This is a genomic window from Azospirillum himalayense, from assembly GCF_042657465.1.
Taxonomy (GTDB): domain Bacteria; phylum Pseudomonadota; class Alphaproteobacteria; order Azospirillales; family Azospirillaceae; genus Azospirillum; species Azospirillum himalayense.
Genome location: NZ_JBHSLC010000118.1, coordinates 172,596 through 229,862, shown reverse-complemented (window position 1 = coordinate 229,862; position 57,267 = coordinate 172,596). Strand labels below are relative to the sequence as shown.

Sequence of the window (57,267 nt, the reverse complement as noted above, 5' to 3'; positions counted from 1 at the left end):
CGGGACCTGCAGCGACGCGCCGAAGGTGGAGCAGGTCGAGCGGACACTGACCGTTTCGCTGCCGGCGTCCGACGGAAAGAGCACGGCGGCCTGGAACTACCGGGACGGAATGCTCGTTCGCATGCGCTGAATGGAAAGGGAGCGGCGAGGACCGTGGGACATCTGAACCTCTGGCACGTCAACAAAGCGATCTCGCTTCTCGGCAGCACGTCCTTCGTGCTTCCGGTGGCGGGCATCCTGATCGTGATGCTGTGGCGCCGCCATTCGGCGGTCTCGGCGGCGCGCTGGCTGGCCGTGCTGGCCATGCTGATGGGCTCGGTGGCGCTTCTGAAGATCCTGGGGCACGCCTGCGGCATCCGCCTGTTCGACGACCGGCTGACCAGCCCCAGCGGCCACGCCGCGCTCGCCGCCGCCGTCTATGGGGCCGTCGGGGTGATGGCGGCGCGCTCGCTGGACGGCTGGCGGCGTGGCGTGGTGGTCCTCGGCGCCCTCGGCCTGGTGGTGGGAGTGGCGGCCTCGCGCATCCTGCTGCGCTACCATTCGGTGACGGAGGTGGTGGTCGGTCTCATCCTCGGCGGGCTCGCGGTGGCGGCCTTCGCGCAGAGCTTCAACCGGATGACCCCGTCGCGCCTGAACCTCAGCCCGCTGGTCCTCGCCCTGGTCGTTCTGTTCGGCGTCGCCACCTACGCGCTCGGCGACCGCACCAACGCCGAGCCGATGCTGAAGCATTTCGCCTATCTGCTCCGTGAGGAATCCCCAGTCTGCGGTCCGATGCCGCCGCTGAACAGTTTCCTGGAACGGCTGTAGCGGCTGTTTTCCTTGCCGGCTGCCGCGACCGTCCGGGGTTGGTCTTCCCTGGACTTGGCAACCGGAATGTTTGCCTTGCGGTGTCGGTTGAGGGTTGAGAGCGGGCTTGCGACGGGGCATGGTGTGAGCTTATACCGACGCCCCGTTCCTGACCCGTTCTGCTTTTTCGGTATCCCTTCCGGCCCATGTCGCTGTTCGGTTCCCTTCCCCGCGCCGCCGCCACCGCCAGCGCGACGGTCTCCTTTTCGCAGGAGGATCTGGCGCGCGTCTTCGATGCGAAGACGCTGCAGCGCGGGCGCACGCTCATCCTGACCGGGGCGGTGACGCTTCTGGAGGCCGAGGCGCGGATCGCCGCCACGGTGACCGACCTCGGCCGGACGCTGTCGGTGACGGTCGTTCCGGTGCGCGGGCGCAGCCGGGTGGTCTTCGACAAGAGCTGCACCTGCGGGCGGAACGCCTGCGCCCACATGGCCGCGGCGGCGCTGATGACGCTGGACGCCCGTCCGGAAGGGCGGCAGATGTCCCTGTTCGACGCGCCCCCGGCCGCAGAGCCGCCGACGCTCCAGGCGGTTCCCGACGCGGCCCCCGCGCTGCCGCCGATTGCCGAACCGGTGCCCTCACCTCCACCACCGCCTCCGCCCGATCCGGTGCTCAGCGTCCGCTGGACTCTGGAGCCGGGCAAGGACGAGGCGGCCATGTTCGTTTCCGCGGTCATCGCGGTGGAGGGGGCGGGGGAGGGCGACGACGTGTCCACCCCGGCCAGCCCGCGCGACGTGCTGGCCCGCGCGCCGCGCAGCCTGGACGGCGACGTGGACCGCGCCATCGCCCGAATGCTCGGCGGCGGCGGGGTGGTGCGCACGCCGGTCGCCAAGAGCCGCGGCGACGTGGTGGACCGCATCCTGCGCCGTCTGCTCGGCTGCGGGCGGCTGCGCTGGCGCGGCGGTACAACGCTGGCGGAGGGAGCGGGGATGACCATCCGCGCCTTCCGCGACCCGGCGACGCGCAAGCTGCGCCCGACCGGCCTGCCGCCCGGCGCTGCGCTGATCAAGGGGCAGGGCTACTGGTGCGTCGATCCGAAGGCCGGCACCGTCTGCCCCGTCGAGTTGCAGGTCGTCGAGGTCCCGAAGCCCAAGGCTGCGGTCGCTCCGCCTCCCGCAAAGACGGCTGCCGCGAAGGCGGCGCCCCTGAAGGGGTCCGCCCGCCCCGCGCCGGTGCGACCGGCGCCCGTGCGCCCGGACTTTCCGGCGGCCTCCGCCTTCGCCGCGGGCATGCCAGGCGGCGTGCGCATGGGCTCCGACCCCGCCGCGACCATCGTGGAGCGCGACCCGCGCGTTGTCGCCCGGCTGGGCCGGGTGGTGTCGCCGGACGGCGGTCTGGTGGACGTGCTGCGGCTCGCCTTCGACTATGGCGAGGAGGATTCGCCCTCGGAGATCGAGCCCGACGACCAGCGCCAGTTCGCCCGCGTCGAGGAGCCCGCCGGAGCGGTCTTCGTCCGCCGCGACAAGGCTCTGGAGCAGGGAGCGCTGGAAAGGTTGGCCGCTTTCGGCTTCGCCCAGGCGCGCATCGAGCCGCCCAAGGGCCAGTTGAACGCCCGCGGCACCCGTGTCCACTGGCTGACCGGCAAGGACGCCGACGAGCGCTGGTCGGCCTTCCTGACCACCGAGGTGCCGGCCCTGCGCAAGGACGGCTGGACCGTCGAGATCGGCGCCGACTTCGGCACCCGCGTCGTCGAGGCGAACGAGGAGGTGGCGGTCGCCGTGCGCGACTCCGGCGACGGCTGGTTCGACCTCGACGTCGGCGTGGAGATCGACGGGGAGCGCCGCGCCCTGCTGCCCATCCTGGCGACGCTGATCGAGCGCGGCGGCATGGAGGCGACCCGCGTCATCGACGGGCGCGCCCATCTGGTGCTGGACGACGGCAACGTGCTGGCCCTGCCGGCGGAGCGGGTGGAGCGGCTGCTCAGCGTCCTGGAATCCATGCTCGACAGCGGGCGGCGGCTTGACGACACGCTGAAGGTGCCGCTGACCGAGGCCGACGGCCTTCTGGACATCGACGACCTGATCGCGCGGCGCACCGAGGACACCGGCCAGATCGACCGCTACCTGCGCACCATCCAGGAGCAGGAGATGCCGGCGGAGATGGACCCGCCGCCGGGCTTCCAGGGCACGCTGCGCGACTACCAGCGCGTCGGCCTCGCCTGGATGCAGGGGCTGCGGGCCAACCGGGTGGCCGGCATCCTGGCCGACGACATGGGCCTCGGCAAGACGGCCCAGACGCTGGCCCACATCGCCATGGAGGAGAAGGAGGGGCGGCTGACCGACCCCTGCCTCGTCGTCGTGCCGACCAGCCTCGTCCCCAACTGGGTGGCCGAGGCGCAGCGCTTCACCCCGCATCTGCGGGTGGTCGTGCTGCACGGTCTGGACCGGCACGAGAAGCTGGGCGACCTCGACCGCGCCCACATCGTGGTGACCACCTACGGCGTGGTCGGCCGCGACGTCGAGGTGCTGAAGCGCCGGGACTGGCACATGCTGATCCTGGACGAGGCGCAGGCGATCAAGAACCCGGACAGCAAGGCGACCCGCGCCGTCTGCGCGCTGAACGCCCGCAACCGGCTCTGCCTGTCCGGCACGCCGGTGGAGAACAATCTCGGCGAACTGTGGAGCCAGTTCGCCTTCCTGATGCCCGGCCTGCTCGGCGACCGCAAGGAGTTCGGGCGCCGCTACCGCACCCCCATCGAGAAGCGCGCCGACGGCACCCGCGCCAAGCAGCTGATGCGCCGCATCCGCCCCTTCCTGCTGCGCCGCACCAAGGAGGCGGTGGCCAAGGAGCTGCCGCCGAAGACCGAGGTGGTGGTGCGCATCGACCTGGAGCCGGCGCAGCGCGACCTCTACGAGACCATCCGCCTGTCGGTGAACGAGACGGTGCGGGCGGCGCTGGCGGTCAGCGGCGTGTCGCGCAACGCCATCACCATCATCGACGCGCTTCTAAAGCTGCGACAGGTCTGCTGCGATCCGCGTCTGGTCAAGATTCCCGCCGCAGGCAAGGTGAAGGAGACCGCAAAGCTCGACGCGCTGACCGACATGGTGCTGGAGATGGTGCCGGAAGGCCGGCGCATCCTGATCTTCTCGCAGTTCACCACCATGCTCGACCTGATCAAGCTGCGGCTGGAGGAGGCGAAGATCGGCTATGTCGAGCTGACCGGGCGCACGCTGGACCGCGCGGAGCCGGTGAACCGCTTCCAGAACCGCGAGGTGCCGGTCTTCCTCATCAGCCTGAAGGCGGGCGGACGCGGCCTGAACCTGACGGCGGCGGACACGGTGATCCACTACGATCCCTGGTGGAACCCGGCGGCCGAGGATCAGGCGACCGACCGCGCCTACCGAATCGGGCAGGACAAGCCGGTCTTCGTCTACAAGCTGATCGCCGCCGACACGGTGGAGGAGCGTATCCTCGACTTGCAACGGCGCAAAGGCAACCTTTCCGACGCAACCATCGAGGGCACCGGTCTCATCAGTGCACTTGAAGGCGGGGACATCGACTATCTGCTGGGTAGGGCGGCGGACTGACCGCACCCTCGGGATTACCGCCCTTCCCGGTCTGGCCTTTGCGGCGCCATGGCATAGATCCTTGACGACGAAAGCATTGCGTTCGTTTCCCTTGCAACGGGGAGGGCCATGGCATCGACGAAGCGGGACACCGCACCCGATCCGGAACGGCTCATCGGCGCGTGGCGCGACGCCGCCGCGGACGCCCGCCGTTGGCGTGACGATCCGGATCGCGTGGCCGCCCTGAAGGCGGCGCGCACCCGGCTGCATCAGCCGCCACCGCCGCCGCCGCGCCCGCCCCAGCGGGTGCTGGCCGACGAGCTGCACGCCGCCCGGGCCGCTTGGGAGGAAGGACAGGGGCTGGACGGCTCCGCCCGTGCCCTGGCCTACGCCAATCTCAAGCGCTGGGAGCCCGGCCTGTTCGGCTACAGCGAGACGCAGCGGTCCACGGCCGGCAAGATCGCAGCATCGGAAGCCGCGGAGTCGCGGCGCGACGAGCAGGAGCGGGCGGAGGCCCAGGCCCTGCTTCGTGCCTTTCGCCGCGTCCAGGAGCGCGCCCGCAACACCGCCCGCGCCGTGCAGGCCGACCCCCGCGCCCGCGCCATGGCGGCGGACGAGGGGCTGATGCTGCCGGAGGGCGGCCGGTCGGGCGGTGTGACGGCCCCGTGAAGCGCCGTCTCAAGGCCAACGACGACCAGACGTCCTTCGCCTTGTTGCCCACGGCTTTGCCCGATGAAAAGCTGCTGGAGATCCACCGCCGGCTCTGCCTGATCTTCGGTTGTCCAATCGCCTATTTCCGCGCGCTCGATCCGCTCAGCGAACTGGTGTCCTCGCTGCTGTCGCACCGCACGCGCAACGCGGTGTCCGGGGCGGCCTTCCGCGCCTTGCGGGCGCGCTGGGGGGAGGATTGGGCGGCTGTCCGCGACGCCGACCCGGCGGAGGTCGAGACGGTCATCGCCGGGGTGACGTGGCCGGAGCAGAAGGCGCCGCGCATCCAGGCGATCCTTCGGCGGATCACCGAGCTGCGCGGCGAACTCTCCCTGGATTTCCTGGCGGAAATGACGGTGCCGGAGGCGCGGGCCTGGCTGCAGGCGCTTCCCGGCGTCGGCCCGAAGACCAGCGCCGCGGTGATGAGCTTCAGCAGCCTGCGCCGCCCCGCCTTGCCGGTGGACAGCCACCATCACCGCGTCGCCGTGCGCACCGGACTGATTCCGCCCAGCGTGGCGGTCGGCCCGTCGCACACCATTCTGGAGGCGCGGCTTCCCCCGGAGTGGACGGCCCAGCAGATCTACGACCATCACGAGGTGATGATGCTGCACGGGCAGCGGGTCTGCTTCCACCGCAACCCGGCCTGTGAGCGGTGTGTGCTGTTGGAGCTGTGTCCGGAGGGGCAGAAACGGACGGCGGGTGGGGCGTCGGCGGAGGGGGCGTAGTCGATATTGCCCCCACCCTAACCCTCCTCCGCTATCGCAGGGGAGGGAACCGCCGCCGCTTTGCAGAAGGCACCCTCCCCTGCGAAGCGGGGGAGGGCCGGGGTAGGGGCAAGGTTTGCAAGGTGTTCAATTCACCAGCGGCGGGCGGCGCATGCCCGGAAGGGGGGAGGGGTTGCTGCGCTGTGGGCGTTCACCACCGGAAGCGGCCTGCTCGGCGGCGTCGAGCATGGCTTCGGCCTGCTTCTGCACGGCGGCGGCGCGGGCCTGGTCCATGGGGTCGGTGCTTTCCTTGCGGACATAGCCGGCGGCCTGCTCGGCGAGGTCGAGGGTCTCGACCACCTCGTCCATCGTTTCCTCCAGCGCGGTCACATCGACCTTTTTGCCGGTCATTTCGTCGTCTCCCGTCGTTGCGGTCGGTGATGCCAACAGGTGCAGGATGGCGGCCGTTCCCAATTTGGTAATCCGTGCAGCCACCCAAAAAAAATCGGGAAGGGCGTGGGAATAGTTTTTTGCAGCGCACGTTCGTCTGTGTGTCCGGTGGCGCCCGCCACCCATCCTACCCAGGCTTGCGAAATCCCCACATGAGCAACCCGAAGCGTTCGATCCGGTCTGCGGCCTTGGCCGCGGCGATGCTCGCCGTGACTGCCGGCCACGCGTCCTTCTGGTCCTGGCGCAACGCGCCCACTCCTGTGGACGCCGTGCCGGGTCGCATCGAATCCGTCTCCTACTCCCCGTCGGGCCGCAGCTACGACCCGAACCACCAGCCGGTGGTCGACGCGGTGGAGCTGGACCGCGACATGACCGCCATCGCCGGCTTCGCCGACGGTGTCCGGACCTACTCCACGCTGGGCTCCCAGGGCGACGTGCCGGCCATCGCCGCCAAGCATGGCCTGGATGTCACGCTGGGCGTCTGGCTGAGCGACGACAAGGCCCGCAACGAGCGCGAGGTCGCCCGCGCCATCGTGCTGTCGCGCACCGTGCGCGGCATCGAGCGCGTCGTGGTCGGCAACGAGACGCTGCTGCGCGCCGAGCTGACCGACGCGGAGCTGGCCTCCTACATCCGCCGCGTCCGCGCCGGCGTGCCGAAGCACATCAAGGTCGGCACCGCCGACGTGTGGTCGGAGATCGTCAAGGCGAAGGAGACCATCGCAGCCTCGGATTACATGGGCGTCCACGTCCTGCCCTACTGGGAAGGCGTGCCCGTGGAGAACGCGCTGACCTGGATCCGCGACCGGCTGGACACCGTGCGCAAGGCGCATCCGGGCAAGCCGCTGTTCGTGGGCGAGGTGGGCTGGCCGTCGGGCGGTGAGAACTTCCACGACGCCTACCCGACGCCGCAGGCCCAGGCCTTCGTCGTCCGCAACTTCGCCGCCGAGGCGGGGATGCTCGGCATCGACTACAACGTGGTCGAGGCGTTCGACGGCGTGTGGAAGTCCAGCATCGAAGGCTCGCCGGGTCCGACCTGGGGCGTGCTCGACGCCGACCGCGCTCCGAAATGGCCGCTGGCCGGCGACGTCCCGGCCCCCTGGGGCGACCGCGCGGGTGCCGCCGTGGCGCTGGCCCTCGGCCTCGCCCTGTCGGCCTTCGCCGCCTTCCGCCGCCGCACCAACATGACCTACGCGCTGGCCGCGTCGGTGGGCGCCAACATCGTCGGCTTCGGCGTCGGCTCGGCCGTCGCCGGTGCCTACGCCGAATACTTCACCTTCGGCGCCGCGACCACCTGGGGCTCCGCCTTCCTGCTGGGCGCGCTGATGATGTCGGTGGCCTTCGCCGACCTGACCGAGGTGGCCCGCCGCCTGTTCACCGGCCGCGCCCCGGCCCTGCTGCCGCGGGTTCCCGCGGTGCCGGAGCACAAGCCGATGGTGTCCGTGCACATCGCCGCCTGCCGCGAGCAGCCGGACGTGCTGGCCGCCACGCTGACCTCGCTGGCCCGCGTCGACTATCCGGACTACGAGGTCGTCGTCCTCATCAACAACACCGAGGACGAGGCGCTGGTCCGCCCGGTCGAGGAGCTGTGCGCCGAGCTGGGTCCGAAGTTCAAGTTCCACTGGTACAAGACGATCAGCGGCTTCAAGGCCGGCGCGCTGAACGCCGCGCTGCGCCACACCGACCCGCGCGCCGAGATCGTCGCCGTGCTCGACGCCGACTACACGGTCGAGCCGGACTGGCTGAACAAGCTGGCCCCGACCTTCGCCGACCCGCGCGTCGGCATCGTCCAGGCGCCGCAGGAGCACCGCGACGGCCATGAGACGCCGCTGAAGGCCGCCATGACCGCCGAGTACCGCCCCTTCTTCGACGTCGGCATGCAGGAAGGTCTGACCTCCCAGGCCTTCGTCTGCCACGGCACGATGATCATGCTGCGCCGCTCCGCCATGGAGCAGGTCGGCGGCTGGTCGGAAGAGGGCATCTGCGAGGACACCGAGCTGGGCATCCGCATCCTGTCGGCCGGCTACCGCGCCGCCTACACGGACGAGCGGCTGGGCCATGGCCTCGCCCCCGACAACTTCATGCAGTTCCGCAAGCAGCGCGACCGCTGGGTCTTCGGCTCCACGCAGATCCTGCGCGCCCACTGGCGGAAGTTCCTGCCCGGCGCCACGGAGCTGACGGTCGGCCAGAAGATCGGCTACCTGACCAACTGGGCGCGCTGGTGGTCCGACGCGGTGGGCGTGCTGGCCGCCGGTGCGGCGGTCACCTGGACCTTCGCCTCGCTGGTCCTGCCGCTGCACCTGCCGCCGGTCCAGGCCACCGCCGCGGTGCTGGGCGCCCTGGTCCTGCGCGCCGGGTCGAGCCTGCTGGCCTCGCGCTACGCCTCCGGCAACTCGTGGAAGGAGAGCTTCGGGGCCTGCGCCGTCGGCATGGCGCTGTCCACCACGGTGGCGCTGGCTGCGCTCCGCGGCGTGGTCCGCAAGCGCGACGCCTTCCGCGTCACCGCCAAGGGCGGCAAGCGGACCCAGGGGGCTTTCTGCGCCAAGCCGGAAGCCTGGCTGTCGGGTGCGCTGCTGGTCTCCGCGGTGACCGCGTGGTTCGCCAACCCGCTGGGCACCCTGTCGCTGGAGCTGTGGGCGATCCTGCTGACGGCGATGGCCGTGCCCAACCTGATGGCCGTGGGCTTGGCGGTCGGCGATATGCTGCCCGCCGGCACCCCGCGCCCGGCGCCGCTGCCCGCCCCGCAGGGCGTGGCCCAGCCCGCCGCCGCGCAGGCCAAGGCTGCCAACGAGCCGGTCGCCGCGTAACCCTCTCAACGTCAGACGGAGAAGCCCCCTTGCCGCCGGCAAGGGGGCTTTTTCGTGCCTGGGGAGAAGGCTCAGCGCTTGCCCTTCTTCCCCTGGATGCTGGTGATCTGCTGGGAGGCGACGTTGCCCTGACCCATGGCGGCGTTGAAGGCGCTGCCGACGTTGTTGAACTGGATGCCGCCGCTGGCCAGGGCCGCGGGCAGATGCGGCAGCGGGCCGAAGTTGCTCATCACGGGGTCGAAGAAGCCGTCGGGGGGCGGGCCGCCGTTGCCGGTGGTCACGCCCGGCTGGGGCTTCGAGGGCGGGACCTTCGCCTGCACCGGGGCCTGGGCCTGCACTGGAGGCGCGACCTGCGCCGGAGCGATGGCATGGGGCTGGGCGGCGGCAACGGGTTGGGCGGCGGCAACGGGTTGGGCGGATGCCTGGACGGTGGCGGACGGCACCGCGGTCTGTTCGACCGCTCCACCCCCGGCATTGCCCCCAACAGCGACGCCGCCGCCGGAGGTCCCCTCGGCGCCCTGGATGATGTACTGCTCCGTCACGTTGCTGTCGCCGAAGGACAGGGCCAGCGAGCTGTCGAAGTTGTTCACGATGAAGGGTGCGTCGATGAAGGTGAAGGACGGCAGGATGGGCTCCGGCGGCGGCTGGCGGCTGGCGGCCAGCGCCTGACCCTTGTTGAAGCCGCCCAGGAAACCGGCGTCGCCGCGGATCTTGGCGATGGCCTGCTGGTGCGTGGCCTGCCGGCTGATGTTGGGGTTGGTCACCGTCGCCCCCGGAGGCGCGCCGCGCCGGGCGGCGTTGACGAAGACGGGCTGACGCGGCAGCAGCGGCGGCATCCCCATGCCCATGCCCATCGACATGCCGACCGCCGCGCCCAGCTGCGGGTTGACGGAGAAGCCGCCGGCATCCTGGGCGGCGGCGGTTCCGCCCAGCAGCGCCAGGGCGGCGAGGCCGGACAGCAGCGGCGCGAAGCGGCGGATGCGAACCATGGCGGGGCTCCTCTGTTCGGCGGTGTGCGCTGATCCTAGGGCGGCCGGGCGGGGAGCCGCTGTGAAGCGGGCCACAGGTGGCGTGCTTTACGCCTCTTCCTCAAAAGGGAAGTTTTTGCCGAAGGGGTGATCGGGCATCGGAGCGGCCTGCGGGGGCAGCGGCGGCATGGGCATCGGCTTCAAATCGGGTTGCGACGGGCCACGGCGGCAGGCGGTGTGGCCGTTGACGGTCTCGCAGGTCAGCGCGCCCGGCCCGGTCACGCAGGTCGTCCGGTCGTTGACCGTCTGGCAGGACAGAGAGCCCGAGCCGCGGCTGCACACCGTCTTTCCGTTGACCGTCTGGCAGGCAAGGTTCTCGGCGGCGGCGGTTTGCGGGGTTCCGGCCAGGGTCAGGATGGCGGCGAGCGTCCCGAAGACCGGCAGGGCGAAGCGGAGCATGGCGGCAGTCCTCCACTGAGGAATCCGGAGAGAGGCGCCGCCTTGGGGATCGGCGGCGCCGGTTGGGGATGATCACTGGGCCTTGAGACCGAACAGATTCTGCCCGGCAGCGTTGCCGATGCCGGCGGCGACGTTGGTCGTCACCCCGACGTTGGTGTCGAGCAGGCCGCCCTTGCCGAAGCCGAAGGTGACGCCGGTGACGTTCTGCTTCGCCTTGTTGCCGATGCCGGCGGCGACGTTGGTGGCGATGCCGACGTTGGTGTTCACCAGCGAACCGCCGGTGCCCTGCTGCATGGTGAAGACGTTCTGCTTGGCCTTGTTGCCGATCCCCGCGGCGAGGTTGGTCGCGACGCCGACGTTGGTGCTGGAGAGGGAGGGCGCCGTGGCGAAGGGGCTGCCGAAGCCCGGCTGCATCAGCATCGGGTTGACCGGCACGCCGCCGGTCTTGAGGTCGTTGGCGAAGGCGTGGGGGGCGGCGAGCAGCGTGGCGGCAGCGGCGGCGATCAGGGTCAGGCGGCGCATGGGCTGGGTCTCCTCCGGGGTGTGGGCCGTGTGTGGCTCGATGTCCATGGAGGAGAGGGTAGGCGGATGCCGCCCGCGCCGCTGTGGCCTGGGCCACAGTCGGGGCGTGATTCGGGCGGTTTGTGGGAAGTCTTGCCCCCACCCCCGCCCTCCCCTGCGGCAGCGGGGGAGGGCGGGGGTGGGGGCGAGTTGGCGCTCAGCGCGCGTGCTGGTCCAGGAACTGGCGGCAGGAATCGAAGTCCTGGAGCACCGCGTCCGGCAACTCGACGCCCTTGCGGTCGGCGAGGCTGCGGGCGAAGGCGACCATCTTGTCCGTCGGTGCCTTGCGCCGTGCCCCGCCCGACAGTGCGGCGGAGGTCGGCGGGACAGCGTCGGCCACCGGGCTGATCGAGTCGGGGACTTCCGGAGCGGCCTTCGCTTTGCGGCTGCGCCGGGGCTTCTTCGGCGCTTCGCCGTCCACACCGACGGCGGCGACCGCCACCTTGCGGCTGCGCGTGCGCGGTGCAGCACCGGCGGCGCGCGGGCTCGTGGAGCGACGGCGCCCGGCGCCCCGTCCGGCGCGGATCGGGCCGCCGCGGACGCCGAGATCCACCGCCGGGCCCCGGTTGCCGACCAGCACGCCGATCAGCCGCCCGGCCTCGTCGGCGATGCCGTCGATGACGCTGCGGAAGTCGGCGCGTCCGACGACCACCTCGTCCAGCCGCATTTCCCACAGGGCGGTGGTGCCGGGATCGACCAGCGTGGGGGCGGCGCCGCGCAGAGTCTCGAACAATTGCAGCCCGGCGGGGGTGGGGACCAGCCATTTGCCGTCGGCGCCCAGCAGGTTCTGCCGCCGCAGGCCCTTGATGATCTCGGCGCGGGTGGCCGGGGTGCCGATGCCCTTGGCCTCCTTCAGCCGGTCGCGCAGCGCCGGGTCCTCGACGAAGCGCCAGGCGTTCTGCATGGCGTCGACCAGCGTGCCCTCGTTGTAGCGCGGCGGCGCCTGGGTCCGCTTGGCCTCCACCCGGGGCTCGGACAGGCGGGCCGGCTCACCGTCGGTCAACGGCGGCAGAGTCTGCTCCTCCTCCTTCTCGTCGGGCTTGCCGTCCGTCTCGGCGGAGCCGAAGGCGGCCTTCCAGCCGAGCTTCAGGGGGATGCGCCCGACCGCGCGGAAGACCACCGGCTTGCCCTCGACGGGCACGTCCATCAGGACGGTGGTCTGCCGGTACTCGTAGTCGGGCATGACGGCGGCGAGGTAGGAGCGGCAGATCAGGGCGTAGAGCCGCTTCTCGTCGTCGGTCAGGCGATTCAGCCGGCTTTCCAGGTCGTCCAGCACGTTGACGTTGGGCACGATGGCATGGTGCGACACGCCCTCCAGCGCCTTGTCGCAGAAATGGCCGGACTTGCCGCGGCGGATCACCGGGCGGGAGAGGTCGAGGTGCGCGAAGCCGCGCAGCCGGGTCAGCGCCCCGGTGATCGCCGGCACGTCGGCAATCTGGTTCTCCGAGAGGTAGCGCGCCTCGGCGCGCGGGTAGGTGATGAGCTTCTTGCCCTCGCCGTCGTAAAGCTCCTGCGCGACCTCCAGCGTGCGGTCGGCGGTCCAGCCCCAGCGCTGGCCGCAGGTCTTCTGCAGCGCGGGCAGGTCGTAGAGCTTCGGCGGGGCCTGCCGCCGGTCCTCCACCGTCACCGACAGCGGGCCGCCATGGCCGTCCGCGGCGCGGGCGATGGCCTCGGCGCGGGCGCGGTCCTTGATGCGGTCCTTCGGCGGCGGGGCGTGGCGCATCAGGAAGGCGCCGCCCGCGGCGGTGGCCGTCGCCACCACCTCGAAATAATCCTCCGGCTTGAAGTTGCGGATCTCCAGCTCGCGCAGGCAGACGATGGACAGGGTCGGCGTCTTCACCCGCCCGATGCCGATCACGCCACGGGTCCCCGGCGCCAGCAGCGTCTTGGTCGCCGTGCGGGTCAGGGACAGGTTGAAGATCTGGTCAGCCTGTTGGCGGGCCACCGCCGCCTCGTAGAGCGGGCGAAGCTCGGTGTTCGGCTTCAGCTTGGCGAAGGCGTCGCGGATCGTCTTGGGGTCCTGGGCGGTGAACAGGGCGCGCTGCACCCGCCCGCGGAAGCCCAGATGCTCCAGGATCTCCTGACCGATCAGCTGCCCCTCGCGGTCGCAGTCGGTGGCGAGGATGACCTGATCGCACCCTTTGAGCGCCGCCTTGATCGCCGCCAGCTTCGCCGTTTTGTTACCGCCGCTGTCCGGCCGGGTCGGGTAGAGTCCGTCGGGCTTCAGCAGGGTGGGCGCCCAGCGCTTCCAGTCCGGGTTGACCTCGTCCGGTTCGGCCAGCCGCAGCAGGTGCCCCTCGGCCGGCAGGATGCGCCCGTAGCGATCCCCCAGCGCGGCGCGCAGATCCTTTGCCTGACTGGATTTTTCCGTGATGATGAGCGTGGCCATGACCGCCATGGTAAGACGAACATGAAAACGTATCAAGAACACTTGATGGCCATTCTGAGCGGAGTCCTGGTCGCGGCGCCACTTTTCGTGGCCGCCTTGCCGGCGGCGGCGCAGAACCCGCTGCTGCCGGGGATCGGAGCGAAGGACCGTCGGGTGGTGGTGGACGCCAGCCACGCGCCGTGGAACAGCCTCGTCAAGGTGCAGAGCAATCTCGGCGCGCGCTGCACCGGCGTGCTGGTGGCGCCGCGCCGGGTGGTCACCGCCGCCCATTGCCTGCTCAACCGGGCGCAGCGCTTCCTGCCGGCCTCCTCCCTGCACGTCCTGTTCGGCTACGAGCGCGGGGAGTACCGGCAGCACCGCGCCGTCGCCGCGCTGGAGACCGGCGGCCCCTATGACAAGGAAAGGCGGCTCGACGGGCTGGTCGGCGACTGGGCGGTGCTGACGCTGGACGGCGACGCGCCGGAGGGGATGCCGCCGCTGCCGCTCGCCCGAGTCCCGCCGGACGCCGGCACGCCGCTGATGCTGGGCGGCTACAGCCAGGACCGGGCGCACCTCGTCACCGCCGACACCGGCTGCGCGGCGCGCGGCATCAACGACACCGACCGCGGGCCGCTGCTCGTCCACGACTGCGACGGCACGCGCGGGGTGAGCGGGGCGGCGCTGCTGGTGCGCACGGCCAGCGGGAACGGGGGCGGGGATGGGAGCGCGGACGGGGCGGGGGAGGGCTGGGCGGTCGCCGGCATCGCGGTCGCCGCGGTCAGTGGTCCCAACCCGCGCAACATCGCCGTGCCGAGCGCCGCTTTCGTGGCCGCGGTCGAGGGAAATACGCCTTCTTTGCGGTGATGCACGGGCGCGGGGCAGCTTTGAGCGGTGGCGCCTCATTTTTTGCTAGGCCGTTGGGCGTGAATCGCATAGACGTACGCGCGTTCAAGATCCCGTAACCGGAGCCGTACCGATGTCGATCCAGCGCTTCCATTCCGGACCGCGCATGAGCCAGATGGTCATCCACAAGGACACGGTCTATCTGGCCGGCCAGGTGGCCAACGATCCGACTCCGGACGTGGAGACGCAGACCCGCCAGATCCTGGGCCAGATCGACGCCCTGCTGGCCGAGGGCGGCTCCGACAAGAGCAAGCTGCTGTCCGCCACCATCTATCTGACGGACATGGCCGGCTTCGGCGCGATGAACAAGGCGTGGGAAGCCTGGGTCGACACGGCCAACCCGCCCGCCCGCGCCACGGTCGAAGCGAAGCTCGCCGCGCCGGAGTATCTCGTTGAAATTCAGGTGACCGCGGCCAAATAAGCTGCGTAACGGGGCGACCCGGCTCCCTCGGTTGGGGTTTGCCGGCGTGGCCCACCAGACTGTGAGGGCCGCGTGCTTCGAAAAAATCCGGAAGGCTTGACCTTCCGGATTTACAGAACGTTAATCACGCCTTAACAGATCATCCGTAAAACCCCGACCAACCTCTGCCGCCGGAGCGGACGACCGTCGTTGCGCTTCGATAGCTGCGTTACAGTAATGGATTCGCAACATGCCGCGCCAAACGCCTCTTTCTGACATCCGGAACATCGGCATCATCGCCCACGTCGATGCCGGCAAGACGACGACCACCGAGCGCATCCTCTACTACACCGGTCGTAAGCACACGATCATCGACGTGCACGAGACGAAGGACCTGAAGTCCTCGACGACGACCGACTACATGGAGCAGGAGCAGAAGCGCGGCATCACGATTCAGTCGGCTGCCGTCTCGGCCTTCTGGCGCGGCAAGAAGATCAACGTCATCGACACCCCGGGCCACGTGGACTTCACCATCGAGGTGAACCGCTCGCTCCGCGTGCTCGACGGCGCGGTCGTCGTGTTCGACGGCGTGGCCGGCGTTGAGCCGCAGTCCGAGACCAACTGGCGCCTCGCGGACAACTACAACGTTCCGCGCATGTGCTACGTCAACAAGATGGACCGTTCGGGCGCGAACTTCCGTCGTTGCGTCGACATGATCAAGACCCGCCTGGGCGCCCGTCCGCTCTGCCTGCAGGTTCCGCTGGGCTCGGAAGACAACTTCCGCGGCATGGTCGATCTGATCGAGATGAAGGCCTACGTCTGGTTCTCCGACGACAAGGACTCCAAGTGGGAGATCTGGGAGATCACCGACGATCTGGCGAGCAAGCTGAACCTGACCGTCAAGGAAGACCTCGACAACATCGAGAGCATCCCGGCGCTCCGCTCCGAGCTGGTCGACACCGCCCTGGAGATGGACGAGGCCGCGATGGAGGCCTACCTGGAGTCCGGTGAGGAGCCCTCGCCGGAGGTCCTGCGCGCCTGCATCCGCAAGGGCACGATCACCAGCACCTTCACCCCGGTCCTCTGCGGCTCGTCCTACAAGAACAAGGGCGTGCAGCAGGTCCTGGACGCGGTCGTCGACTTCCTGCCGGCCCCGACGGACGTCGAGGCCATCAAGACGGTGGACGAGGACGGCAACCCGAACGGCGAGCGTCTCAGCTCCGACGACGCGCCCTTCTCGGCGCTGGCCTTCAAGGTGCTGAACGACACCTACGGCTCGCTGACCTTCGTCCGCGTCTATTCGGGCGTGCTGACCAAGGGCATGTCGGTCCTGAACACCACCCGCGGCAAGCGCGAGAAGATCGGCCGCATGGTCGAGATGTTCGCCGCCCAGGCCAACCCGATCGAGGAAGCCCGCGCCGGCGACATCATCGCGCTCGTCTCCCTGCAGGAGACCGACACCGGTGACACGCTCTGCGACGCCGCCCACCCGGTGATCCTGGAGCGCATGCGCTTCCCCGACCCCGTCATCAGCGTCTCGGTCGAGCCGAAGACCAAGGGCGAGCAGGAGAAGTTCTCCATCGCGCTGGGCAAGATGGTTCGCGCGGACCCGTCGCTGCGTCTGGAGACCGACCGTGAAACCGGCCAGACCATCCTGCGCGGCATGGGCGAGCTGCACCTGGAAGTGACGCTGGACCGTCTGCGCACGGAGTTCGGCGTGGAAGGCAACATGGGCAAGCCCCAGGTCGCCTACCGCGAGACGATCACCAAGCCGGTCGAGTACACCTACACCCACAAGAAGCAGACCGGCGGTTCGGGCCAGTTCGCCGAAGTCAAGATCATCTTCGCGCCGCTGGAGCGTGGCGAAGGCTTCGTGTTCAAGGACGAGACGGTCGGTGGCACGGTGCCGCGCGAATACGTCCCGTCGGTGCAGAAGGGTCTGGAGATGCAGAAGGAAGAGGGCGTGCTCGCCTCCTATCCGACGGTCGACTTCAGCGCCCGCCTGGTGGACGGCAAGTACCACGACGTCGACTCGAACGCCCTGACGTTCGAAATCGCCGCCAAGGCCTGCTTCCGTGAAGCCCTCAAGCAGGCCGGCCCGATCCTGCTCGAGCCGGTCATGAAGGTCGAGGTCGTCACCCCGGACGATTACCTGGGCGACGTCATCGGCGACGTGAACCGCCGCCGCGGCACGGTGCTGGGCCAGCTCGAGCGTGGCACCAACATCGCCGTGGAGGCCCATGTGCCGCTGAACGAGATGTTCGGCTACATCGGCCAGCTCCGTGGCATGACCTCGGGCCGCGCGTCCTACTCGATGGAGTTCAGCCACTACGAGCCGGTGCCGCGCAACGTCACCGACGAAATCGTGGCGGGCCGCAGCAAGGCCGCCTGATAACAGGCTGGTGTTTTCAGGAGAGGGGGCCGGCGAAGCGATTCGCCGGCCCTTTTTCTTTGTCCGGCGGGAACTTTGCCGGTGCCACCCCGGCGGGATGAGGGATTCTTCTTGCGGCGATACGCCTTTCGGATCAGTGTTGCCAGCAGGTGACGCATCCCAGTTTTTGGGAATGACCCAGCGAATCTTCTTGCCCGTGGCCGTCCTGGCCCTTCTGCTCCTCGGCGCTTCCGGCCCCGGTTCGCGGGCCTGGGCAGGGCAGGAGGACGCGCGACTCGGCGGCTTGTTCCAGGACCTGCAGACCGCCGGCGACGCGGTCGCCGCCGAGGCGGTCGAGGACCGCATCTGGGACGTCTGGCTGGAGCACTCCAACGACGACCTGATCGTGCTGATGCATCATGGCGTGCAGAGCCTGAACGCCGACCGCTACGGCGAGGCGCTGGCCGCCTTCGATCAGGTGGTCGCCGCCGATCCGACCTACGCCGAAGGCTGGAACAAGCGGGCCAACGCCGAATACATGCTGGGGGATTACGACGCCGCCGTGCGCGACATCCGCCGGGTGCTGGCGCTGGAGCCGCGGCATTTCGGGGCGCTGGCCGGGCTGGGCCTCGTCTACCTCGCCATCGACCAGCCGGCGGGCGCGCTGCGCGCCTTCGACGCCGCCCTGGCCATCAACCCGCATCTCGACCGCGTCCGCCAGCAGGCCGCCAACATCCGCCTGCGCATGGCCGGATCGGCGCTGTAATCGAGACGTGACTTAATATTCCCTCCCTGAAAAACTTTTAATCCGCCTGCAAGCCCCCCGTGACTCGGCGCCCGCTACTTTCAGGGCAACGAACAACGCATGCCAGTCACGGAGAGCAACCGATGTCCACCCCCGCCAACGCCGGACGCGCCCCGCGGTCGAGCCGGGTGCGGCGTACCATCGCCGCCGTCCTCCTCGGCACCACGGTGCTGACCGGTCCGTTCCTGATCGCCAACCAGTCCACCGCCGCGGCCGCCGAAAGCGTCCTGACTCAAAGCACGCCGGGCAGCTTCGCCGATCTGGCGGCCAAGGTGTCGCCCGCCGTGGTGAACGTCTCCACCACCCAGCAGGCCAAGGCCGAGCGCGGCAACCCGCGCATGCCCGGCTTCCCGCCGGGGTCGCCCTTCGAAGAGTTCTTCCGCCAGTTCCAGGACCAGTTCGGCCAAAATGGCGGCCCCGGCGGCGGTCCGGACGATGAGTCCGAGGGCCAGCCGCGCGGCAAGGTCGGCTCGCTCGGCTCCGGCTTCATCATCGACGCGGCCGGCTATGTGGTGACCAACAACCACGTCATCGACGGCGCCGACGAGATCAAGGTCACGCTCCAGGACGGAACGGAGCTGCCCGCCACGCTGGTCGGGCGCGACGCCAAGACCGACATCGCCCTGCTGAAGGTGACGTCCGACAAGGCGCTGCCCGCGCTGGACTGGGGCGACAGCGACGCCGCCCGCGTCGGCGACTGGGTGATGGCCGTCGGCAACCCCTTCGGGCTGGGCGGCACGGTCACCAAGGGCATCATCTCGGCCCGCGGTCGCGACATCCACAGCGGTCCGTACGACGACTACCTGCAGCTCGACGCCGCCATCAACCGCGGCAATTCGGGCGGCCCGACCTTCACGCTGGACGGGCGGGTGATCGGCATCAACACCGCCATCTATTCGCCCAACGGCGGCTCGGTCGGCATCGGCTTCGCCATTCCGTCCAACATCGCCAAGCAGGTCGTCGCCCAGCTCAAGGAGAACGGCCATGTCGAGCGCGGCTGGCTGGGCGTGAAGATCCAGGAGATCTCGCCGGAGATCGCCGAGTCGGTCGGCCTGTCCCAGACCAAGGGCGCGCTGGTCGCCGAGGTGACTCCGGACAGCCCCGCCGCCAAGGCCGGCGTGCGCCAGGGCGACGTGATCCTGGCCTATGGCGGCAAGCCGGTGAACACGCTGCGCGACCTGACCCGCCGGGTGGCCGACACCAAGGCCGGCGACACGGTGGACATGACCGTGGTCCGCAAGGGCAAGGAGACGACCCTGACCGCCCACATCGCGCCGCTGCCCGCCGAACAGCGTATGGCCGCCGCGGAAGGGACCGGCCCCGCCGCCGAGAGCGCGGTGGAGACCGTCAACGGGCTGAAGCTGGCCCCGCTCGATGGCGCCGCCCGCAGCCGCCTCGGCCTGGGCGAGGGCGTCAAGGGCGTGATCGTCACCGCGGTGTCGCCGCAGGCTGGTGATCTGCCCGTCCGTCCGGGCGACGTGATCGTCAAGGTCGGCGACCACAACGTGACCTCTCCCGCGGAGGTGACCAAGAGCCTTCACGAGGCCGAGAAGGATGGCCGCAAGGCGGTCCTGCTGCTGGTCAACCGCGGCGGCAACGAGAGTTTTGTCCCGCTGAAGCTCGGCAAGGCGTGATGCCGGAAAACACCGGCGATCCTCCCGTCGTCGGTGTGATGGGGTGGAGGGTGTCTGTCGTGCGAGCCCCCGCCGCGCGGACACTCTCCCCCTTCGTTTCGTTCGGACCTTCCCCTCCCCGGAGGGGCGAGGGCATTCACCTTTGGCCTCGCGGAAGGATGCGGTAGACTCATGCTCATGAAAGTCCTCGTCATCGAAGACGACCAGCAGGCCGCCTCCTACCTGGCCAAGGGGCTCAAGGAGGCCGGTCATGTCGTGGACGCCGCCAACGACGGCAAGGAGGGGCTGTTCCTGGCCGGCTCCGAGCATTATGACGTCATGATCGTGGACCGCATGCTGCCGGGCCGCGACGGCCTGTCGCTGGTCGAGATCCTGCGCGCCACCGGCAACGACACGCCGGTGCTGTTCCTTTCCGCGCTCGGCAGCGTGGACGACCGGGTGAAGGGGCTGAAGGCCGGCGGCGACGATTACCTGACCAAGCCCTTCGCCTTCTCCGAACTGCTCGCCCGGATCGAGGTGCTGGTGCGCCGCCGCAGCGCCGCCCAGCCGCAGACCCGTCTGACGGTCGCCGATCTGGAGTTGGACCTTCTGTCGCGCACCGTCCGGCGGGCCGGCAAGTCCATCGACCTGCTGCCGCGGGAATTCGCCTTGCTGGAATATCTGATGCGCAACGCCGGCAGCGTGGTGACCCGCACCATGATGCTGGAGAACGTGTGGGACTATCACTTCGACCCGCAGACCAACGTCATCGACGTGCACATCGCCCGCCTGCGCCAGAAGATCGACAAGGATTTTCCGACGCCGCTGATCCACACGGTGCGCGGCGCCGGCTACAGCCTGCGGGCGCCGCAATGATAACAGCGGCGATGGTGGCGGGCCGGGGAGCGTGAAAGCGGCCATTCCCACGCTGCGCCTTCTGCGCACCACGCCGTTCCGGCTGGCCCTGCTGTATCTCGGCCTGTTCATCATATCGGTCGGGGTGATCCTGGGGGTCGTCTACCGCTCCACCGCGGGCTTCCTGGAGGAGGAGATCGGCGCCACCATCGCGCTGGAGGTCGCCGGGCTTCAGGACCAGTACCGCAGCGCCGGCCTGCGCGGGCTGGTCGATTCCGTGCGCGAGCGCAGCGGTTATTCGCACACCAACTCCATCTATCTGCTGACCACGCCGGGCGGCGTCATCCTGGCCGGAAACCTGTCGGGCTGGCCCGACGCGACGCCGGAGCCGGGCGGCTGGACCCATTTCAAGATTTCCGACTATGGCGGGGTGAACAACCGGCCCTCCACCGCGATGGCGGTCAGCTTCGTCCTGCCCGGCCAGTTCCGCCTGCTGGTGGGCCGCGACATGAGCGAGCTGGACCAGCTCCGCGGCCGCATGGTCGTGTCGCTGCGCTGGGTCTTCCTGGTGACCGTGGTGCTGGGGCTGGGCGGCGGGCTGCTGCTGGCGCGCGGCGCCATGCACCGGATCGAGGCGATCAACCGCACCACCCACCGCATCATGGCCGGCGACCTGTCGGGCCGGGTGCCGCGCGGCGGCGGCGGCGACGAGATCGACCGGCTGGCCGGCAACCTGAACGCCATGCTGGACCAGATCGAACGGCTGATGACCGGCATGCGGCAGGTGACCGAGAGCGTGGCCCACGACCTGCGCACGCCGCTGTCGCGCCTGCGCGCCCGCGTCGAGCTGGCGCTGATCCGCGAGACCGACGACCCGGAGGTCTACCGCGCCGTGTTGCAGGATACGATCCTCGAGGCCGACCGGCTGCTCGCCACCTTCACCGCTCTGCTGTCCATCGCCGAGGCCGAGTCCGGCGCCAACCGCAAGGCGCTGGAGCCGGTGCGGCTGGCCGACGTGGTCCGGCTGGCCGCCGACCTCTACGAGCCGGTGGCGGAGGAGAAGGGCCTGACCCTGGTCACCGACATCCGGGCCGAGCCGACCGTGCGCGGCAACGAGCAGCTGTTGGCGCAGGCGGTGTCGAATCTGCTCGACAACGCCATCAAATACACGCCGGAAGGCGGGCGCATCGCGCTGCTGCTGGAGGGCGCCGGGCCGGGGCAGTCCGCCCGCGTCACCGTGGCGGACAACGGTCCCGGCATTCCGCCGGACATGCGGGAGAAGGTGCTGGAGCGCTTCGTCCGGCTGGACGCCGCGCGGGCCTCGCCGGGGAACGGGCTGGGCCTCAGCCTCGTGGAGGCGGTGGCCCGGCTGCACGACGCGTCGCTGCGGCTGGAGGACAACGAGCCGGGCCTGAAGGTCGGCATCGTCTTCCCGCCGGACGCCGGCTGACTCTCTCCATAAAAGACGCCCCTCACAAGAAAAGAGCCCGCCGTTTCCGGCGGGCTTTTGAGGTGACATCAGCGAGAATGACTCCTTGGCGTCAGACATTATATGGGGCGCCAACCGTCCGCGCGCATTCGGATAAGCGTATTAGCACGAAGGTGCTAGCGGGCTGACGGTGCAACAGTTTCCTGCGGGCGGCGTTTGTCCATCGGGCCGGCATGCCGCTGGCAACACGGCGGGAAGACACGATGGACGCGACCAGACAGGTTCCCCTTCAGGCCGGGCAGCCGGCGACCGCCGGGCGAAACACCGCGACCGAACTGAAGCTGTTCACCTGGAAGATGCTGATCGCCGCCGGGGTGCTGGGGACGCTGTTCCTGGCCTGGCAGGTGGCCGACGCGCTGCTCCTGGTCTTTGCCGGCGTGCTGCTGGCGATCCTGTTCCAGCGCGTCGCCGGGCTGGTGCGGCGCTTCACCGGGCTGCCGCAGGGCTGGGCGCTCGGCGTCGTGCTGTTGCTGCTGGCGGTGCTGCTGATCGGTGGCGGCGTGCTGATGGGCCAGTCGGTGGTGAGCCAGTTCGACCAGTTCTCCCAGCAGATCAGCGGAGCCGTGCAGCAGCTTCCCGGCTCGCTGCGCGACCAGATCATGGAACAGGGGCGTGACGCCTCCTCCTGGCTGAACCGGCTGCAGACGGTCGCCTCCAGCGTGATGTTCTTCCTGGGCGATCTGGTGGTGGTGATGTTCACGGCCATCTACCTCGCCGCCTCGCCCGGCGTCTACCGGCGCGGCGTCATCCTGCTGGTGCCGCCGCGCGGCCATGAGCGGGCGCGGGAGGTGATGGACGTGATGGGGGACTCGCTGTGGAAGTGGCTGATCGGGCAGCTTTCGGCCATGGCCATCGTCGGTGTGCTGACCACCGCGGGCCTGCTTCTGCTGGGCATCCCGAGCGCTCCGGCGCTGGGCCTGCTGGCGGCCCTCCTGGAATTCGTTCCGCTGATCGGCCCGTTCCTGGCGGCGGTTCCGGCGATTCTCATCGCCTTCGCCCAGTCGCCGCAGGAGGCGCTGTGGGTGGCGCTGCTCTACCTGGCGATCCAGCAGGTCGAGGGCAACGTCGTCATGCCGCTGATGCAGAAGAAGGTGGTGGACCTGCCCCCCGTCATCACCATCGCGGCAATCGCGGCGGGGGGCGTGCTGTTCGGGCTGATGGGCATGTTCCTGGCGACGCCCTTCGCGGTGGTGATGCTGGTGCTGGTCAACATGCTCTACATCGAGGATAAGTTGGGCGAGGGGCGGCACTTCCCCAGCGAGGACAAGGCGTAGCGCCTGACCCCAGCCCTCAGGCGACCTCCGCCCCGGCCTTGGCGGCGTCGGCGGCGGAGCGCAGCGGAAGCTCCTTCAGGAACAGGGTCAGCACGAAGGACACCACGGCCAGCCCGGCGGCCAGCAGAAACAGCGTGGAGAAGCCGTGCTCGAACACCGACTGGGCGGTGGAGCGGGCGGCGGGGGCCAGATTGGCCAGGGCGGACGGGCCGCGCTCCATCACCTCGCGCCCGCTGATGCCGGGCAGGCCGGCGGCGTTCAGCCGGGACTCGACGTCGGCGGCGAAGACCGCGCCGAACACCGCCACCCCGACCGACCCGCCGAGCGAGCGGAAGAAGCCGACCGAGGCGGTGGCCGCGCCGAGATCACGCCGGTCCACCGCGTTCTGAACGGCGACCGTCATCACCGGCATGACCAGCCCCAGCCCGATGCCCAGCGGCACCAGGATCAGCGTGGACCACAACCCGCTTTCCGACACCGTCGGCGACAGGCCGAGCGCCAGATACATCACCGCCGCCAGCGCCAGTCCGGCCAGCGGGAAGACCTTGTAGCGGCCGGATTTGGAAATCAGCCGACCGCCGCCCCCGGCGCCCAGCACCATGCCCAGCACCATCGGCAGCAGCAGGAAGCCCGACGTCGTGGCACTGGTCCCGGCGACGAGTTGCGAGCGCAGCGGCAGATAGACGATACCGGCGAACAGCACCATGGCCGACACCGCCACCACCGGGTTGGCGACGGCCACCACCGGCTCGCGGAACAGGTGCAGCGGCAGGATCGGCTCCTCCACCCGCCGCTCGTGCCACAGGAAGACCCCGAGCATCATGAGGCCGAGGACGCACAGGCCGAGGATCGTCGGGGAGGTCCAGGGCAGGGCGACCCCCGCGCGCGACACCACGAACAGCAGAGAGGTCACCGTGCCCATCAGCAGCGCCGCCCCGAGATAATCGATGGTCGGCTTCATCCGTCCCGCCGGCAGGCGGTCGAGCGCCCGGCTGGTCATCAGCAGCGCCGCCGCCCCCAGCGGCAGGTTGATGAGGAAGATCCAGTGCCAGCTCAGCCGTTCCGTGAAGATGCCGCCCAGCAGCGGCCCGGCCACGCTGGACAGGGCGAAGATGCCGCCGATGTAGCCCTGGTAGCGCCCACGCTCCCGCGGGGCCACCACGTCGCCGATGATGGTGAAGGCCAGCGCCATCAGGCCGCCGCCGCCCAGCCCCTGGATGCCGCGGAACAGGATGAGCTGCCCCATGCTCTGCGCCAGCGCGCACAGCACCGACCCGATCAGGAACAGGAAGATCGCCACCTGGAGCACCCGCTTGCGCCCGTAAAGGTCGCTCAGCTTGCCGTAGATCGGCGTGGTCGAGGTCGAGGCCAGCAGATAGGCGGTGACCACCCAGGGCAGGTTTTCCAGGCTTCCCAGGTCGTGGGCCATGGTCGGCAGGGCCGTCGCGACGATGGTCTGGTCCATCGCCGCCATCAGCATGGCGAGCGCCACCCCGCTGAACACCCGCATGATTTCGCGGTGGGTGAAGACGGCGTGGTCGTTGGAGGCGTCGGTCATGGTCTCGGTTCAGGCCGGAATGAGCGGTGGGGCGTACCATAGCCCCCGAGACGTTCCGCGCAAGGACTCCGCCATGAATGGCTGGTAATCTCCCCTTCCACCTTCCGGAATAGTCGCCGTACCCCGCCATGCTGAGCGTGCGCAACCTGTCCACGACCGTGCTGAAGCCCGCCAGTTTCCAGGTGGAGGCCGGCGAGTGCGTTTCCGTTCAGGGGAAATCCGGATCGGGGAAATCCGTGCTGTTGCGCGCCCTGGCCGACCTCGACCCGTCGACCGGAGAGGTGCGGTTGAACGGCGATCTTCGGGAGGACATGCCCGCCCCGCTCTGGCGCCGCCGGGTGACCTACGTCGCCGCCGAATCCGGCTGGTGGGAGGACCGGGTGGGCGCCCACTTCGCGCAGCCGGATCGCGCCGCCATGCTCGCCGGGGCGCTGGGCCTGCCGGGGGAGGTCATGGACTGGCCGGTGGCCCGCCTGTCCACGGGGGAGCGGCAGCGGTTGGCGCTGGTCCGCGCGCTGGTCCAGAGGCCGGAGGTGCTTCTGCTCGACGAGCCGACCGGCCCGCTGGACGCCGAGGCGACGGAGCGGGTGGAGGCGTTGCTGCGTGGCGAACTGGCCCGCGGGGCCGGGCTGCTGATCGTCACCCACGCGCCGGAGCAGGCTGTTCGCCTGGCCCGGCGGCATCTGCACGTGGCAGATGGCGTGGTGGCGGATGGCGTGGTGACGGAGAGGTAGGGCGATGCTGGTTACCCTGCATTACACCGACCTCGCCGTGGCGGCGCTGCTCCTGCTGGTCAACGGCGGCCTGTCCATGGCGCTGGATCTGAGGTTGGCGCGGCCGCTGCTGGTGGCGGCGCTGCGGATGGTGGTCCAACTGTCGCTGGTCGGGCTGGTGCTGACCCGGCTGTTCGCCCTGGAATCGCCCTGGCTGACCCTGGGGGCGGCGCTGGTCATGCTGCTGTTCGCCGGCCAGGAGACGATGGCCCGGCAGGAGCGGCGGCTGGCCGGCTGGTGGTCCTACGGCATCGGCACCGGGGCAATGGGGACGGCGGCGGGGATCGTCCTGCTGCTTGGCCTGTCCACCGCGGTGCGGCCCGATCCGTGGTGGGACGCGCGCTACGCCATTCCGATGCTGGGCATGGTGCTGGGCAACGCGATGAGCGGGGTGGGGCTGGCCCTTCACACCCTGACCGCAACGGCGGCGCGGGAGCGGGCGGCCATCGAGGCGCAACTTGCGCTCGGCTGCACCCGCTGGACGGCGCTGCGGCCCATCCTGCGCCACGCGCTGCGCACCGCGCTGATGCCGACGATCAACAGCATGGCGGCCATGGGGGTGGTGGCTTTGCCCGGCATGATGACCGGCCAGATCCTCTCCGGCGTCGACCCGGGGGAGGCGGTGAAGTACCAGATCCTGATCATGTTCCTGATCTCCGGCGCCACCGGGCTCGGCGTGCTGGCGGCGTCGCTGGCCACGGTGCGGCGGCTCAGCGACCGTCGCCACCGGCTGCGGCTCGACCGGCTGGTGCGGCGGAAGCAAGCGTAAGGAACCCGGACGGGACCGCCGCCGTTGAACACCGATTGGTGTTCACCAACGGCGGCGGGGGAGCAGGTCATGGCGCACATCGTGGAAATCCGGAACGGCGCGATCGTCGGCAACGACGAGCCCACGGACGAATATCTCCCCGTCGGAACCCACATCGCTCAGGCCGACGGATTCTATGTCAGCTTCGGCATGGATGTGGAGGGTCCCTACGCCCGCAACGAGGCCGAGGAACGGCTGAACCACCTGAAGCGCGCCACCCAGGCGGATTTGGGGCGTCCGTAAGGCGCTGACGTTGCCCCCTCCCTAACCCTCCCCCGCTGACGCAGGGGAGGGGACCGATCTCCCTCCCCTGCGTCAGCGGGGGAGGGCCGGGGTGGGGGCAAGGTTCACCGCTACGTCGCCTCCGTCTCGGCGTCGCGGTGCTCCAGGCTGGCGCGCACGGTGCGGCGCAGGTCGTCGGGCTGGATGGGCTTGTGCAGCAGGGCGCATTGCGCGCCGGCGGCCTCGCGCAGCCGGTCTGACGAGGTGTCGCCCGTCAGCAGCACCCCCGGCAGATCGGAACCGAAGCGACGGCGCAGCGTGTCCATCAGCATCAGCCCGGTGTCGCCGTCCGGCAGGCGGTAGTCGGTCAGCACGAGGTCGGGCGCCAGCGTTCCGTCCACCAAATCCAACGCTTCCGCCACCGAGCCGGCCTCGGTCACGCGGTAGCCCCAGCCGTCCAGCATCAGGGCCAGCGCCATGCGGATCACCGCGTCGTCCTCGACCAGCAGGACGGAGGCGTCGCCGTCCGCATCGCCGCTTGCCGAGGCGGAGTCCTCCGGAGAGTCGCCGCAGTGCCGCTGGTCGAGAATCGCCGCCTGCGGCAGGGTGACGGCGAAGCAGGAGCCCTTGCCCGGCGTCGAGGTCACCTCGATGGTGCCGCCCAGCATGTGGACGAGGCGCCGCGCGATGCTGAGCCCCATGCCCAACCCCTCCCGCCGGTCGCGGGCGACGTTGCCGATCTGGTAGAAGTCCTGGAAGATCCGGTCGAGATGGTTCTCCGGAATGCCGATGCCGGTGTCCCACACCTCGAACCGCAGGGCGCCGCCGCGCCGCCGCGCCCCGAACAGCACCCGGCCCTGCCGCGTGTAGCGGATGGCGTTGGTCAGCAGGTTGCGCAACACCCGCTCCAGCAGACCGCCGTCGGTGCAGGCGCCCAGCCGCACCGGCACGGTGCGCAGCGTCAGCCCGGAGGAGGCGGCGACCGCCCGGAACTCCCCGTGCAGCCGTTCCATGATCGATCCCACCTCCACCGGCGCGGAGTGGGGAGTGACGAGGCCGGCTTCCAGCTTGGAGATGTCCAGCAGGCAATCGAGCAGCCCGCCGAGCGAGGCCACGGTGTCGCGGAGCTGGGTGGCGATGCGCCGCGCATCCTCCGGGATCTGTTCCTTCAGCAGCAGCCCGGACAGCAGGGTCAGGGCCTGGGCCGGCTGGCGCAGGTCGTGGCTGGCCGCCGCCATGAAACGCTCCTTGGCGTCCAGCGCCACGTTCAGGTCGCGTTCCATCGACTTGATGGCGGAGATGTCGGTGACGCTGGACACCACCGCCTCGGGCCGTCCGTCCGCGCCCGGGACTGGATGGCTGGAGACGCGCAGCCAGCGGGTCGGTGCCGCCGCCCCATCGCCATCGGCGATGCCGACGATCTGTTCGACGACCGGCTTCCCGCTGTCCACCGCCTTGGCGGCGGGTGGCAGTCCGGTCAGCCGGGCGCCATCGGCGCCGATAAAGCGCCGCCGCGCTGCGCGGCCCGCCCGGTCGCCCGGTTTGCGGCTTTCCAAGGGGTGGGCGAGGGGATCGAGCAGCACCCCCGCCGGGCCGGCCATCAGCCGTTCCGCCATGGCGTTGGCGACCATCACCGTGCCGTCCACCGAACGCATCACCAGCCCTTCGGACAGAGACTGGACCAGCGTGCGGTGCCGCCGTTCGCTCTCCGCCAGCGCCTGTTCCGCGGCTCGGCGGGCGGTCACGTCGCGGAAGGCAACCACCGCCCCGGTGATCGCTCCGTTCTGAAGGATCGGGGAAACGGTCAGCTCCGCCACGAAATCATCGGCGCCCTGGCGGCGCAGGCGTCCGTCGGTCACCTGCCGGACCAGCCCGTCGGCCAGCGACAGCGTCAAGGCGCGCCGGCCCTCATCCTCCGCGTCGCCGCCGATCAGCGTGGCGAAGGCGCGGCCGACCAGATCGCTGGCGCCGAAGCCGGTCATCGACTGGGCCGCCGCGTTCACGAAGGTGACGGCGCCGCGCGCGTCCAGGCCACAGATGCCGTCGGCCACCGCCTGGAGGATGTGGTGGTAGGCGGCGCGGGTGCGCTCCGCCTCGTCGCGGGCCTCCTGAAGCTCGCTGACCCAGGCGTTGCGCTCCGTCACGTCGGTGATGGTCAGCAGGACGTCGCCCTTGTCGACGCCGTCCGGCCCGGGTTCCAACTCGACGATCCGCGCGTCGGTCAATCCGTCGATGGCGCTCTGGGCGCCGACGAAAGCGTATTCCTGGCGCACCCATTGCCCGGAGTCGCGCAGCCGGGCCAGCGCCGTGAACAGGCGCCCATGGTCCAGCGACTCCACCATCAGGGTCAGCGGGCGGCCCTTCAGCCGGCGCAACGGCAAGCCGAACTGCCGCTCCGCGGCGACGTTCGCCTCGCAGATGATGCCCGCGGCGTTGACGGTGAAGCAGGCCAGCGGCACCGACTGGAACATCTGGAGATACTGGATGCGCGAGGCTTCCAGCGCCTGCTGGGCGGTGCGCAGCTCCTCGTTCTGGATTTCCAGTTCGGCCTGATGGACGTACAGCTCGTGCAGGACTTCCTTGAGCGTGGTCGCCGAGACCTCCGCCCCTTCGAAGCCGCCCGAATTGAGGGCCTGTTCCGCGCGCTTGCGAAGCCGTTCGTTGCGGAATCCGTTCACGCCGCGCCCCCGGCCGCCCGGTCCTTGGTGGTGAAGGCTCCGGATTTCTTCTGGCCGTTCCGCCGTCCGCTCGCACTCAATTCCATCCGTTTCCGGTTGGTGATGTCGATGTGGCTGACCACCGCTCCCCCTGACAATCCGGCCAGACGGCAGGCGTGCATCATGAACCAGCGCTCCTCCTTGTCGGAATGACAAGGGTATTCGATGGTGAACTGCTCGATGTCGCCGGACAGGATCCGGCGCAGCCCGTCGTTCACGGCACGGGCGATGTCTTCGCCTTCGGTTCCTTCCTCGGCGTTGCAGACATCAAGATAATTGGTTCCCGGCCCGCAACGGTCCAGCGCCGGGGCGCCGTTCTTCTCGCCGAACATGCGCCAGGCGTGGTTGACCATGGTGATGGCGCCATCGGAATCGATGACCGCCACATGCTCCGGCAGGCTGTCCAGCACCGTCTGGAGCCGGTGCTCCGCGGCCTTGGCGGCGGTGACGTCCACGAAGGTGACGACCACCCCGGCCACTTGGTTCTTCTCGGTCAGGTAGGGAAGGATCCGCGTCTGGATCCAGCGGTCGCCGCGCACCGGGACGTGGCGTTCCACCGGCTTGTGGTCGTGGAAGACCCGCTCGATGTCCTTGAGGAAATCCGGATAGTCGATGTTGGTCGACAGGTGCGAGATCGACCGGCCGACGTCGCGCGGGATGATGTTGATGAAGCGCGCCGCCGCCGGGGTGAAGCGCCGGATCACCATGCCGCTGTCCAGGAACACCGTGCCGATCTCGGTCGAGCGCAGCAGGTTGTCCAGGTCGTTGGTGACCTCCGTCAACTCCTCCACCTTCGCCTGGTATTCGGCGTTGACGGAGTACAGCTCCTCGTTGACGGACTGCAGCTCTTCGTTGGTGCTCTGCAACTCCTCGTTGGAGGCGAGAAGTTCCTCGTTGGTCGCCTGCAGTTCCTCGTTGGCGGTTTCCAGCTCCTCGATGGTGGCCTGGAGGTTCTCGCCGCGGGAAACCAGTTCCTGCTCCAACCCGCGGATGCGCTCCGCGGTGTCGGTGTCGAAGTCGAAGTCGCTGTCCGGCAGGGCCAGCGCCGGCGCGCTGGGGTCGAGCACGATCAGCGCGAAGCGCCGGCCGGTCTTGCGCGCGACGAAGGGCTTGACGCGCAGACTGACGGCGGGCAGCCCCTCGCGGTCCTTCACCGGGATGTTGGACAGGGCAAACTCCTCGCCGGAGCGGAAGGCCCGCGTCAGCGCGGTCCCCACCACCATGGAGACCGAGGAGGGCAGCAGCTTGAGCGCGTTCAGCGTGGCCTCGCCCGGCGGCACCTTCAGGATCGCCGACGCCTCGCCGAACACATGCATGATGTTCATCTGTTCGTTGACCAGCAGGCTGGGCGGCACATAGGCCCGCATCAGGGTCGAGATCGCCTCGTCGATGGCGGCCCCTTCCTCCTGCGCCTGCGACAGGGTCTCGTCGCCATGGCGGTGCACCGGCGCTGCGACGGTGGGGACGAGCAGCCGCGACAGCCGGTGGGTGCCGGTGCGCAGGCTTTGGAACAGCTTGTTCCGGCTGTCCAGGACGTGGAACTCCGCCGACAGGTCGCCCAGCGTCTCGCTGGTGCCGAGGAACAGGAAGCCGCTCTGCCGCAGCGCGTACTGGAACAGGCTGAGCACCTTCCGCTGAAGCGGCGAGTCCATGTAGATCAGCAGGTTCCGGCAGCTCACCAGATCGATCTTGGTGAAGGGCGGATCGCGCATGATGTTGTGCGCGGCGAAGACCACCATGCGGCGGATGTCGCGCGACACCAGATAATGATCGCCGCGGGCGATGAAGTAGCGGCTCAGCCGCTCGTGCGACACGTCCTCCGCGATGGAGCGCGGGTATTCGCCCAGGCTGGCGATCTCGATGCTGTCCTGGTCGATGTCGGTGGCGAAGATCTTGACGTCGAAGGACCGTCCCATCCGCTCCTGCGCCTCGGCGAACAGGATGGCGATGGAATAGGCTTCTTCGCCGGTGGCGCAGCCGCAGACCCAGACGCGCACCATGTCGGTGGGGCTGCGCTTGGCCAGCAGGGTGGGGATCACCTTGTCGGCGAGCGAGGCGAAGGCCCCCTCGTCGCGGAAGAAGCGCGTGACGCCGATCAGCATCTCCTTGTAGAGGCTGACCGTCTCGGCGCTGTTGCGGCGGAGCAGGGCGGCGTAGTCGCTCATCGAATCGAGGCCGGCGGTGTGCATCCGCCGCTCGATCCGGCGCAGCAGGGTCGCCAGCTTGTAATGCGAGAAATCCACCCCGGTGACGGAACGGATGGCCGCCACGATCTGCGCCAACGGGTCGTTGTCGCGGTCCTGCGGCTTGGCCGGGACGGGCAGGTTGCGGGACAGCACCCGGCCGGCGTGTTCGATCAGGCAGCCCGGCAGCTTGTCCGGCGTCTTCACGACATCGACCTGCCCGGTGGCGATCGCGCTGCGCGGCATGCCGTCGAACTGCGCCGATTCGGGGTCCTGCGCCGCGGCGAAGCCGCCCGCCGATTTTATCGCCAGCAGGCCGCGCGTGCCGTCCGATCCGGTGCCGGACAGCACCACGCCCAGCGCCCGTGGTCCCTGGTCCTTGGCCAGAGCGGTGAAGAAGATGTCGATGGGCAGGCTCATGCCCCCAGCGGCGTCCTTGGCGGTCAGGATCAGCCGCCCGTCCTCGATCGACAGATGCTTGGCGGGGGGCAGCAGATAGACGGTGTTGCGCTCCACCGCCATGCCGTCCGCGGCCTGCATCACCGACATGGCGGTGTGCTTGGCCAGCAGATCGACCATCAGGCTCTTGTGGACCGGCGACAGATGCTGGACCACCACATAGGCGAGGTCGCTTTCGCCCGGCACATTGTCGAAGAAGCGCTGGAGCGCCTCCAACCCGCCGGCGGAGGCGCCGATGCCGACGATGCAGCAGACCCGATCCCGGCCTTCCGGATAGGGACCATAGACGGAAACCGTGTCCGTGCCCTCATCGGGTGACGTGGGCGCGTCGGCGATGGTGTGATCGTTGTCTTCTGGTTCCACGGAGCACTTCGGGTCTGCGGGAGTAAAGGACGGCCTACTGAATTATTTGCCGTCTGACCGTGACATTCAAACCCTCCCACGCACGGCGCCTTTCCTTTTTCTGCGCGCGCCGGCGGTTTTGAAACGGCGAAGGGTCCAGCGGCTATATAGGAAGCGTCCATGCCAGTCAATCCGGACAATCCGCCCCTTGAGGAACCGCATCGCGCCGGCTTTCGGAAGACCAAGCGTGGAGCGGGGTGTGTTCTGTCCTTGACGTTGCGCATATGACCAATGGATTTTTGGCGATGTGTTTAATAATTTTCGATTTCAGCTTCGGTGCAGCGCTGAATCGAGACTTTCGAATGTGCGGCGATTTTCCATATTCATTTCCTTTCAATGCCCTGAGAGCGATTGCGTGAATTCGTTGTGTTCTGGCGTCTCATTCCTTTTTCCGATCGTCGCGCTTCATGGCGGGGTCGAAAGATAAAAATCGATGGGATTTGCCACCAGCGCACAGCTTACCCAGAAGGTATGATGTGATGCGGGCACAACACTGTGCAGGATCTGTTGCCTCGTTCGCTTATGTCGCTTTACGCGATTGGCGCTTTGCGCAATCTTTAATCCGTAGCCACTAATCACGAGAAACGTAGGAAAGGAGTGCGCCAGATGGAGCGCGAGGACGAATGTGCTCTCGACCGATATATCGCGGCGATTCCGCTTAATCTGAGAGTAGTGGCCAGGGCTGCTTACGAGGAGCTGTCGAACAATCCCTTCCTGCCGGTCTTTTCCAAGGACGAAATCGCGCGGTTGGTCTGCTCGCCAGGATTTCAGAGTTACTTGGAAAGTGAGAACCGGACGAGCGCCGGTTCGCTGATGATGCTCTGTTCGGCGGGGTTTGCGACGCGCCATTGACGACGCGCTTTTGACGACGCGCTTTCGTCACAACGCGACGCAGCCACTCTTCTGCAGGCCGGCGGTTGTCCCGCCGGCCTGAATTTTATCCAAGAGTCTTACCGTTCGAGTCCCAGCGGCGGCATGCGCGCTTCCACCGCACCGCTGCGGGCCGCCTTCACCAGCGGCGCCAACTCGGCCAGCGCCGGCCGCAACCCGGCCAGAACCGCCACGGCTTCCACCAGATCGCCCTTGCCCGAGGCGAGGTCGAGGATTTCCCGGATCAGCGGCTTCGGGCGCGGATAGGCGGTCACCGTGACAGGATCGTCCGGCGCCAGCTTCGCCGCCTGCTTGGCGAGCGTCAGCGCGGTGGCGACCCCGCCCAGCTCGTCGATCAGCCCGAGAGTCTTGGCCTGGGCCCCGGTCCACACGCGGCCCTTGGCGGCGTCCCGCGCCTGCTCCGGAGTGAGGTGCCGCGCCTCTGCGACGCGGGACAGGAAAGTGGAATAGCTGCTGTCGATGATCGCGTTCAGCCGCTCCTCCCCGGCGGGGCCGAAGGGACGGAAGGGCGACCACAGGCCGGCGTTGGGGGCAGTGTCGAGGACGCCCCAATGCACGCCCAGCCGCTCCGACAGGCCGGCGACCGACATCTTGCCGGCGACCACGCCGATGGAGCCGGTCACGGTGGCGGGGGAGGCGACGATGCGGTCGGCGGCCAGCGCGATCCAGTAGCCGCCGGACGCCGCGGTGCCGCCCATGGTGGCGATCACCGGCTTGCCCGACTGGCGGGCCTTGACCAGAGCGCGGCGGATCGTTTCGGACGCCGTCACACTGCCGCCGCCGCTGTCGATGCGGAACAGGATGGCCTTGACGTCGGGATCGTCCACCGCGTCCTCGATGGCCTCCACGATCGTCTCCGACCCGGCGGTGACCTCGCCCAGGCCGGGCTTGCCGCTGTCGCCGCCGGTGATGGTGCCGGTGGCGTGGATCAGCGCGATGGTCGGGCCGCTGCGGTTGGGCGGGCCGGCGATGTCCAGATAGTCCGCCGCCTCCATCGTGTCGGCGCCGGGCGCGGCTCCGGCGCGGCGCAGCGCCTCCTCCCGCGCCTCGTCGGCGTAGCCCAGCCGGTCGACCAGCTTGGCGTCCACTGCCTCGCGGTCGATCAGGGGGGCGCGGTCCATCGCCGCCTTGACGGCGGCGGGGGGCAGGCGGCGGCTCACCGCCACCCCGTCGACGATCTGGTTGGTCAGGTCGCCGAGCAGGGACTCCATCATCTCGCGGTGGGCGGGCGTGAAGTCCGTCCGCATGACGCTGTCGGCGAGGCTCTTGTACTCCTCGCGCTGGAGGACCTGCGGCTGGATGTCCAGCTTGTCCAGCGCGCCGCGGGCGAAGGGGATCTGGGCGGACAGGCCGGTCAGGCCGAGCAGCCCCAGCGGTTGCATCCACACCTCGTCGAAGGCGCTGGCCAGCAGGTAGGAGCGGTTGCCCGCCCCGGTGTCGCCATAGGATTCGGCGAAGGCAATGGCGAAGCGGCCCGACGCGCGGAACCGCTCCACCGCCGCCCGCAGCTCCTGCACCTGGGCGAAGCTGGCGCCGTCGCCGCCGAAGCGGGCGAGCACGCCCTTCACCCGCGGGTCGGTGCGCCCGCGCTCCAGTGCGTCGAGCACCTCCTGGAAGGTCGTCTCGTGGCCGAGGACGCTGCCCAGCCGGTCCACGCTGCCTTCCGCCAGCGGGTCGCGGAGGTCCAGCTCCAGCACCACGGTCTCGGGCAGGGAGGGCTCGTGCCGGACCGCCAGGACGACCCCGGTGACCACGGCGGCCACCACGAGGAAGCCGATCAGGGCAAACAGGCGGACAAAGAACCTCAGCATCCGGGTGGCTCCGGTGGTTGCGCGGCGTCAGCGGTCCAGCGTTTAGCGGTCCTGCTTGTGGTAGTCGCGGTTCGGCATCATGTCCACCGCCGAGGCGACACGGTTCGACATGTTGTAGAAGGCGGCGGTGTCGGCGACGTCGAAGATGTCCTCCTCGCCGAAGCCGGCGTCGCGCAGCGCCTGCCGGTCCGGCTCGCCCATGGTCCAGGGCTCCTTGGTCAGCTTCCACGCGAAATCGAGCATGGCGCGCTGGCGCGGCTCCAGCGTGGCGGCGCGGTAGTTGAAGGCGAGCATCTCGCCCAGTTCCGGATCGCCGGACAGCTTGCGCACCGCCTGCCCGTGGGCGACGAGGCAGTAGTAGCAATGGTTGGCGGAGGACACGACCACGGCGATCATCTCGCGTTCCAGCTTGGACAGGCCGCTCTCGCCGACCATCAGCTCGTTGTAGAGCTGGGCGAAGGTGCGCAGCTTCTTCGGGCGCAGACTGTAGGCGCGCAGCACGTTGGGGACGAAGCCCAGCTTCTCCTCGCACTTGGCGAAGAGCGCGGCCATGTCCGGGTCGAGATCGGGCGTTTCTGGAACGGGCAGGGCCATGACGTGATCGGGCTGCGGCATCGCGGTGCTCTCCTCCGGTGTGTGCGTCGTTGCGGTCGATGCTGTTTTGGCCGACAGGGTAGCCGGGCGACGGCGCTTCGCAAAGCCCCACCTCCGGTCAGGCCCCTTCACCAGGGGTTGCAACCCAGCCTTTCGTACGTTGTCTCTCGCCAAGGGCCGTCGCCCGTGCGAAGACTGCATCCCTTTGCAACGCAGTGGTTCCAGCGATGAACGATCCGGGTGGCAAAGGCGCGCCCAGGCTCGGCCTCCTCTCGGTTCTGGTGGTCGAGGACAGCGCCTTCATCCGCAACGTGCTGACCGCGACCCTGCGCACCATCGGGGTCGGCGCGGTGCATGCCGAGCCGGGTGGGGCGGAAGCCATCCGCTTCCTGGAGGAGCGCCGTGCCGCCCTGCCGCCCGGCACGGCGCCGGTGGACGTCGTCATCACCGATCTGGTGATGCCGGAGGTGGATGGGCTGATGCTGCTGCGCTGGTTGCGCTGCAGCCCGAAATCGCCGGACCGCTTCCTGCCCGTGCTGATGCTGTCCGGCGCCGCCGACCGCCATTACGTGGAGCAGGCGCGCGACCTGGGCGCCACCGACTTCATCGCCAAACCCTTTTCTGCCGCCACCATCGCCAGCCGCCTGCTGGCCGCCATCGCCCGGCCGCGGCGCTTCGTGCTCGCCAAGGGCTATTTCGGGCCGGACCGGCGGCGGACGCAGCGGCCGGTGGCGATGGATTGCCGGATGACCGGCCCCAGGGAAATCCTGGTGGTGCACAGCGCGTCCAAGGCGGTGGGCATCGATCGCTTTCCGGTCGTCCATTTCGACCTGCCCAACCGGCTGGGCGCCAAGATGGGCATCGCGCCGAAGGACCCCGTCCCGACCCTGCCCGAGGAGGTGCTGGCGGCGGCGGAGGCGGAGATCCAGAACCGGGCCGGCGACTATGCGACCTGGATCGCCGGGGAGGTGGACGAGTTGGCCCGCCGCGTCGACCGGCTGGGCGGGGACTCCGCCGCGGTCCCGGCGCTGATGGCGCAGATCAACCGCTCCGCCCATGAGATGCGCGGGCAGGGCGGCATCTTCGGCTACCCGCTGATCACCCGCATCGCCAAGTCGCTCTACGAGGCGACGCAGGGCGGCTTCCCCGCCGTCACCGGCAACGAGCGTCTGCTGCTGAAGGCCCATGTGGACGCCATCAAGGCGGTGATGGCCGGGCGGATCAGCGGCGACGGCGGGGCGATGGGCCAGCAGCTTCTCGCCTCGCTGGACCGCGCCAAGAAAAAGTACGCCAAGCCGGAGAGCGAGGGCGATCCGGCCTGAGTGCCGTGTCTATTTCCAGCGTATGCCCGCCTCGCGGCGGATCTCCTCCATGCGCTCCAACGCCGGCTTGAAGCCGGTCAGGGAGAAGCGCACCTCCGCCTTGCCGCCCTCCGGGGCGGAGCCGACGGCGGAGACCTCCTTGCCGGGAGTCAGCCGTTCGACCAGCTTGGCGTTGGTGTCCGGATCGACCACCGCGCAGGTGTTGGTCTCCCACTCGAACCGCTCGCACGGGTATTCGGGTCGGAACAGCGCCCGGTCCACCCAGACGCGGACGATCTTCGACAGGTCCATCGTCTGCTCGTCCAGCCGGAAGCGCATCCCCTCCAGCCAGCGCTCGCTGGAGCGCAGCCAGACGAGGCGCGACCGCCGGTCGCTGCCGGGGCGGGAGAGCAGTTCGCATTCGACGCGGCGCGGCTCGCTCCAGACTTGGCAGTAGAGGCGCCAGTCCTTGAAGGTCTCCGCATGCTCGCGGTAGGCCGGAGCCTGGGATCGGGCCTGGGATTGGGCCTGGGCGGCGGCGGGAAGGGCGGCGACCAGCAAAAACCCCGCAATCACCCCGCCACGCCACGCCGCCGTCCTGCGTCCCCGCATCGGGCTCAGCCCCGCGCGTAGGCGCGGTGGCGCAGCAGATGGTCGGCCAGAACGCAGGCCATCATCGCCTCGCCCACCGGGACGGCGCGGATGCCGACGCAGGGGTCGTGGCGGCCCTTGGTCAGGATGTCGGTGTCCTTGCCCTGCAGATCGACCGTCAGGCGCGGGGTGAGGATGGAGCTGGTCGGCTTCACGGCGAAGCGCACCACGACGTCCTGCCCGGTGGAGATGCCGCCGAGGATGCCGCCGGATTGGTTGGAGAGGAATTCCGGCTCGCCATCGGGTCCGGCGCGCATCTCGTCGGCGTTCTGCTCGCCGGTCAGGGTGGCGGCCTCGAAGCCGTTGCCGATCTCCACGCCCTTGACGGCGTTGATGGTCATCATGGCGCGGGCGAGATCGCCGTCCAGCTTGTCGTAGAGCGGGTCGCCGAGCCCGGCGGGCAGGCCGGAGGCCACGACCTCGACCACCGCGCCGATGGAGGAGCCGCTCTTGCGGATGCCGTCCAGATAGTCGGCCCATTCGGCGGCGGCCTGCGGGTCGGGGCAGAAGAAGGGGTTGTTGTCGACCTCCGCCCAGTCCCAGCGGCTGCGGTCCACCTTGTGTGGGCCGATCTGCACCAGCGCGCCGCGGACGGTCACGCCGTCGCCCAGCACCTTGCGCGCCACCGCACCCGCCGCCACGCGGCAGGCCGTCTCGCGCGCCGAGGAGCGCCCGCCGCCGCGGTAATCGCGGATGCCGTATTTCTTCCAGTAGGTGTAGTCGGCGTGGCCGGGCCGGAACTTGGCGGCGATCTCGCTGTAGTCCTTGGACCGCTGGTCGGTGTTCTCGATCATCAGGGAGACCGGCGTGCCGGTGGTCTGCCCTTCGAACACGCCGGACAGGATCCTGACCTGATCGGGCTCCTGGCGCTGGGTGGTGTAGCGCGACTGGCCGGGGCGGCGCTTGTCGAGCCAGGGCTGGATGTCCGCCTCGGTCAGGGAGAGCAGCGACGGGCAGCCGTCCACCACCACGCCGATCGCCGGCCCATGGCTCTCGCCCCAGGTGGTGAAGCGGAAAAGCGTTCCGAAGCTGTTGCCGGCCATGGCGAGGACTCCCGATGCGACACGATGTTACCGCAAGTTTTGCAGTCGAGCGCGTTTCTTGCGGCGTTTCGGTCGGCGCGTCAAGCGCGAGGGGACTTAGAACGCTCCCTTCTGCTCACGCCGGCGGTCGAGCGCGACCTCGAACTGGCGCAGCAGCTTGTGCGTGGCTTCGAAGTAGAGCTTGCGCTGCGGGTTGTTCTTCATGCAGCGGGCGTCCAGGTGGGACACGCTGGTCAAGGCGGAGACGCAGTAGCCGAGAAGCCAGTAATGGGAGCGGATCTTGCGCAGATAGTCGCGGAAGGGTTCCGGCTGGCCGGCCATGAAGGCGGAGAAGCTCGCCTCGTAGTCGGCGAGAATCTGCCGGATGTCCATCAGCGTGGTTTCCAGCAGCTTGCCCACCTTTTCGATGTGCATCAGCAGCTGGGTTTCATAGGGCTTGTGCATGCGGATATCGACCGGGATGCACTCCCGCGACTTCAGCCAGTTCAGGATGATCCGCGCCCGCGGCGCGATGCGGCGAAGCTGGTACTCGTAGAAGGTCGTGCCCTTCCAGGCGCTGAAGATCTGGTCCGCTTCGCTGCGGTCGATGCCGAAGGCCGAGACGAACAGACCGGCCTCCTCAAGCTCGGGATTCCAGATCGCCTCCAGAAAACGCTCGATGCTCTGGGCGCCGCTGCCGCCGCCGTCGATGGCCTTGCGCACGATGGGTTCGATGCGCGCCCGGATCAGGCGGCGGAGCTGCTGGTCCTCGGTGTCGCTGATGGCCCAGTGACGCTTGTCCACCGGGACCTTTTCGCCTTCGAAACAGGCCTTCAGCAGGAAGGCGTCCAGCGACGGCACGCTGTCGATCAAAGTGAGGGTGCGCAGGTCCGCGGCCGCGGCCTCGCTGTTGGCCTCGCCGATGCCGAACTGTTCGGCCAGAAGGATGTTGCTGTTGCGGGCGCGCAGATAGATGGCAAGGCCGCCCGCTTCGGTGTGTTCGACGCTGTGCGGAATGTAGATGCCGGTTTCGACCGGGCGCGACGCGGCGTCGCCGTCCTCTTCGTCGTCGGCGATGGGATTGGCGTAGTCGTCGGCGTCTTCGTCGAAATTCGGATACTTGAAGAGAATGGCCTTGTTCAACCCACGGGCACGGAACAGGCGGTTCTCTTCGGGGATTTCGCGGGTGATGGTGATCAAATTCATCGAGACACTGGAGCCGCCGTAGAGGATTTGCTCCAGGATCGGGGACACCGAATCCGATTGCCGCCGTGCACGCATCCGACCGTTACCTTCCGCAACCTTCCGTAAGCGTGAAGAATAGCGGTCTGCTGCGGTGCGCAAAAGTAGGTAATACGACGATCGGTAAAAAATACCTCAAGCCGGGTAAGGGCGTTTCCGGCGGGCGTTCCGGAACGAACCGGACGCACCCGCCGTCGCCAGAGGCCTGGATCAGGCGGGCTTGGCCGCGCCGCCCAGCGACCCCAGGAGCTGCGACACCTCGGCCGCCGCGTCCACAGCGACCATGCCGACCGTGTGATAGCCGGAGTCGACGTGCATCACCTCGCCGGTCACGCCGGTGCCGAGATCGCTCAACAGGAACAGGCCGGCGCCGCCGACCTCGCCGATGGTGACGTTGCGCTTCAGCGGGGCGTTCAGCTCGTTCCACTTCAGAATGTAGCGGAAGTCGCCGATGCCGCTGGCGGCCAGCGTCTTGATCGGGCCGGCGGAGATGGCATTGACGCGGATGTCCCGACCGCCCAAATCGACCGCCAGGTAACGCACGCTCGCCTCCAGCGCGGCCTTGGCGACACCCATCACGTTGTAGTGGGGCATCACGCGCTCGGCGCCGTAGTAGGAGAGGGTGAGGAGGCTGCCGCCGTCCTTCATCAGCGGGACGGCGCGCTGCGCCACCGCGGTGAAGGAGTAGCAGGAGATGTCCATGGTGCGCAGGAAGTTGGCCCGCGTCGTGTCGAGGTAGAGGCCGTCCAGCTCGTTCTTGTCGGAAAAAGCGATCGCATGAACCAGGAAGTCCAGCTTGCCCCATTCCTTCTCGATGGCGGCGAAGGTCGCGTCGACACTGGCCTCGTCGGTGACGTCGCAGGGCAGCAGCAGCGGGGCGTTGACCTGCTCGGCCAGCGGCTTCACACGCTTCAGCAGCGCGTCACCCTGATAGGTGAAGGCCAGCTCGGCGCCGTGCTGCGCCAGCGTGGAGGCAATTCCCCAGGCGATCGACCGATCGTTCGCCACGCCCATGATCAGGCCGCGCTTGCCGTCCATGAGCGGCTTCGGGTTGGACATCCGTACCTCGTGCATCCAGAGTATGCTTTGAAAAGTGGGCCGCATCCTACACGAAAGACCGGCCCGGTCAAACCAAGGCGGGAGGCGTCCTGTGGCTGAAACCGAAGGCACTTCGAAAGGGGCGTGGAACCCCTTTGTGCGCGTTCGGGAAATCGGCGGCTTCATCGCCTATTCCTCCATGCGCTTCTACAACGACAACTGCTTCCAGACCGCGGCCTCGCTGACCTACACCTCGCTGCTGGCGCTGGTGCCGCTGATGACCATCGGCTTCGCGATCTTTTCGGCCTTTCCCGCCTTCAACGCGCTGCAATCGCGCATCCAGACGCTGCTGTTCAAGAATCTCGTGCCGGAGAACAGCGACGCCATCCTGCAATATCTGGCGGCCTTCATGGCCAACGCCGGGCAGATGCCGGTGTTCGGAATCCTCGGGCTGGCGATCTCCGCCGTTCTGCTGATCTGGACCATCGAGGGGTCCTTCGCCACCGTCTGGCGGGTGCGGGAACCGCGCTCCTACGTCACCCGCATCCTGTCCTTCTGGGCGGTGGTGTCGCTGAGCCCGCTGTTCGCCGGCGCCAGCCTGTCGCTGTCCAGCACCCTGTGGGCGGTGCTCCAGTTCGCCCATCTGGAGGGCTTCGCCGACCCGCTGGTGGGGATCGGGGCGATCCTGCCCTTCATGCTGCAGCTGGTCGGCTGCACGCTGCTCTACGTCATCATTCCCAACCGGGACGTCGGGTGGATGGACGCCGCCTGCGGCGGGGCGGTCGCCTCGCTGCTGCTGGAGACGTCCAAGGCGGGCTTCGCCATGTACATGAAGGAGTTCCCCGCCTACCAGACCATCTACGGCGCGCTGGCGACCGTGCCGATCTTCCTGTTCTGGCTCTACATCGCCTGGTCGACGGTGCTGTTCGGCGCGGTCATCACCGCCTCGCTGCCCGAATGGCGGGCCGGCAAGATCACCCGCGGCGGGCCGGAGGGGCTGCTGCCCGCCCAGCGGCTGGGTCTGGCGCTGGCCGTCCTGCACGAGCTTCTGGAGGGCACGCGGCTCGGCGTGGGCTTGCGGCGGCGGACGCTGGTCGGGCGCGTGCCGGTGGGCACGGTGCTGATCGACGGCATCCTGGAGCAGCTTCGCGACGCCCATTGGGTGGCCCACACCACGCACAACGCCTGGGTCGTCACCCGCGATCTCAGCGAGGCCACGCTGTTCGACCTGATGAAGGCGCTGGGCATCGGCCTGCGCGGCTCCGTCCGCGGGCTGGGCGGGCTGGAGCTGCCCTGGCAGGACCGTACGGCCCAGCTTCTGGAGCAGGCGGAACGGAACCAGGAGGACATCCTGGGCGTGCCGATCAAGGACCTGCTGTCCGACCGGCCGCTGGAGGTGGAGCCGCTCGAAACGGGACCGCGGGAGCCTGAGTCGCGCGACACCGGGACCGCGGCGGGGGAAGGCTCCGGCGCGGTGCCGCTGCGCGCGAAGCGCTGGCCCTGAAGGCGGGCCCTGAACGCCGGCCTCTTGTGGACGCTCAAGCCCGGTATTTGGCGATGAGGTCCGCGGCGAAGCCGTCCAGGTTGTTGTCGGCGGGCAGGGTCTGGACGTAGGAGCAGCCGCGGCAGGCCTCGATCTCGTCGCGCCGGCCCTCCAGATGCTTCAGGCGGAAATCGCGCAGCCGCTCGCCGTTCCAGATGTCGCGCAGCGACTCCTCCGCGACGTTGCCGACGATGGTGCCCATGCGCCAGTCGGCGCAGCAGACCGACACCTCGCCGTTGAAGTTGATGGCCAGCTTAAGAAATGGCTCGGAACAGACCTTACGGGCGGTGTCGGGGGCGGCGGCGAAGGCGCTCTCCTCGGCCAGCGCCTCGCCGTGCAGGGGATGGACGAACAGGCTGTCGGCGATCGGCGTGAAGGTGTCGATGAAGCTCTGCCGCTCCTCCTCCGTCAGCTCCACGTTGATGATCTTGCAGTGCAGGTGGAAGTCGCGTCCCAGCTCCGTCTTGCGGCGGTAAAGATAGGCCACGTTGTCGACGATGGTCTGGAAGCGGTCGAAACGACGGGTGATGCGCTTGTACATGGCGTCGCTGGCGCCGTAGACGGAGACGCGCATGGCGTCCAGCCCGGCGGCCAGCAGCGCGTCCGCCCGCTCCGGCGTCAGCAGGGAGCCGTTGCTGGTCATCTCGACATGGCGGGCCAGACCCTGCGACTTCAGACGATGAACCATATGCTCGATCCGCGTGTTCACCAGCGGCTCGCCGTCCTTGTAGAGGTGGACGGATTTGATCGGCGCGTCGAATTCGGCGATGTCGTCGGCGATCTTGCGGAACAGATCGAATTTCATGGCGCCGCGCGGCCGGCCGACCTCCTTCAGCAGCTCCGGGTTGCCGGTGGCGCAGAAGACGCAGCGGAAGTTGCAGCCGTTCGACGGGTCGATCAACAGCGAGAAGGGCGTGGTCAGCGGCAGCACCTGCGACAAGTCGTTGCGGTCGCGGTGGCGGCCGTAGGGAATGTTCGCGGGGGTGGCCGCTTCGGTGCTCACTTCGGTCATGATCTTCGCCGGGCAGGGCTGCGCAATGCGTTTGACTAGCAAGGGACCACGCGCACCGTAAAGGAATCCTTCATTCCGGCAACCGGACAGTGGCCGGGCGTTCCCAATGCCGCGGGCGCCCGGCGGATCGGAGGGGCATGCTCGACATTCTTTCGCATCGCATCGTCTACAGCGACCGCCGCTTCTACGCGTCCTTCCCGTCCGCGGCCACGCTCGCCGACGGGCGGGTGCTGGTGGCCTTCCGGCGCGCCCGCGACCATCGCTGGCTGCATGGGGAGGCGGCGGAGGGCAACGGCGACTTCACCAGCGTCGACCATGTGGATTCGCGTTCCCACCTCGTGATCCAGCGCTTCACCCCGGATTTCGAGCCGGAGGGCGCGCCGCAGCCGCTGCCCACCGACCCGGAGGCCGGCGACCAGGACCCAAGCCTGCTTGTCCTGCGTTCGGGGCGGATCGTCATGGGCAGCTTCGGCTGGTACCCGATGTCGGCGCGCCACGGCCTGCGGCTGCGCGAGAAGGGCATCCACCTGCTGGGCGACGCCGGGACGTCGGGCACCTTCTTCCTGTTCTGGGGCGGCAGCACCCGCGTCAGCGACGACGGCGGGCGGCACTGGTCGGCCCACCGCTACCTGCCGGAGCTGCCGGACCAGGGTCCGATCCTGCCTGGCCTGCGCCCGATGCTGGGTGGTGCGGTGCGCGGCCGGGCGGTGGAGGCGCCGGACGGCACGCTGCTGATGGCGACCTACACCGGCGGCCCCTACACCAGCTACCTGTTCGCCTCCCGCGACCAGGGGGAAAGCTGGGCGCTGCGCAGCACCATCGCGCGCGACCCGGCGGGGCGGGCCGGCTTCTGCGAGACCGCCCTGCATCTGACCGCCGATGGTCAACTGGTCGCCTTCCACCGCACCACCGGGCTGGGCGACCGCCTCGCCACCTCGGTCTCCCACGACCTCGGGGAAAGCTGGGCGCCCTGGATGGAGAACGCCGTCATCGGGCATCCCTACGACGCCTGCCCGCTGCCGGACGGGCGGCTGCTCGTCGTCTACGGCTACCGCCACGAGCCCTACGGCGTGCGCGCCCGGGTCTGGGACTGCCGTCGCGAGATACTGGAGAGCGCGCCGGAGATTGTCATCCGCGACGACGCCCCGTCGCCCGACGTCGGCTATCCCTGGGCGACCGTGCTGGCGGACGGGCGGGTGGCGGTCTGCTACTACATCTGCGACGCGGCGGGCATCCGGCACATCCAGGCGACGCTGCTGCGCGTGAGCGGCTGATTGACGGGCCTCCGCGCAGCTCCTATCGTCCCCGGCCATACCGCAATCCCATGTTCCGGGGAGTAGAGTGTCCATGAAGCCCGCCCGCCGGCCGTCGAACCCGCTGTTTTCCTCCGGCCCCTGCGCCAAGCGGCCCGGCTGGTCGCTGGACGCCCTGGACGGCGCGCTGCTCGGCCGCTCCCACCGCTCGAAGCCGGGCAAGGCGAAGCTGAAGGAGGTCATCGACCTCACCCGCGCCGTCCTGGCGATCCCCGGCGACTACCGCATCGGCATCGTCCCGGCCTCCGACACCGGGGCGGTGGAGATGGCGCTGTGGAACCTGCTCGGTGAGCGGGGCGTCGACATGGTGGCCTGGGAGAGCTTCGGCAAGGAGTGGGTGACCGACGTCACCAAGCAGCTCCGCCTGTCCGACGTGCGGACCATCCAGGCCCCCTACGGCGCACTGCCGGACCTGTCGCAGGCCGACTTCAGCCGCGACGTGGTGTTCACCTGGAACGGCACGACGTCGGGTGTGCGGGTGCCGGACGGCGACTGGATTCCGGCGGACCGCGAGGGCCTGTCGATCTGCGACGCGACCTCCGCCGCCTTCGCCATGGACATTCCCTGGAGCAAGATCGACGTCGCCACCTGGTCCTGGCAGAAGGTGCTGGGCGGCGAGGCCGCGCACGGCATGCTGGTGCTCAGCCCGCACGCCGTGGCGCGGCTGGAGAGCTTCCAGCCTGACCGCCCGCTGCCCAAGATTTTCCGCCTGACCAGTGGCGGCAAGCTGATCGAAGGCATCTTCGTCGGTGACACCATCAACACGCCGTCCATGCTCTGCGTGGAGGACGCCATCGACGGGCTGCGCTGGTCGCTGTCGGTCGGCGGCTTGACCCAGCTCATCCGCCGGTCGGAGCAGAACCTGCGCATCGTCTCGGAGTGGGTGGCGGCCTCGACCTGGGCCGGCTTCCTGGGGGACGATCCGGCGACGCGCTCCTGCACCTCGATCTGCCTGCGCTTCACCGACCCCGAGGTGACCGCCCTGACGCCGGAGGCCCAGGCCGACTTCGCCAAGAAGCTCGCGGCACTTCTGGAGAAGGAGGAGGCCGCCTTCGACGCTGGTTCCTACCGCGACGCCCCTCCCGGTCTGCGCCTGTGGGGCGGCGCCACGGTGGAGAACGAGGATATGGAGGCGGTCCTGCCCTGGCTCGACTGGGCCTTCGCCACGGTCAAGGCGGAGACCTTCGGGCGCTGAGTCGTACAGGGCCGAAAAGGAAGGCCGCGCCACGGAGGCGCGGCCTTTTTCATGGCCCGCTCAATCCCGCCAGAAGCTCGGCAGGATCAGCACCAGCACGGTGAAGACCTCCAGCCGGCCGAGCAGCATGGCGAAGCTCAGCACCCATTTCGCGGCGTCGGGCAGCGGGGCCATGGTGCCCGACGGGCCGACCACCGGCCCCAGCCCCGGCCCGGCGTTCGCCAGTGCGGAAGCGACGGCGCTGGCCGCGCTCAGGTAATCGACACCCATCGCGGCGACCAGGAGCGAAAGGATGCCGAAGGCCGCCATGAAGGCGAAGGCGAGGTTGATGACCGAGCCGACCACATCCTCGTCCAGCACCTTGCCCTGATAGAGCGGGACCAGCACGCGGTTCGGCTTCAGCATCCGCTGCATCTGGTTCAGCATCGACAGCGCCAGCACCTGCCAGCGGAAGACCTTGATCGACCCCGCCGTCGATCCGGTGCAGCCGCCGATGAAGTAGAAGAAGAAAAAAGCGACGACGGCGAAGCTGCCCCAGGTCGAATAGTCGGTGGAGACGAAGCCCGTCCCGGTGATGATCGAGGTGACGTTCACCGCCGAATGGCTGAGCGCGTCCCAGAAGGGCAGACCGACCACGGTGAAGGCCCACAGGGTCATGGCGACGCCGGCCACCAGCAGGATCGCCAGCAGCGCGTTCACCTGGCTGTCGCCAAAGACCGGCGCGTTGCGCTGGCCGCGCAGCAGGCGGATGTACCAGGTCAGCGGCAAGGCCCCGCAGATCATCGAAAAGGTCGCCACCCACAGCACCGCGTGGGAGTCGAACCAGCCGAGCGAGGCGTCCTTGGTCGAGAAGCCGCCGGTGGCGATGGAGGCCATGGCATGGTTGATCGCGTCGAACCACGTCATCCCGGCCAGATGGTAGGCCACCGCCGACAGAATGGTCAGCGCCAGATAAATCATGGCGATGGCGCCGGCGGTGTCCTGCACCGTGGCGAAGGGCTTGTCGCCCTTGTCGGAGGACTCGGTGCGGAACAGCTGCATGCCGCCGACCCGCAGGATAGGCAGCACTGCGATCGCCATGACGATGATGCCGACGCCGCCGAACCAGTTCAGCAGCGACCGCCACAGCAGGACCCCCGGCGGCGCGTTGTCCAGCCCGACGATGACCGTGCCCCCGGTGGTGGAGAGGCCCGACATCGCCTCGTAATAGGCGTCGGTGAAGGACAGGCGGGCGGCGGAGATCATGAAGGGCAGGGCGCCGAAGGTCGCCAGGACGCACCAGGACAGCGTGGTCAGCAGGAAATGCTGCTTCACGGTGAAGCGCGCGTGCTCCTTGCTCGACGTCGCCAGCACCATGCCCCCGCTGACCGCCAGCGTCGCCGCGCTGGAACCGACAAAGGCCGTCCAGTCGCTGTTGCCCGCCGCGGCATCGGCCAGCGCCGGTGCCAGCATGCCGAGCCCGAGGACGGTCAGAAGGATGCCGATGATGTGGAAGACCGGTCCCAGCGCAATACCATTGCCGACGCCATTGCCCAAGGCTGTGCCTTTCGCCGTCGCGGGGGCCGGTGGCGACGCCCCGTTCTTCCCCAATGTGATGCGCTGATTATCCAATGAGGCGGGTGCTGTCCATCCGCATCCAAGCGACGGGCCATCGGCGGGTCACACGAAGCCGGCTTCTCCCAACATGCGGTAGAACTCCCGCAGGGCGCGCTGCTGCGCCGCAGCGTCGGTCAGGTCCTCCACATATTTCCGGTCGAACTGCGGTTGGCGGAGATGTTCGACCACGCGGCGCCGGACCATCTCCAGGGCTCGCCGGCTGCGCAGGATTCCCGGCGCGCAGACCTGCAGCAGATGGTTCGCGCGCAGCCGCAGCGCGTCGCCGGGGTCGTCCAGCCGCTCGACCACCCGCTCCTCGGTGATGTAGGCCACCAGAAGCGCGTCGAGATCGCCGGTCAGGCGGGTTCGCGCCTCCTCCGGCAGCGCCGAGTCGGTGGCTTGGCAGTAGAGCAGGGTCAGCGCTTCCAGATTGTCGCGCGGCGGCAGGCGGGGGTGGATGAAGCGGCCATAGCCCGTCGGGTTGCCGGTCAGCGCGTGCAGCAGCCGGGCGATGTCCCCGGCGTGCCCATGGCCGAGGTCGGAGTCGGCCAGCGCGAGCAGGAAGCGCACCCGGTCCCGCGCGTCGGGGATGCGGCCGGCCACCTCCGCGATGGCCTGCTTGCGGCCCGGCGCCCCGCCGCCCTCCAGGAAGCGCAGGTAGCGCAGGACCAGCGCCTCGGCCATCGGGCCGCCCCCGGCCGGCCCGTCGGGGCCGAGCGTGCGCCTCAGGATCTCCTGGAAGGCGTCCATCTCCAGCGACGGGTCGGAGCGGTAGAGCGGCTGCGTGCCCTTCAATTGGCGGCGCACCAGATCCAGGATGACCAGACGCGTCTGGTCCAGGTCGTGGAAGGCGAGAAGCTCGTTCAACTGGACGGCGCGGTCATCCTCCGCCCGCTTGGCCGGGGAGAGGCGGCCCCGCGACAGGTCGATCAGGTTGCACAGCGCCTCCGCCAGACTGCCCTGGACGCCGAGAAGCTCCTGCGCGACGGAGGGGGCGCCCAGAACGTCGGCGATCACGCCGTCGAGCAGCACCAGCGGGCGATCGGCCGCCGCCCCGTCCTCCCGCGCCAATTCGCCCAGGAAATCCAGCTTGGCCAACCAGTTGCGCATTTGCACCAGCTCGCGCGACAGCACGACGCGGGCGAGGAAGTCGCGCTCCTCCGCCGGCAGGCTCGAATCCAGCCGGTCGAACATGGGGCGGAAGCCGGTGGCGGCGATGGCCGGCAGGTCCTTGCGCGCGGCGGCGGCGCGCGCGCGGTCGGTCAGTTCGTGCATCAGCAGAGTCAGCGCATCGCGCCGCCCGCGCCCGTCCGTCCCGGCCTTGTCCGCCTGGAGGACGGCGACCCGCCCGACCGCCGTCGGCACGAGGTTGTCGGTGTTGAGAAGCCGCGCCAGTTCCGCGTGGTTGTGCAGCACCTCGGTGGGGGTGACCACGGCGCGCTCCACGTAACTGCGCAGGACGCGGTTCATCGCCATGCGGCTCTGCACGCCGTAGCAATGGTCGAGCGTGAGGCAGAGCCCCGGCGCCTCGTCGATGGGGGAGGCGGCCACCGTGCGGGAGACCTGACGGAACTCCACATGGACTTCCGTCTCGACATGGCGACCGTCCGGGCGCCGCCAGTCGCGCACCACCCGCATGCCCTCGACCTTGCCGCCGGACAGCGCCTTGCGGCCGAAGACCAGCGCCTCCGCCTCGGTGTCGAAGCGGCCTTCGAGGACCCAGTGGTCCTGCTTGTAGATCTGCACTTCATAGCTGGCGGACGGGCGTGCCATGGCGCCTTTGCCCCGTTGCTGATGGCACGGTTCGTACACAGGATGCCGGAGATTTCGCGTCAAACTCAACAAAGATTCGATTGGAATGCCTTCGTGTCTCGAACCTTCCCAAACGGGCGCCTGTCGTCGGCGCAGGGGAGACGGGCACGGGTCGCGGGGCTTTTCCGTTTGCATGAGGAAGGGGGGTGGGGTATTGACCCGCTCCGTATGCCCGAGCACCGCATGCCCATCGGACTTGCGGGCTCTCGCCATGCCGACGGTTTGCCACCCATTCGACGAGACGACGCAGGCCATGCCCGCTGATTCCCTGAGTTCCGCCCTGTTGCCCGCCGGCCTGCACGATGTGCTGCCGCCCGAAGCGGCGCACGAAGCGGCAGCGGTGGCGCGCCTGCTGGCGGATTTTACCGCCCACGGCTACGAGCGCGTGGAGCCGCCGCTGGTCGAGTTCGAGGACAATCTGCTGTCCGGCTCCGGCGCCGCCATGGCGAAGCAGACCTTCCGGCTGATGGACCCGCTGTCGCAGCGCATGATGGCCGTGCGCGCGGACATCACCCCGCAGATCGTGCGCATCGCCACGACCCGCCTGAAGAACGGCGCCCGCCCGGTGCGGCTGTGCTACGCCGGGCCGGTGCTGCGCGTGAAGGGCTCGCAGCTCCGCCCGGAGCGGCAGATCACCCAGGTCGGCGTCGAGCTGATCGGCCCGCTGGAGGCCGAGGCGGACGCCGAGGTTATCCTGCTCGCCGTCCACGCCCTGGAAGGGGTGGGGGTGCGGCACCTGTCCGTCGATCTCTGCGTTCCGACCATGGTGGCGCGCGTCTGCCGCGGCCTCGGGCTCGGCGAGGAGGAGACCGCCCGCCTGCGCGAGGCGCTGGACAAGAAGGACGCCGCGGCGGTGAGCGCGGTCGGCGGTCCGGCGGCCTCGCTGTTGCAAACGCTGATGGCCGCCTCCGGCCCGGCGGAGCGCGCCATGGAGGTGCTGTCGGCGCTGCCGCTGCCGGAAACGGCGGAGAAGGACCGGCGCCGCCTGACCGACGCCCTGCGCCTGCTGCGCGCCGCGCGCCCCGATCTGACGATCACCGTCGATCTGGTGGAGCACCGCGGCTTCGAATACCAGACCGGCCTCAGCTTCACCCTGTTCGCGCGCGACGTGCGCGGCGAGTTGGGGGCAGGTGGCCGCTACCGTGCCGGGGTGCGTCCGGGCGTGGAGGAGGAGGGCGAGCCGGGGACCGGCTTCACCCTCTACATGGACACGCTCCTGCGCGCCGTTCCGGCGCCGGAGCCGGCCAAGCGCGTTTATGTGCCGCATGGCACCTCCTGGGCCGTGGCGGGCAAGCTGCGCGCCGAGGGCTGGGTCACCGTGGCGGGGCTGGCCCCCGTGGCGGACGCGGCGGCGGAGGCCCGGCGGCTGGATTGCGGCCACCGTCTGGACGGCGGCACGGTCACGCCGCTGATTTGAGACTTCACGAGTGGCGACCCCCGCGCCGCGGGGGCGCCTTTGCATGGGCAACGTTTTCTTTCTGCCTTCTTTTTTTGCGGAGACACACATGGCCAACGTGGCGGTGGTCGGCGCCCAGTGGGGCGACGAGGGCAAGGGCAAGATCGTCGACTGGCTGTCCAGCCGGGCCGACGTGGTGGTGCGCTTCCAGGGCGGTCACAACGCCGGCCACACGCTGGTGATCAACGGCGTGACCTACAAGCTGAGCCTGCTGCCTTCGGGCGTGGTTCGGCCGAACAAGCTGTCGATCATCGGCAACGGCGTCGTCTTCGACCCCTGGGCCTTCATCCGCGAAGTGACGGCGATCAAGAGCCAGGGCGTGGACGTGTCCCCCGCCACGCTCCAGGTCGCCGAGAACGTTCCGCTGATCCTTCCGGTCCACAGCGCGCTCGACAAGGCGCGCGAGGAGGCCCGCGGCGCCGGCAAGATCGGCACGACCGGCCGCGGCATCGGCCCGGCCTATGAGGACAAGGTGGCCCGCCGGGCCATCCGCCTGTGCGACCTCGGCGACGAGGCGGTGCTGAAGGAGAAGGTGGACGCCCTGCTGGCCCACCACAACCTGCTGCTCCGCGGTCTGGGTGCGGCGGAGATGAAGCCGGCGGACCTGCTGGACCCGCTGCGCGAGATCACCCCGCAGGTGCTGCCCTACGCGTCGGTCGTCTGGAAGACGCTGGACGAGCTGCGCCGCGCCGGCAAGCGCATCCTGTTCGAAGGCGCCCAGGGACAGATGCTCGACATCGACCACGGCACCTATCCCTTCGTCACCTCCTCCAACACGGTGGCCGGCAACGCCGCCGCCGGCAGCGGCATGGGCCCGCGCGCCGTCGGCTATGTGCTGGGCATCTGCAAGGCCTACACGACGCGCGTCGGCTCCGGCCCGTTCCCGACCGAGCTGTTCGACGATGTCGGCGAGCTGATCGGCCAGCGCGGCAAGGAGTTCGGCGTGGTCACCGGGCGCAAGCGCCGCTGCGGCTGGTTCGACGCCGTGATGGTCCGCCAGGCGGTGAAGACCGGCGGTATCGACGGCATCGCCATGACCAAGCTGGACGTGCTGGACGGCTTCGACGAGATCAAGGTGTGCGTCGGCTACCGTCTGGACGGGCAGGAACTGGATTACTTCCCGGCCAACGCCGGCGCCCAGGCCCGCGTCGAGCCGATCTACGAGACCTTCGAGGGTTGGAAGGACAGCACCCAGGGCGCCCGCTCCTGGGCGGAGCTGCCGGCCCAGGCGGTGAAGTACGTCCGTCATGTGGAAGAGCTGATCCAGGCCCCGGTGGCCCTGCTGTCCACCAGCCCGGAGCGCGACGACACGATCCTGATGAACGATCCGTTCCAGGATTGATGTTTGTCGGTTGGTTGTATCGGGCCCCCCTCCCGACCTCCCCCCGCTTCGCAGGGGGAGGAGAATAAGCCCTCCCCTGCGGAGCGGGGGAGGGTTGGGTGGGGGCCCGACGCGACCACTTATCCCCGCGTTAACAGTTTGTTTGCCCTTTTCGAGCGACTAAGGCGGGCACACGCTCGCAGGCTCCGGGGATTCGAACGCCATGCCATCCGATGCCATGACCGCAGCCGCCGCGGATCGGATGATGGCGAACGCCGAGCCGGTCAAACTGGCCGAGCGGTACGAGATCCTTCCCAACGCGCCGCTCGCCGCCCTCAACACCATCGGCGGCAACGCCTACACGGCCAAGCCGCTGCGTGACAAGCGCTCCGAAGCCTTCGCCATCATCGGGCACGGCGCCACGCTGGCGCGCACCGACATCGCCGCGACCATCGCCAGCCTCGACAACCAAGCCCATATGCGCCTGCTCGACTGGGGCATGGTGGACTGGCCGGCGAGCCAGGGGCGCCGCCTCTGCATGATCTTCGAGCGTCCGGCGGGCAAGCGGCTGATGAACAGCCTGACCGAGGCCACGGACCCGATCCCTGAAGACCATCTGACCCGCCAGATCATCCACCCGCTGGTCGCGGCCCTGAAGGAGCTGTCGAGCCGCGGCGTGGTCCATGGCGCGATCCGCCCGACCAATCTCTACTACCGCGATCTGGCCTCCAGCAGCCTGATGCTGGGCGAATGCCTGTCCACCCCGCCGGGCTACGGCCAGACGGTTTTGCTGGAGACGGTGGAGCGCGGCATGGCCTCGCCGGCCGGGCGCGGTACCGGCACCATGGCCGACGATCTCTATTCGCTGGGCGTCACGCTGCTGCTCCTGCTGCTGGGACGCAACCCGGTGGGGGCGGCGGAGGACGAGGCAATCCTCCAGGCCAAGATCGAGCGCGGGTCCTACCCGGCGCTGGTCGGCCAGATGCGCCTGCCGCTGGCCATCAGCGAGGTGATCCGCGGCCTGCTGGTGGACGATCCCAAGCAGCGCTGGACGCTCCAGGACCTCGACCTGTGGGTGGCCGGGCGCCGCCTCAGCCCGAAGCAGCCGCAGGTGCCGCGCCGCGCCGCCCGTCCCCTGGAGTTCCAGGGACAGGATTACTGGCATTGCCGGACGTTGGCCCGTGCCTTCGCCCGCCATGTGGCGCCCGCCGCCACGGTCATCGAGGGCGGCGAGCTGGACAAGTGGCTGCGCCGCTCCATGGGCGACGACGCGCGGGCCGAAGCGGTGGCGAACGCGGTGCAGACCGCCTCGACCACCGGCAAGGGCGGCAGCATGGCCGAACGGCTGGTGTCGCGCGTCTGCATGGCGCTGGACCCCGGCGCACCCATCCGCTACCGCGGCAAGGCGATGATGCCCGACGGCATCGGCACCATGCTGGCCGACGCCTTCCTGCGCGGCGAGTCGCCGCAGCCGTCGGCCGAGGTGCTGGCCAATCAGCTGCCCATGTTCTGGGTGAGCGTGCAGAGCGACTTCAAGCCGGAGTTCGTGCCGATGGTGCAGAACTTCGATCAGGTCCGCGGTCTGCTGGACCGCACGGGCCATGGGCTGGGGGTGGAGCGCGTCCTGTACGAGATGAACCCCACCATGCCCTGCATCAGCCCGCTGATCGCCAAGCAGATGCCGACCACCCCGGCGGAGTTGCTGCGCGCGCTCGACTGGATGGGGGCGGGGAGCGAGCGGCACAAGGACCCCATCGACCGCCACATCGCCGCCTTCCTGGCGGTGCGGCACCGGCGGACCGACGAGATGCTCTACACCCAGCTCGGCTCCAGCATCGAGCCGATGCGCCGGGTGATCGCCATGCTGACCATCCTGGCCGACGTGCAGGCGCGCACCGGCACCGACGGTCTGTCGCACCTTGCCGCCTGGGTGGTCTCCCTGCTCGACCCGGCCTTCCGCCGCTTCCACAGCCGGCCGCACCAGGACAACGTGCGCAAGCTGGCCGACTCCGCGGCCCACAACGGGCGCCTCGGCGATCTGCTGAAGATCGTCGACGATCCGGAGGCGCTGCGCCGCGACAAGCTGGAGTTCGAGGCCGCCCAGATCGCCTACCGCGAGGCCGACGCCGAGATCAACAAGCTGCGGCAGAGCATCGGCGACCGGAACAGCATCATCGAATCGTCCGGCCGACAGGTGGCGGCCATCGTATCGAGCCTTCTGTCGACCATTCTGGTCGGCGGCATCATCCTCTTCTTCGCCTTCTGACGGCGGCCTTCAAACCAAGGATCGGGTGGCACCCATGGCGCGCGGCGGCAAGAGCGGCGGAAAGAAGAAGAAGCGCAAGGGCAGCATGCTGACGCTGATCCTGCTGATCATCCCGGCGGGTCTGGTGGTGCTGCCCACCTCGATTCTGTTCGGCATCGGCATGATCCCGACCATCGTCGCCTACGTCACCGATCGCGACCCCGAGAAATCGGCGCCGATCACCGTCGGCGGGCTGAACTTCTGCGGCTGCATGCCCTACGCCATCGAGCTGTGGAAGCACAACCACACCATCGGCGCCGCCGGCAAGATCTTCATGGACCCGCTGGCCTGGCTGATCATGTACGGGTCGGCGGCGATCGGTTGGGCGCTCTATTTCGGGATTCCGCCGATGGTGGCGAATTTCGAGGTGATGCGCGCCGAAAAGCGGGTCAGCGCGTTGAAAGACGTGAAGGTCGGCCTCGTTCAGGAATGGGGTCCGGAGGTCGCCGGCGACCTGTTCGACGAGGCCGGCGGCCTGTCGTCGGACGAGCAGGACCAACTGGCCGAACCCGCGGGGGCCTGAGGAAATTCCCTCTCCACGGAAGGAGAGGGAATCTTGATCACCCAGCCAGCTTCTGCTCCACCGCGGCGTTGCGGATGGCCTTCTGGAGCTTCTCGAAGGCGCGCACCTCGATCTGGCGGACGCGCTCGCGGCTGATGCCGTACTTCTGCGACAGATCCTCCAGCGTGGTCGGGTTGTCGCGCAGGCGGCGCTCCACCAGGATGTCGCGCTCGCGCTCGTTCAGGTTCTCCATGGCGGCGGTCAGCAGCTTGCGCCGCTTGCCCAACTCCTCGTTCTCGGCGAGCGAGATTTCCTGGTTCGCCGTCTCGTCGACCAGCCAGTCCTGCCACTCGCCCTCGCTGTCGGCGCGCAGCGGCGCGTTCAGCGAATGGTCGGGGGCGCCGAGGCGGCGGTTCATGTTGACCACGTCCTGCTCCGGCACGTCGAGGGTCGTGGCGACGTGGCGCACCTGCTCGGGCGACATGTCGCCCTCCTCGATGGCCTGCATCTGGCCCTTCAGGCGGCGCAGGTTGAAGAACAGCTTCTTCTGGGCCGCCGTGGTGCCCATCTTCACCAGCGACCAGCTGTGCAGGATGTATTCCTGGATGGCGGCGCGAATCCACCACATCGCGTAGGTCGCCAGCCGGAAGCCGCGGTCGGGGTCGAACCGCTTCACCGCCTGCATCATGCCCACGTTGCCCTCGGAGATCAGCTCCGACAGCGGGAGGCCGTAGCCGCGGTAGCCCATGGCGATCTTCGCCACGAGACGCAGGTGGCTGGTCACCAGCTTGTGCGCGGCGTCCGAATCCTCAATCTCCTGCCAGCGCTTGGCCAGCATGTACTCCTCCTCCGCCGCGAGCATGGGGAACTTGCGGATTTCCTGGAGGTAGCGCGAGAGGTTGCTTTCGGAACTGATGACCGGAACGCTGGATATCGTCGCCATGTTGGACCCTCTCCGACGGCTGTTCTTCGTGCCTTTGACGGACACACGGCCGTTCACTGTTCTGCGCCGCCTCGCCGTCCGCTTGCCCGTTCGATCCGCCGGGGATGGTCCCGGATGCAAGCGTGAGCGTTGGCGGCTGTTGACGCGAAGAATAACCGACTTCTGCGCGCGGGTATAGTGGATTACAGGGATTCTAAGAAATCTGACAAATCTTTAATATCCGGGGCGAGTGGCGCCTGGAAGCGGACCGTCTCCCCTGTTGCCGGGTGCCGGAAGGTCAATCCCACGGCGTGCAACGCCTGCCGTGGAAAGCCAACAAACCGGTCGCGATGGGGTTCCGGCAGGGCTGAGGCGTGCTTGCCGCCGGCGCGTCCGGCACGCCCCTTGCCATACAGCGGGTCGCCCACGATGGGATGGCCGATGTGCGCCATGTGAACGCGGATCTGGTGGGTGCGCCCGGTCTCCAGCGTGCATTCGACCAGCGCCAGCGCTGTGCCGAAGGAGTGGACGACGCGGTAGCGGGTGGCCGCGTGCTTGCCGCCGCCGGTGACCACGGCCATCTTCTTGCGGTCGCTGCTGCTGCGCCCGATGTTGCCCTCGATCCGCCCCTCGCGGGGGGAGGGGACGCCCCAGACGAGCGCCTGGTAAGTGCGGCTGAGCGTGCGGCCGGAGAACTGCTCCGTCAGCGCGTGGTGCGCGCGGTCGTTCTTGGCGACGACCATGAGGCCGCTGGTGTCCTTGTCGAGCCGGTGGACGATCCCCGGACGCCGCACGCCGCCGATCCCCGACAGGCTGTCGCCGCAATGGGCGAGCAGGGCGTTGACCAGAGTGCCGTCCGGATTGCCGGCGGCGGGGTGGACCACCATGCCCGCGGGCTTGTCGATCACCAACACGTCCTCATCCTCATAGACCACGTCCAGGGGTATGTCCTGGGCCTCGGGCTGTGCAGGTTCAGCTTCGGGGATGAAAACGTCGAAAGTTTGTCCGGGCTTCACCTTCAAGGAGGGGTCCGTGACCGTCCGTCCGCCGCCGTCCTGCACGCAGCCCTTCTCCAGCAGCGCCTGCACGCGCGACCGCGACAGGCCGGGAAGCCCCGTCGCCAGAGCCTTGTCGAGCCGCTGGCCGGCAGCCTCCTCCGGAACGCTCCAGCGCTGCCGCGCCCCTTCGCCGGTTTCGCCGTCCTGCGTTCCGGTGTATTCGTCCTCATCGTCGTCGAATTCGGTGCGTTCGGGCATCGTTCGGCAAAACTCCTCACATTCGCGCGAGAGTGGACCCCAAACCGTGCAGTTCCTCAAGGCACTCGTCGTCATCATGGGCGTGATGATCATCGCCGGCTTCGCGATCCTCGGCGTCGAACTCTATAAGCGCATCAGCGATCCGGAGCGCCGGGCCGCCGCCGAGACCGAGCGGGCCGCTCCCCCCGCGGGCCGGGCGGAGGAGGTCACGCTGGGCCTGCCGGCGGGCGCGCGCCTGGGCGACCCGGTGGCGGTGGGCAACCGCGTCGTCTTCCGCG

At 69.1% G+C, this 57,267-nt stretch carries 46 protein-coding genes (2 of these 46 running past the window's edge); 27 read left to right on the top strand and 19 right to left on the bottom strand.

The window, feature by feature from the left end:
• The 5 genes from ACFPMG_RS32985 to ACFPMG_RS32965 form a co-directional block, all read left to right on the top strand.
• On the top strand, positions 1-130 hold the end of the coding sequence (locus ACFPMG_RS32985; protein ID WP_377000122.1) for a hypothetical protein. It extends 377 nt beyond the left edge of the window; the window shows 130 of its 507 coding nt (coding positions 378-507); its start codon lies off the left edge, out of view; its stop codon occupies positions 128-130.
• Between the two features lie 23 nt (positions 131-153).
• Entirely contained in the window at positions 154-807 is a 654-nt protein-coding gene (locus tag ACFPMG_RS32980) for a phosphatase PAP2 family protein (RefSeq protein ID WP_014240914.1), read from the top strand.
• A gap of 185 nt (positions 808-992) precedes the next feature.
• Complete coding sequence (locus ACFPMG_RS32975; protein ID WP_377000120.1) at positions 993-4,373, top strand: DEAD/DEAH box helicase; 3,381 nt, start codon at positions 993-995, stop codon at positions 4,371-4,373.
• Between the two features lie 108 nt (positions 4,374-4,481).
• The gene (locus ACFPMG_RS32970) at positions 4,482-5,021 is read left to right on the top strand and encodes a hypothetical protein (protein ID WP_377000118.1); all 540 of its coding nucleotides are present in this window, start codon (positions 4,482-4,484) and stop codon (positions 5,019-5,021) included.
• Complete coding sequence (locus tag ACFPMG_RS32965) at positions 5,018-5,785, top strand: endonuclease III domain-containing protein (RefSeq protein WP_377000116.1); 768 nt, start codon at positions 5,018-5,020, stop codon at positions 5,783-5,785. Before ACFPMG_RS32970 ends, ACFPMG_RS32965 begins: the two co-directional genes overlap by 4 nt.
• A gap of 126 nt (positions 5,786-5,911) precedes the next feature.
• Here the strand turns inward: ACFPMG_RS32965 and ACFPMG_RS32960 are convergent, their stop codons facing one another.
• Complete coding sequence (locus ACFPMG_RS32960) at positions 5,912-6,175, bottom strand: hypothetical protein (protein WP_014240910.1); 264 nt, start codon at positions 6,173-6,175, stop codon at positions 5,912-5,914.
• A gap of 191 nt (positions 6,176-6,366) precedes the next feature.
• Between ACFPMG_RS32960 and ACFPMG_RS32955 the strand changes: the two genes are divergently transcribed.
• Positions 6,367-9,018: a glycosyltransferase gene (locus tag ACFPMG_RS32955; protein WP_377000113.1), complete on the top strand. Its 2,652-nt coding sequence runs from the start codon at positions 6,367-6,369 to the stop codon at positions 9,016-9,018.
• Positions 9,019-9,089: 71 nt separating this feature from the next.
• Here ACFPMG_RS32955 and ACFPMG_RS32950 read toward each other — a convergent pair whose 3' ends face one another.
• The 4 genes from ACFPMG_RS32950 to ACFPMG_RS32935 all read right to left on the bottom strand — a co-directional run bounded on the left by ACFPMG_RS32950 (position 9,090) and on the right by ACFPMG_RS32935 (position 13,395).
• On the bottom strand, positions 9,090-10,007 hold the full coding sequence (locus tag ACFPMG_RS32950) for a hypothetical protein (protein WP_377000111.1): 918 nt from the start codon (positions 10,005-10,007) through the stop codon (positions 9,090-9,092).
• Between the two features lie 87 nt (positions 10,008-10,094).
• On the bottom strand, positions 10,095-10,445 hold the full coding sequence (locus ACFPMG_RS32945; RefSeq protein ID WP_377000110.1) for a hypothetical protein: 351 nt from the start codon (positions 10,443-10,445) through the stop codon (positions 10,095-10,097).
• A 72-nt stretch (positions 10,446-10,517) separates the two neighbouring features.
• Positions 10,518-10,967, bottom strand: a complete 450-nt coding sequence (locus ACFPMG_RS32940; protein ID WP_377000108.1) for a hypothetical protein — start codon at positions 10,965-10,967, stop codon at positions 10,518-10,520.
• Positions 10,968-11,163: 196 nt separating this feature from the next.
• Positions 11,164-13,395, bottom strand: a complete 2,232-nt coding sequence (locus ACFPMG_RS32935) for a DNA topoisomerase (RefSeq protein ID WP_377000106.1) — start codon at positions 13,393-13,395, stop codon at positions 11,164-11,166.
• Between the two features lie 45 nt (positions 13,396-13,440).
• Between ACFPMG_RS32935 and ACFPMG_RS32930 the strand changes: the two genes are divergently transcribed.
• The 8 genes from ACFPMG_RS32930 to ACFPMG_RS32895 all read left to right on the top strand — a co-directional run bounded on the left by ACFPMG_RS32930 (position 13,441) and on the right by ACFPMG_RS32895 (position 23,084).
• Positions 13,441-14,238 carry a trypsin-like serine peptidase gene (locus ACFPMG_RS32930; RefSeq protein WP_377000104.1) on the top strand — a complete coding sequence of 266 codons (798 nt, stop codon included), beginning with the start codon at positions 13,441-13,443 and terminating at the stop codon, positions 14,236-14,238.
• Between the two features lie 112 nt (positions 14,239-14,350).
• The gene (locus tag ACFPMG_RS32925; RefSeq protein ID WP_137138927.1) at positions 14,351-14,698 is read left to right on the top strand and encodes a RidA family protein; all 348 of its coding nucleotides are present in this window, start codon (positions 14,351-14,353) and stop codon (positions 14,696-14,698) included.
• 229 nt (positions 14,699-14,927) lie between these two features.
• On the top strand, positions 14,928-17,069 hold the full coding sequence (gene fusA, locus ACFPMG_RS32920; RefSeq protein ID WP_377000102.1) for an elongation factor G: 2,142 nt from the start codon (positions 14,928-14,930) through the stop codon (positions 17,067-17,069).
• 172 nt (positions 17,070-17,241) lie between these two features.
• Positions 17,242-17,814 (top strand): tetratricopeptide repeat protein, encoded by a 573-nt coding sequence (locus tag ACFPMG_RS32915; RefSeq protein WP_377000100.1) that lies wholly within the window; start codon positions 17,242-17,244, stop codon positions 17,812-17,814.
• A 122-nt stretch (positions 17,815-17,936) separates the two neighbouring features.
• Positions 17,937-19,487, top strand: coding sequence for a DegQ family serine endoprotease (locus tag ACFPMG_RS32910; RefSeq protein WP_377000098.1), 1,551 nt, complete (start codon positions 17,937-17,939; stop codon positions 19,485-19,487).
• A 177-nt stretch (positions 19,488-19,664) separates the two neighbouring features.
• Positions 19,665-20,342 (top strand): winged helix-turn-helix domain-containing protein, encoded by a 678-nt coding sequence (locus ACFPMG_RS32905; RefSeq protein WP_109070631.1) that lies wholly within the window; start codon positions 19,665-19,667, stop codon positions 20,340-20,342.
• A 31-nt stretch (positions 20,343-20,373) separates the two neighbouring features.
• Complete coding sequence (locus ACFPMG_RS32900) at positions 20,374-21,771, top strand: HAMP domain-containing sensor histidine kinase (protein WP_377000096.1); 1,398 nt, start codon at positions 20,374-20,376, stop codon at positions 21,769-21,771.
• A 242-nt stretch (positions 21,772-22,013) separates the two neighbouring features.
• On the top strand, positions 22,014-23,084 hold the full coding sequence (locus ACFPMG_RS32895) for an AI-2E family transporter (protein ID WP_377000094.1): 1,071 nt from the start codon (positions 22,014-22,016) through the stop codon (positions 23,082-23,084).
• A 16-nt stretch (positions 23,085-23,100) separates the two neighbouring features.
• On the opposite strand, the gene ACFPMG_RS32890 is transcribed toward ACFPMG_RS32895, so the two are convergent.
• Complete coding sequence (locus ACFPMG_RS32890; RefSeq protein ID WP_377000092.1) at positions 23,101-24,642, bottom strand: MDR family MFS transporter; 1,542 nt, start codon at positions 24,640-24,642, stop codon at positions 23,101-23,103.
• A gap of 128 nt (positions 24,643-24,770) precedes the next feature.
• On the opposite strand from ACFPMG_RS32890, the gene ACFPMG_RS32885 reads away from it, so the two are divergent.
• The 3 genes from ACFPMG_RS32885 to ACFPMG_RS32875 all read left to right on the top strand — a co-directional run bounded on the left by ACFPMG_RS32885 (position 24,771) and on the right by ACFPMG_RS32875 (position 26,466).
• The gene (locus ACFPMG_RS32885) at positions 24,771-25,376 is read left to right on the top strand and encodes an ABC transporter ATP-binding protein (protein WP_377000090.1); all 606 of its coding nucleotides are present in this window, start codon (positions 24,771-24,773) and stop codon (positions 25,374-25,376) included.
• 4 nt (positions 25,377-25,380) lie between these two features.
• Positions 25,381-26,184 (top strand): ABC transporter permease, encoded by an 804-nt coding sequence (locus ACFPMG_RS32880; protein ID WP_377000088.1) that lies wholly within the window; start codon positions 25,381-25,383, stop codon positions 26,182-26,184.
• 69 nt (positions 26,185-26,253) lie between these two features.
• Entirely contained in the window at positions 26,254-26,466 is a 213-nt protein-coding gene (locus ACFPMG_RS32875; RefSeq protein ID WP_377000086.1) for a hypothetical protein, read from the top strand.
• Between the two features lie 110 nt (positions 26,467-26,576).
• Here ACFPMG_RS32875 and ACFPMG_RS32870 read toward each other — a convergent pair whose 3' ends face one another.
• Together ACFPMG_RS32870 and ACFPMG_RS32865 are read right to left on the bottom strand one after the other, a co-directional pair.
• Entirely contained in the window at positions 26,577-29,123 is a 2,547-nt protein-coding gene (locus tag ACFPMG_RS32870; protein ID WP_377000084.1) for a PAS domain S-box protein, read from the bottom strand.
• Positions 29,120-32,167 (bottom strand): chemotaxis protein CheB, encoded by a 3,048-nt coding sequence (locus tag ACFPMG_RS32865; RefSeq protein WP_377000082.1) that lies wholly within the window; start codon positions 32,165-32,167, stop codon positions 29,120-29,122. The genes ACFPMG_RS32870 and ACFPMG_RS32865 overlap by 4 nt, the downstream gene beginning before the upstream one ends.
• A gap of 645 nt (positions 32,168-32,812) precedes the next feature.
• Between ACFPMG_RS32865 and ACFPMG_RS32860 the strand changes: the two genes are divergently transcribed.
• Entirely contained in the window at positions 32,813-33,058 is a 246-nt protein-coding gene (locus ACFPMG_RS32860; RefSeq protein WP_041811141.1) for a hypothetical protein, read from the top strand.
• 98 nt (positions 33,059-33,156) lie between these two features.
• On the opposite strand, the gene sppA is transcribed toward ACFPMG_RS32860, so the two are convergent.
• Positions 33,157-34,908 (bottom strand): signal peptide peptidase SppA, encoded by a 1,752-nt coding sequence (sppA, locus tag ACFPMG_RS32855; protein ID WP_377000079.1) that lies wholly within the window; start codon positions 34,906-34,908, stop codon positions 33,157-33,159.
• Positions 34,909-34,950: 42 nt separating this feature from the next.
• Positions 34,951-35,523: a peroxidase-related enzyme gene (locus ACFPMG_RS32850; protein ID WP_377000077.1), complete on the bottom strand. Its 573-nt coding sequence runs from the start codon at positions 35,521-35,523 to the stop codon at positions 34,951-34,953.
• 206 nt (positions 35,524-35,729) lie between these two features.
• Here ACFPMG_RS32850 and ACFPMG_RS32845 point away from each other — a divergent pair, with 206 nt between their 5' ends.
• Complete coding sequence (locus ACFPMG_RS32845; protein ID WP_377000075.1) at positions 35,730-36,824, top strand: response regulator; 1,095 nt, start codon at positions 35,730-35,732, stop codon at positions 36,822-36,824.
• 9 nt (positions 36,825-36,833) lie between these two features.
• Here the strand turns inward: ACFPMG_RS32845 and ACFPMG_RS32840 are convergent, their stop codons facing one another.
• From ACFPMG_RS32840 to fabI, 4 genes are all read right to left on the bottom strand, one after another.
• Positions 36,834-37,415, bottom strand: a complete 582-nt coding sequence (locus ACFPMG_RS32840; RefSeq protein ID WP_377000073.1) for an invasion associated locus B family protein — start codon at positions 37,413-37,415, stop codon at positions 36,834-36,836.
• 5 nt (positions 37,416-37,420) lie between these two features.
• Positions 37,421-38,497, bottom strand: a complete 1,077-nt coding sequence (aroC, locus tag ACFPMG_RS32835) for a chorismate synthase (RefSeq protein WP_377000071.1) — start codon at positions 38,495-38,497, stop codon at positions 37,421-37,423.
• A 96-nt stretch (positions 38,498-38,593) separates the two neighbouring features.
• Positions 38,594-39,757 carry a hypothetical protein gene (locus ACFPMG_RS32830; RefSeq protein ID WP_377000069.1) on the bottom strand — a complete coding sequence of 388 codons (1,164 nt, stop codon included), beginning with the start codon at positions 39,755-39,757 and terminating at the stop codon, positions 38,594-38,596.
• 171 nt (positions 39,758-39,928) lie between these two features.
• The gene (gene fabI / locus ACFPMG_RS32825) at positions 39,929-40,777 is read right to left on the bottom strand and encodes an enoyl-ACP reductase FabI (protein ID WP_035674831.1); all 849 of its coding nucleotides are present in this window, start codon (positions 40,775-40,777) and stop codon (positions 39,929-39,931) included.
• A gap of 136 nt (positions 40,778-40,913) precedes the next feature.
• On the opposite strand from fabI, the gene ACFPMG_RS32820 reads away from it, so the two are divergent.
• Positions 40,914-42,260, top strand: a complete 1,347-nt coding sequence (locus ACFPMG_RS32820; RefSeq protein WP_377000066.1) for a YihY family inner membrane protein — start codon at positions 40,914-40,916, stop codon at positions 42,258-42,260.
• Between the two features lie 34 nt (positions 42,261-42,294).
• Here the strand turns inward: ACFPMG_RS32820 and ACFPMG_RS32815 are convergent, their stop codons facing one another.
• Positions 42,295-43,311, bottom strand: a complete 1,017-nt coding sequence (locus ACFPMG_RS32815) for a radical SAM/SPASM domain-containing protein (protein ID WP_377000064.1) — start codon at positions 43,309-43,311, stop codon at positions 42,295-42,297.
• 137 nt (positions 43,312-43,448) lie between these two features.
• Here ACFPMG_RS32815 and ACFPMG_RS32810 point away from each other — a divergent pair, with 137 nt between their 5' ends.
• On the top strand, positions 43,449-44,585 hold the full coding sequence (locus ACFPMG_RS32810) for a sialidase family protein (protein ID WP_377000062.1): 1,137 nt from the start codon (positions 43,449-43,451) through the stop codon (positions 44,583-44,585).
• Positions 44,586-44,658: 73 nt separating this feature from the next.
• Positions 44,659-45,819: a phosphoserine transaminase gene (locus ACFPMG_RS32805; protein WP_377000060.1), complete on the top strand. Its 1,161-nt coding sequence runs from the start codon at positions 44,659-44,661 to the stop codon at positions 45,817-45,819.
• 60 nt (positions 45,820-45,879) lie between these two features.
• Here ACFPMG_RS32805 and ACFPMG_RS32800 read toward each other — a convergent pair whose 3' ends face one another.
• Positions 45,880-47,355: a TrkH family potassium uptake protein gene (locus tag ACFPMG_RS32800; protein WP_377000058.1), complete on the bottom strand. Its 1,476-nt coding sequence runs from the start codon at positions 47,353-47,355 to the stop codon at positions 45,880-45,882.
• A 123-nt stretch (positions 47,356-47,478) separates the two neighbouring features.
• Positions 47,479-49,188: a hypothetical protein gene (locus ACFPMG_RS32795; protein ID WP_377000056.1), complete on the bottom strand. Its 1,710-nt coding sequence runs from the start codon at positions 49,186-49,188 to the stop codon at positions 47,479-47,481.
• Between the two features lie 292 nt (positions 49,189-49,480).
• Between ACFPMG_RS32795 and ACFPMG_RS32790 the strand changes: the two genes are divergently transcribed.
• The 4 genes from ACFPMG_RS32790 (at position 49,481) to ACFPMG_RS32775 (ending at position 54,832) form a co-directional block, all read left to right on the top strand.
• Positions 49,481-50,644 carry an ATP phosphoribosyltransferase regulatory subunit gene (locus ACFPMG_RS32790; protein WP_377000054.1) on the top strand — a complete coding sequence of 388 codons (1,164 nt, stop codon included), beginning with the start codon at positions 49,481-49,483 and terminating at the stop codon, positions 50,642-50,644.
• An 88-nt stretch (positions 50,645-50,732) separates the two neighbouring features.
• A complete protein-coding gene (locus tag ACFPMG_RS32785; protein WP_094302913.1) occupies positions 50,733-52,025 on the top strand; it encodes an adenylosuccinate synthase in 1,293 nt (430 codons plus the stop codon).
• A gap of 202 nt (positions 52,026-52,227) precedes the next feature.
• Positions 52,228-54,270 carry a serine/threonine-protein kinase gene (locus ACFPMG_RS32780; RefSeq protein ID WP_377000051.1) on the top strand — a complete coding sequence of 681 codons (2,043 nt, stop codon included), beginning with the start codon at positions 52,228-52,230 and terminating at the stop codon, positions 54,268-54,270.
• 34 nt (positions 54,271-54,304) lie between these two features.
• Positions 54,305-54,832: a hypothetical protein gene (locus tag ACFPMG_RS32775; RefSeq protein WP_377000047.1), complete on the top strand. Its 528-nt coding sequence runs from the start codon at positions 54,305-54,307 to the stop codon at positions 54,830-54,832.
• Between the two features lie 37 nt (positions 54,833-54,869).
• On the opposite strand, the gene rpoH is transcribed toward ACFPMG_RS32775, so the two are convergent.
• Both rpoH and ACFPMG_RS32765 read right to left on the bottom strand, forming a co-directional pair.
• A complete protein-coding gene (gene rpoH / locus ACFPMG_RS32770; protein ID WP_137104220.1) occupies positions 54,870-55,754 on the bottom strand; it encodes an RNA polymerase sigma factor RpoH in 885 nt (294 codons plus the stop codon).
• Between the two features lie 182 nt (positions 55,755-55,936).
• Positions 55,937-56,989 (bottom strand): RluA family pseudouridine synthase, encoded by a 1,053-nt coding sequence (locus ACFPMG_RS32765; RefSeq protein ID WP_377000044.1) that lies wholly within the window; start codon positions 56,987-56,989, stop codon positions 55,937-55,939.
• Between the two features lie 46 nt (positions 56,990-57,035).
• Between ACFPMG_RS32765 and ACFPMG_RS32760 the strand changes: the two genes are divergently transcribed.
• Positions 57,036-57,267: the 5' portion of a hypothetical protein gene (locus tag ACFPMG_RS32760; protein ID WP_183178179.1), read on the top strand. Its footprint extends 95 nt past the window's final position; 232 of the gene's 327 nt are visible here — the first part of the coding sequence; its start codon is at positions 57,036-57,038; the stop codon falls past the right edge of the window.

Bases quoted from the DNA above. Each gene is read 5' to 3' on its own strand.
- ACFPMG_RS32785 (WP_094302913.1), top strand. From the start codon at position 50,733: ATGGCCAACGTGGCGGTGGTCGGCGCCCAGTGGGGCGACGAGGGCAAG.
- ACFPMG_RS32795 (WP_377000056.1), bottom strand. From the start codon at position 49,188: ATGGCACGCCCGTCCGCCAGCTATGAAGTGCAGATCTACAAGCAGGAC.
- ACFPMG_RS32945 (WP_377000110.1), bottom strand. From the start codon at position 10,445: ATGCTCCGCTTCGCCCTGCCGGTCTTCGGGACGCTCGCCGCCATCCTG.
- ACFPMG_RS32905 (WP_109070631.1), top strand. From the start codon at position 19,665: ATGAAAGTCCTCGTCATCGAAGACGACCAGCAGGCCGCCTCCTACCTG.
- ACFPMG_RS32925 (WP_137138927.1), top strand. From the start codon at position 14,351: ATGTCGATCCAGCGCTTCCATTCCGGACCGCGCATGAGCCAGATGGTC.
- ACFPMG_RS32915 (WP_377000100.1), top strand. From the start codon at position 17,242: ATGACCCAGCGAATCTTCTTGCCCGTGGCCGTCCTGGCCCTTCTGCTC.
- ACFPMG_RS32955 (WP_377000113.1), top strand. From the start codon at position 6,367: ATGAGCAACCCGAAGCGTTCGATCCGGTCTGCGGCCTTGGCCGCGGCG.
- ACFPMG_RS32875 (WP_377000086.1), top strand. From the start codon at position 26,254: ATGGCGCACATCGTGGAAATCCGGAACGGCGCGATCGTCGGCAACGAC.
- ACFPMG_RS32885 (WP_377000090.1), top strand. From the start codon at position 24,771: ATGCTGAGCGTGCGCAACCTGTCCACGACCGTGCTGAAGCCCGCCAGT.
- ACFPMG_RS32930 (WP_377000104.1), top strand. From the start codon at position 13,441: ATGGCCATTCTGAGCGGAGTCCTGGTCGCGGCGCCACTTTTCGTGGCC.
- ACFPMG_RS32845 (WP_377000075.1), top strand. From the start codon at position 35,730: ATGAACGATCCGGGTGGCAAAGGCGCGCCCAGGCTCGGCCTCCTCTCG.
- ACFPMG_RS32830 (WP_377000069.1), bottom strand. From the start codon at position 39,757: ATGCGTGCACGGCGGCAATCGGATTCGGTGTCCCCGATCCTGGAGCAA.
- ACFPMG_RS32840 (WP_377000073.1), bottom strand. From the start codon at position 37,415: ATGCGGGGACGCAGGACGGCGGCGTGGCGTGGCGGGGTGATTGCGGGG.
- ACFPMG_RS32860 (WP_041811141.1), top strand. From the start codon at position 32,813: ATGGAGCGCGAGGACGAATGTGCTCTCGACCGATATATCGCGGCGATT.
- rpoH (WP_137104220.1), bottom strand. From the start codon at position 55,754: ATGGCGACGATATCCAGCGTTCCGGTCATCAGTTCCGAAAGCAACCTC.
- ACFPMG_RS32940 (WP_377000108.1), bottom strand. From the start codon at position 10,967: ATGCGCCGCCTGACCCTGATCGCCGCCGCTGCCGCCACGCTGCTCGCC.
- ACFPMG_RS32935 (WP_377000106.1), bottom strand. From the start codon at position 13,395: ATGGCCACGCTCATCATCACGGAAAAATCCAGTCAGGCAAAGGATCTG.
- ACFPMG_RS32910 (WP_377000098.1), top strand. From the start codon at position 17,937: ATGTCCACCCCCGCCAACGCCGGACGCGCCCCGCGGTCGAGCCGGGTG.
- ACFPMG_RS32790 (WP_377000054.1), top strand. From the start codon at position 49,481: ATGCCCGCTGATTCCCTGAGTTCCGCCCTGTTGCCCGCCGGCCTGCAC.
- fusA (WP_377000102.1), top strand. From the start codon at position 14,928: ATGCCGCGCCAAACGCCTCTTTCTGACATCCGGAACATCGGCATCATC.
- ACFPMG_RS32890 (WP_377000092.1), bottom strand. From the start codon at position 24,642: ATGACCGACGCCTCCAACGACCACGCCGTCTTCACCCACCGCGAAATC.
- ACFPMG_RS32960 (WP_014240910.1), bottom strand. From the start codon at position 6,175: ATGACCGGCAAAAAGGTCGATGTGACCGCGCTGGAGGAAACGATGGAC.
- ACFPMG_RS32975 (WP_377000120.1), top strand. From the start codon at position 993: ATGTCGCTGTTCGGTTCCCTTCCCCGCGCCGCCGCCACCGCCAGCGCG.
- ACFPMG_RS32880 (WP_377000088.1), top strand. From the start codon at position 25,381: ATGCTGGTTACCCTGCATTACACCGACCTCGCCGTGGCGGCGCTGCTC.
- ACFPMG_RS32970 (WP_377000118.1), top strand. From the start codon at position 4,482: ATGGCATCGACGAAGCGGGACACCGCACCCGATCCGGAACGGCTCATC.
- ACFPMG_RS32815 (WP_377000064.1), bottom strand. From the start codon at position 43,311: ATGACCGAAGTGAGCACCGAAGCGGCCACCCCCGCGAACATTCCCTAC.
- ACFPMG_RS32805 (WP_377000060.1), top strand. From the start codon at position 44,659: ATGAAGCCCGCCCGCCGGCCGTCGAACCCGCTGTTTTCCTCCGGCCCC.
- sppA (WP_377000079.1), bottom strand. From the start codon at position 34,908: ATGCTGAGGTTCTTTGTCCGCCTGTTTGCCCTGATCGGCTTCCTCGTG.
- ACFPMG_RS32950 (WP_377000111.1), bottom strand. From the start codon at position 10,007: ATGGTTCGCATCCGCCGCTTCGCGCCGCTGCTGTCCGGCCTCGCCGCC.
- fabI (WP_035674831.1), bottom strand. From the start codon at position 40,777: ATGTCCAACCCGAAGCCGCTCATGGACGGCAAGCGCGGCCTGATCATG.
- ACFPMG_RS32810 (WP_377000062.1), top strand. From the start codon at position 43,449: ATGCTCGACATTCTTTCGCATCGCATCGTCTACAGCGACCGCCGCTTC.
- aroC (WP_377000071.1), bottom strand. From the start codon at position 38,497: ATGGCCGGCAACAGCTTCGGAACGCTTTTCCGCTTCACCACCTGGGGC.
- ACFPMG_RS32775 (WP_377000047.1), top strand. From the start codon at position 54,305: ATGGCGCGCGGCGGCAAGAGCGGCGGAAAGAAGAAGAAGCGCAAGGGC.
- ACFPMG_RS32895 (WP_377000094.1), top strand. From the start codon at position 22,014: ATGGACGCGACCAGACAGGTTCCCCTTCAGGCCGGGCAGCCGGCGACC.
- ACFPMG_RS32780 (WP_377000051.1), top strand. From the start codon at position 52,228: ATGCCATCCGATGCCATGACCGCAGCCGCCGCGGATCGGATGATGGCG.
- ACFPMG_RS32765 (WP_377000044.1), bottom strand. From the start codon at position 56,989: ATGCCCGAACGCACCGAATTCGACGACGATGAGGACGAATACACCGGA.
- ACFPMG_RS32850 (WP_377000077.1), bottom strand. From the start codon at position 35,523: ATGCCGCAGCCCGATCACGTCATGGCCCTGCCCGTTCCAGAAACGCCC.